Source organism: Streptococcus sp. CL9.43 (assembly GCF_049737935.1).
GTDB lineage: Bacteria > Bacillota > Bacilli > Lactobacillales > Streptococcaceae > Streptococcus > Streptococcus infantis_I.
Map to the genome: position 1 here is coordinate 1 of NZ_JBKOTS010000001.1, position 57427 is coordinate 57427.

The following is a 57427-nucleotide window of genomic DNA, read 5'->3' on the forward strand; positions in this document are numbered from 1 at the left end:
AATGGTAGCTGTGTCAGTTCCATTTAGGAAGACCTGGCCACGCGTTGGCTTGTCAAGCATAGCAAGAATATTGAGTAGAGTCGATTTACCAGATCCAGACTCACCCATGATAGCAACGTAGTCGCCTTTTTCAACGGTAAAGTGAATATCTTTCAGGGCCTCTACTTGGTTGCCTTGAAAGCGAGTTTTATAAATCTTTTGAACGTGTTTTACATCTAATAGTGTCATGATAATCTCCTTTTTAATATCCCATTAATTGAAACTGAGCCTGCATAATAGAGCAACCGAGCTGAACTCGCTCGATCTCTTTTGGACTTGGTTTACTTGTTTGTTTCTTTTGTAAAATATTTTTCATAGTATTGCTACTTTATCTTTCTGATATAAGTGTACTCTAAAAAAAGAGTTGGTTCCATAACGCAACCTTACAAAAGAGGTCTGTAATCTTACATTTTTGTAAGATTGGATTATTTTTTTGATATGAACTACTATTAGTTTACCACAAATTTTTAAGCAAAAGAAAAACCCTTGATACTACAAGGGTTTAATACTTCAAATGAATGGTAATATGGTTAGCAAAACCAACCTTCGTCATCATTGATAGGTTCAGCCTCTTTTATCTTACGTGGTCCTGTTCCGTACATTTCTGCTTCGATATCTTCCTTTGTTGGCAAGATAGAGGCTAGAATGATGTAGATGATGATTCCAAGTCCGAAGTTTGCGATTGTAAAGATTGCAAAAAGGAAACGAACTAGGGTTACATCAAGATTCCACTTATCAGATAGACCTGCAAGTACACCTGATACCATACGATTTCTTCTCATTTTATAAAATTTTGTATTCATAATTTATTCCTCTTTCGGATTTCTTAATCTTAGTATAGCACTAAGCTAGATTTGTTACATCAGTCCTTAGGCCGATTTAACAAGAGGAGCTTTCCACGACAAAGACCACAACGATAACGATTGGTATCGATTTTTCGCTTTCTTTGATAGATTTGCTGACAAGACTGACAAGCATAGACTAAATTTGGCTTTTGATTGTCACTTGATAAGGGAGGAACAAAGCGGAGACCGTCGACCTCTTTTAGAAGTTTCTTAAAGGCTAAATCCTTATGCTGATAGCCCTTGCCTTCAAAGTAAAGATGGTAATGGCAGAGCTCATGACGAACAATTTTACGAAAAACCTCTAAACCAAGTTCTTGATATACTTTGGGATTGAAATCCAAATGACCATCCTTAGGGAAAAAACGTCCACCTGTCGACCGTAAACGAGTATTCCATTTAGCTTGGTGTTTGAAAGGTTTTCCAAAATCCTCTAAAGAGACTTGTCTAACGTAATCAGTTAGATTCATCTGGTGCAAGGAGCGACAGATTTACTTTTTCGCGTTGGACATCGATTTTCTTTACCCAAACTGTTACCAAATCACCAACTGAAACGACTTGGCTCGGATGCTTGATGAATCTCTTGCTCATGTGAGAGATATGAATCAGGCCATCCTCGTGAATACCAATGTCAACAAAGGCACCGAAGTCAACGACGTTACGAACAACGCCCTCAAGCTTCTGGCCAACTTTTAAGTCCTTCATATCCAAAACATCTTGGCGTAAAACTGGAGCATCGAAAGAATCACGGAAATCACGACCTGGTTTGAGAAGGTCTGCAATAATATCTTTAAGAGTTTCCTGGCCAAGTTCTAGCTCTTGAGTCATATCCTGAATTGATACAGACTTGAGCTTAGCTTGCGCTTCTTCGTTTAAGTCCTTGATATCTAAGCGTTTAAAGAGTTCCTTGACCGCAGTATAGTTTTCAGGGTGAACTCCTGTATTGTCAAGGATATTAGAACTTTCAGGGATACGGAGGAAGCCAGCAGCTTGCTCAAAGGCCTTAGCACCTAGGCGAGGAACTTTCTTGATTTGGGCGCGTGAAGTGATTTTACCTTCTTCTTCACGATACTTAACAATGTTTTCTGAAATCGTTTTGTTAAGTCCTGCAACGTGTGAAAGTAAGGCTGGACTAGCTGTATTGATATTGACACCGACTTGGTTAACCACTGTATCCACCACGAAATCAAGACTTTCAGATAGTTTTTTCTGACTTACATCGTGCTGGTACTGGCCGACACCTATGGATTTGGGATCGATTTTAACCAATTCAGCAAGTGGGTCTTGCAAGCGACGAGCGATTGAGATAGCAGAACGTTTTTCAACGGTTAGTTCTGGAAATTCTTGGCGAGCAAGTTCACTGGCAGAATAGACAGAAGCACCGCTCTCATTAACGATAACATAGCTGACATCTGGAAAATCCTTGAGCACTTCGGCGACAAAAGCTTCACTTTCACGACTAGCAGTTCCATTTCCGATAGCGATGATTTCAACACCGTATTGGCCAATCAGATCTGCCAAATCACGCTTAGCTTCCTCAATCTGACGGGCAGAGGCTGGTTTGACTGGATAAATGACTTGTGTTGTCAGCATCTTACCAGTCGCATCAACGACCGCAAGCTTGGCACCTGTACGAAAGGCAGGGTCAAATCCAAGAACCACGCGCCCTTTTAGTGGTGCTACGAGAAGGAGATTCCGAAGGTTTTCTGAGAAGAGTTGGATAGCTCCTTCTTCTGCCTTTTCTGTCAATTCAGTACGAATACGTCGCTCAATAGCCGGCAATACTTTTTTCTTAACAGATTGTTGAATCACTTCATCTATATAAGCATTCTTAACCTTGAAACGAGCAGCAAAGAAGGCTTGAATACGTTCAACCGCATGCTCAAAGCCAATCTTCAAAATGCCTTGCTTCTCACCACGATTAAGGGCAAGTGTACGGTAGCCCTGCATGTTAGCAACCGTCTCTGAGAAATCGTAATAAATCTGAAAGACTTGCTTCTCATCCAAACTTTCGTCCTTGACTTGTGCAGTAATCTTAGAATGTCTAAGGACCTCTTGATAAGTCATCGAACGCAAATTGACATCCTCAGAGAGAGCTTCAACCAAAATATCAACTGCCCCAGATAAGGCCTCTTGGGGCGTAGCAAATCCTTCACAGACAAATGCTTCTGCTTCTTTTTCTAGGTCAGAAACATTCTGTAGGATTAGACGAGCAAGTGGGAAGAGTCCCGCCTCACGCGCAATTGTCGCCTTAGTACTGCGTTTTTCCTTATAGGGGAGATAGAGTTCTTCAACGTCTGCGAGTTTTTCAGCAGCTAAGATGGCTTCTTCTAACTCTTTGGTCAACTTACCTTGCTCTTTGATTTTTGCTAAAACTGCTTCCTTACGGTCATTGAGGTTGGTAAGACTTTTATCAAGGTCGATAATAGCTTTGATAGCCACCTCATCCAAACTACCAGTCATGTCCTTACGATAACGAGCGATAAAGGGAATGGTTGCTCCTTCTGCTGTCAAAGACAAAACAGTATCAATCTGCTTTAAAGTTACACCCAAATCTTGGGAAATTTTTTCATATTTTTTATCCATGGAACTATTATACCATAAGGAAGAAAGCTTGTTTTCATTAATTTGATGCTTTCATTCAACTTTATAAAGATAAAAGCCATGTTTATTTTAAAATCCAAACATTTCTCAGAAATAATAGTATAATAGTCTTAACTAAAAGAATCGAGGTATGCCTTATGGCTGTTAAATTTACAAAAACTGATGACTTAGATAAGATGTTTGAAGAATTCGCTAAACTACCTGATTTAAAGCAAGTAACATTTCCAGATGACAAAGAAAAGAAAGATAAGGCAGAAAAGAAAAAATAGATGACACTCTTTCAAAGTTTACCTTCTAGTGTGCTACAAGCTGGAGCCATCTTTCTTTCAATTATCATTGAAGCTTTACCCTTTGTCTTAATTGGTAGCATTATCTCTGGTGCCATTGAAGTCTATGTCACACCTGAGAAGGTTTATAAATTTCTCCCTAAAAATCGCTTGGGGAGAATCTTTTTTGGTAGCTTCATCGGTTTCCTCTTCCCTTCTTGCGAGTGTGGAATCGTTCCGATCATCAACCGCTTTTTAGAAAAGAAGGTTCCTAGCTATACAGCGGTACCTTTTCTAGTAACGGCTCCTATCATTAATCCCATCGTACTTTTTGCGACCTATTCAGCCTTTGGTAATTCAATTCAAATGGTTTTCCTAAGAGCTTTGGGCGCGATTCTTGTTGCTACTATATTAGGTATCTTTCTTGGATTTTTCTGGGAGGGACCTATCCAAAAAGAAAATAGATTGGCTTGCCATGAGCATAATTTCTCTCATTTGACTAAAAGTCAAAAAATCCTTCAGGTCTTTATCCAAGCTATTGATGAATTCTTTGAAATGGGGCGTTACTTAGTCTTTGGCTGTCTGTTTGCCAGTATAGTCCAAGTCTATGTTCCAACTCGTATCCTGACATCTATCAGCGCAACACCACTACTTGCGATTGTTCTTCTAATGGTCTTGTCCTTCCTTCTATCCCTCTGTAGTGAAGCGGATGCCTTTATTGGATCTTCACTTCTCTCTAGTTTTGGCTTTGCTCCAGTGCTTGCCTTTCTGGTTATAGGTCCCATGCTTGATGTCAAGAACCTACTCATGATGAAGAATTATCTTAAAAACCGCTTTATTTGGCAATTCATGGCAATTGTAACTCTTGTTGTTCTTGTCTATTCTTATCTAGTCGGGGTGATGCTATGATTCGATTTTTTATCTTATTTGGCTATTTTATCTTAACCCTTTATCTGCGTCTATCAGGTAAGCTCAATCAGTATATAAACCTCCACTACTCTTATCTGGCTTATATCACTATGTTTTTATCTTTGTTACTAGCCATCGTTCAAGCCTATATTTGCCTCAAGCGTTTGAAAGAACATAGTCACTTACATAGTTTTTCAGCCAAGCTTGCTAGTTTTGTCCTCTTAAGTTTACCCTTGTTAGTTGGATTTACATTTCCAACTGTCACTCTGGATTCACAAACAGTATCGGCAAAAGGATATTATTTCCCTTTGTCGGAAGGAACTGACAAGGCAATCCAAGCAAGTGAAGGAACGAGCAGTCAGTATCTTAAGCCGGATACCAGTCGCTTTTATTCACAAACAGCTCATGAAAATATTATTCGGAAGAATGCTGATAAATACTTAGCTCAATCTAGTATAGTTATCAATAATGAAAATTACCTGGAGGTCATGGAAGCTATCTACGATTTTCCAAATGAATTTGAAGGCAAGGAAGTAGAGTTTACTGGTTTTGTCTACAACGATCCAAATCATATCAATAGTCAATTTGTTTTTCGTTTTGGTATTATGCACTGTATCGCTGATTCAGGAGTTTTTGGACTTTTGACCACTGGAAACACTAATCAGTACGAAAATAACACTTGGGTGAGAGTCAAAGGCAAGATTAGGAATCACTATCACAAGGAACTCAACCAAGTCCTCCCAACCCTTGAAGTCAAGTCCTTCATCAAAGTAGACAAACCCGAAAATACTTATGTTTACAAAGAATTTTAAAAAGTAGCCTGAGGGGGCTACTTTTTTTATTTAATAAGGTTGAATGTTTGACATATTCAAAATATTAGATTTCTGTATTTCAGAATTCTAATACTGTCTGTTTATCTATTTTTTTCTTATAGGATTTAAACATCCAAGCTTAATTGTTGCCATTAACTCTAAATGAATGTTCAGAAATCCATTTGGTGTAGCTAGATAATCTTTCATCTGTTAAGGATTCTACTGCAATAGTTACACACATATCGACCGCTTCCTCAACTGTTACAGAAAAAAGATAGCCATTCAACTGTAGAAATTTCACCAATACGAAGAAAGCAGTTCGTTTATTAGCGTTGGCAAAAACATGCTTCTTGATCAATTGGACAAACAGTATCGTTGCTTTATCAAAAATTGTTGGATAAAGAGGTTTACCGAAGACAAATTGTTCTGGTAAATTGACAATCATATTTAAGGCAGAAGGACTAACTGTTTGAATTTTTTCATTAGGTGAATACCGTTGAATTGCTAAAGTATTGATTTTTTCAATTTGCTTTTCTGTCAGATAGACTGTCATTTTTCCACCAAAGCTTTGAAAACATCATCGTATTCGTCAAAAATTTTGTCCAAATTTAAGTCAAAGGCATCATCAGATACATAAGAAATCTGATGTCCAGACTCTTCGGGAGTAAAGATAATTTCACCACTTGGTAACAATTTTGCTTCGTATTTAACACCACTTGGAATATTGAATTCACTTGGAATGGTAATGGTGATTGAATTTCCTTGTTTTCTTGTTTTTACTACCATCTGATTTCCTCCTTTGAAGTATTATAACAAATAATTACCGTAATTACAATGATAGAATATCATTTAAAATAATTCAGCTTGAGAAATTTCTGCTAAGAACTCATCCAAATAAACCGAATATGTATTTAGATCAGGCGCTTTGTGGTCCTTCATTGCTTGACCATATCTACAAGTCCATTTTCCCATATCTAACCTCAGTCACGACTTAATTCTTCAAGGAAAAATTGATTGAGAGCTTTCCAGTCTTTCTTTTCCTCTGTAACACTTTGGACGTAGTCATCCAGCTCTTGGATATTTTTAATGATAAAGTCCTGAATTGGCTCTATCGCCTCAATTTCCATGCCTTCGGGTCCCTTTACCTTTATATCAAGCAATCTAGACACATACTCTTTCATTTCATCAGGGAGTAGTTCTTTGACCAAATCATCAAACAAAATCGGTGGAACAGAGTGATGTTTTTCAATCCAACGACAAGCTAAAATTGGACGCAAAGCATAGAAATACTTTTTAGGTTTGACCTTATCTCCTGAAAGATACTTATTCATTTGAGTTCTAGCTGTATTCAAGTAATGGTGGAGCATCTTTCTCTCGGAAAAATACTGACTAACAAGCGGACGGATACGGTCAATAAAATCTGAATCTTGCTGGTAAACGATTGGCGACTGTAACCACTCAAAGAGGGTTGGATTTGACTTATAAAGCAACTTTAAAGCCTTGTCCAAATCCCAACCACTCACATCCCATGTATCGTCAATTGGTAGTTCTATGACATCGCGATGATCGTTCAAGCTTAGATAAAAATCTTGCTTGTGCTTGTATACAAAACGTACATCAAAATCACTATCTGGAGACTCAAAGCCCCAAGCGCGACTACCAGACTCAATTGCCCACAAAACAGTAACATCATGATCACGCTCAATTTCTGCTAGTTTTTCAGGTACCAGAACATTCATTTCTTCTTGTGTTTGCATGGTGATTCTCTTTCTTATTAACTTCTTATACCCCATTTTATCAGATTTCTAATACTTTATCAAAAATTAATATAGTATATAAAGAAAAAGCCTCTTGGAGGCTTTTTCTCATCTGACAATATCTTTATACATGTCCGGTCTTCTATCTCTAAAGAGACCCCAGGTCAGGCGCTCATTTGCTCCCTTGTCAAGGTCATAAGTGGTTAAGAGGATTGCTTCATCTTGTCGTTCGGCTTGACTTAAAATAGCTCCTGTTTCATCGGTCATAAAGGAGGAACCGTAGAAGTTAAGGCTGGAACTTTGTCCTCCATTTTCCTCGCAAGGAGTGACTTCTTCTAAACCATAACGATTGGCTGCGATAACTGGTACAATATTTGCTGCTGCATGTCCTTGCATGGTACGTTGCCAATGACCACAACTATCTGTATCCAAAATAGGCTCTGATCCAATAGCTGTTGGATAAAAAAGTAATTCTGCGCCATTTAGAGCAAGACAACGGGCAGTTTCAGGGAACCATTGATCCCAACAGATCCCAATTCCAATCTTGGCATAGCGAGTGTCCCAGACCTTGAAACCAGTATTTCCAGGTGTAAAGAAGAATTTCTCCTGATAATAATGGTCATCTGGGATATGAGTTTTACGATAAACGCCCAGTACTTCTCCATCCGCATCAATGACAGCAATGGAATTGTATAAGACATTACCATCTTTTTCATAGAAACTGATTGGTAAAACGACCTTTAGTTCCTTGGCAATCTCTTTAAAATGCTGAATAGCCGTATTTTCTGATACCGACTGGGCATACTGGTAGTAGTCATACTGACGCTCCTGACAGAAATAGGGACGTTCAAATAATTCAGGCAAGAGAATAATTTGGGCTCCTTGCTCAGCAGCTTGTCGAACTAAACGTTCAGCTGTTTGGATATTGGTTTCCACATCCTTAGCGCATTGCATCTGAATAGCTGCAACCGTTACATTTCTCATCTTTTTCTCCTATTCTGGAATTTGTTGGGTAATACAGTGGATATTTCCACCACCTAAAAGAATATCTCTTGCAGGAATTCCGACAACTTCACGGTCTGGAAAACACTGGCTCAGAATATCCAAGGCCACTTGATCGTTTACATCCTGAAATTGTGGCACCAAGACAGACTTATTAGCAATGTAAAAATTCACATAGGAAGCTGCTAGTCTTTCACCTGCATAACGCTCCTCTTCGCCTTCTTCATAAGTATAGCCCGGCAAATCCTCCTCTGTAACTACTTGATGAATAGCTGGGATTGGAAGTTTATGAATAGTGAAACTCCGGCCTTTTGCATCAGTTTCCTTCTCTAAGAGAGCTAAATCAGCTGCAGACATGGCATACTGAGGATCAACTTGGTCGTCCGTCCAAGCTAAAACAACTTCTGCAGGGCCTACAAAGGCTGCAACATTGTCGACGTGTTCATTTGTTTCGTCTTGATAAATACCGTAAGGCAACCAAATGACTTTTTCGGCACCAAGGCTCTCTAGTAAGGTCTTTTCAATCTCCTCTTTAGTCAGCTGAGGATTACGACCAGGACTGAGCAAACAACTTTCAGTCACAAGTATCGTTCCTTGACCGTCACTGTGAATAGCACCACCTTCCAGTACAAAAGGTTTGGCATCATAAACAGGCATCTCTAAAACTTCTGCAAAGCGACTGGCTACTTGGTCATCTGCTTCATAGTCTTGGTAGAGTCCGTCAACAACACCACCCCAGGCATTGAAAGACCAATCAACTGCCAACTTTTCCCTTTGATCATTGAGGAGAATGGTCGGTCCAGTATCACGAGCCCAGGCATCATTTGTCGGAATATCTAAATAAATAACCTTGTCTCCTAGATAGGATTGCGCTTCAGATAGATAGTCCTCCTCAACCAAAAGGTAGACTGTTTCCCCCTGAGCAATAGTTTTGATAATCTGGCTAAAAGCAGCTTTAGCGGCCTTGCCTTGAAAAGGCCAAGAACCTGGTCGAGTAGGCCATATCATGAGAGTCCCATGATGGGGTTCATACTCTGCAGGCATACGATAACCTAATTTCTTTGGACTGTCCATCATGATAATCTCTCCTTAAAGTCTTGGTAGCCAAATGCTTTGACTAGACTGCACTCACCCTCTTTATCCATGAGATACAAACTTGGAAGCCCAATGCCATTAAAGGTATTATTTTTGACAAATGAGTAAATAGCCATGTCTTCAAAATAGAGGCGATCACCGATTTCAATCGGTTTTTCAAAGCTGTAATCTCCAATAATATCCCCTGTCAGGCAAGTATTTGAAGAGAGTCTATAAGTATAAGGTTTTTCTTGCGCTTCAAATCCATCTCTCAATGGGGGGCGATAAGGCATCTCAAGAACATCTGGCATATGGCAGCTTGCTGAGGCATCTAGCACCAAGGTCTCAATCCCGTTTTCAACAATATCTAAGACTTCTGTTGCTAGATAACCCGCATTAAGGGCAATGGCTTCTCCAGGTTCAATGTAGACGTCAAGGTTATAAGTTTCTTGAATGCGTTTAATCTCAGAAATCAGCAAATCCACATCGTAGTCTTCTCTTGTGATGTGGTGTCCACCGCCCATATTGAGCCATTTAACTTGATGCAAATAGGCTCCAAACTGCTCTTCTACTGCTTTCAAAGTCGTTTGTAAATCATCTGCCCCTTGCTCACAGAGGGTATGAAAATGAAGTCCGTCAACCAATTCCAATAAATCACTTGGTATCTTATCTGAAGTCACTCCAAAACGAGAGCCAGGAGCACAAGGATCATAAAGCGCGTGGTCACCCTGCGTTGAACATTGAGGATTGAGGCGTAGACCCACACTGATACCAGCCTCACGACAACGTTGACCATACTTTCGAAGTTGTCTCTCTGAGTTAAAATCAATATGATCCGATATTTGCAGTAGCTCTTCCATATCTGATTCCTTGAAAGCAGGTGCAAATACATGAACTTCCCCCGGAAACTCTTCTCTAGCTAACTTCGCTTCATAGAGTCCACTAGCTGTCGTACCTGATAGATACTTGCTAATCAAAGGATAGGTTTTATAGAGAGAATAAGCCTTTTGAGCTAGTAGAACCTTACAGCCGGTTTTTTCTTGAACCTCTTGTAGAATGCGGCAATTCTCTTCTAATTTTCCTAAGTCAATGATATAAGAAGGTGTTGGTACTTGTTCTAATTTCATTAGTCCACCATTTGTGGATTTTCAACCACAACCCATGGCAAACCGTATTTATTTAAAGCTTCCATGAATGGGTCTGGATCCAACTCTTCAAGGTTATAAACTCCTGGTTGTTTCCATGTACCATCCATCACTAATTTTGTCCCAATCATGGCAGGAACACCTGTTGTGTAAGAAATGGCTTGTGATCCAACCTCTGCATAGCACTCCTGATGGTCGCAAACATTGTAAATGTAGATGGTCTTTTCAACGCCATCTTTGACGCCTGTAAAGATACATCCGATATTGGTTTTTCCAACTGTACGTGGGCCAAGGCTGGCAGGATCTGGAAGTAAGGCTTTCAAGAATTGGATTGGAACAATTTCTTGGCCGTTAAAGTTAATAGCATCTGTACGAAGGAGACCAACGTTTTCCAAGCATTTCATGTGCGTTAGATAAGATTGGCCAAAAGTCATAAAGAAGCGAATGCGTTTAACTCCTGGAATGTTTTTGGCAAGTGATTCAATTTCTTCGTGGTGAAGAAGGTACATGTCTTTTTGCCCAACTTGAGGGAAATCATACTCGCGTTTGATAGACATAGCTTCGACTTCTACCCATTTTCCATCTTCCCAGTAAGAACCTGGCGCAGAAACCTCACGTAGGTTTATTTCTGGGTTGAAGTTTGTCGCAAATGGATAACCGTGGTCACCACCATTACAGTCTAAAATGTCGATATAGTGGATTTCATCAAAGTAGTGTTTAAGAGCGTATGCTGAAAAGACGCTAGTCACCCCTGGGTCAAAACCAGATCCAAGCAAAGCTGTTAAACCAGCTTCTTTGAATTTTTCTTGGTAAGCCCATTGCCATGAATAGTCAAAGTAAGCTGTAAAACCAAGTTCCTTGCAACGTTTCTCATAAATAGCACGCCATTCAGGGTCTTCTGTATCCTCAGCCTCATAGTTGGCAGTATCAATATAGTGGACACCTGTTGCCAAACAAGCATCCATGATGGTCAAGTCTTGATAAGGCAAAGCTACGTTCAAAACGGCTTCTGGTTTGTAGCTTTCGATCAAGGCAATCACTTCTTCTACCTTGTCAGCATCAAGAGCAGCTGTCTCAATCTTAGTATTTGTTTTGCCTTCTAATTTAGCCTTCAAGTCATCACATTTTGACTTTGTACGGCTAGCAATCATAATTTCTTTAAAAGTTTCGCTATCTTGGCAAATCTTTGAAATAGCAACTTGGGCAACTCCCCCACATCCAATAACTAATAAACGACTCATTTTTTTCCTTCCTCTTCTTCTAAAATGTCTTCTACATACTTAGGCAACATAAAGGCTCCCACATGTAAGTTTGCAGTGTAATATTCCGTAAATAACTGGCGTTTTTTCCAGCCTTCCTTGTCAAAATCTTTGACAGGGTGATATTTTTTCGATGCAAATCCAAACAACCAATAGCCAGCAGGACTAGTTGGGATATGTGCCTGATAAACCCGGCTGATTGGAAAGGCTTGATTGACCTTGCGGTGCATACTTCGACATGCTGACTCATCTTCGTCAAAGAAGGGACTACCATGCTGGTAAATCATGATACCGTCTTCTTTCAAGGCTCTATAGCTATTGCCGTAAAATTCCTTGGTAAAGAGCCCTTCCGTATGGCCAAATGGATCTGTCGCATCATTGATGATGATGTCGTAATCATCTTCACAATTTCTCAAAAATCTCAGTCCATTTTGGTAGTAAATGGTGACGCGAGGGTCATCAAGTCCTGCAGCAAAATCTGGGAAGTATTCTCGACAAACCTCAACCAGCATCTCATCTGGTTCTACAATATCGATTTGTTCCAATTCAGGATAGAGTGTTAATACTTGGGCAACACCACCGTCACCACCCCCAATAACCAAGACTTTCTTTGGATTGGGATGGACAGCCATAGGAACATGAACAGTCATTTCGTTGTAGACGAAATCATCCGCATCCGAGAACAAGACATGCCCATTTAAAATTAACACTTTCCCAAAAGCTGGGGTGTCCAGAACCTCGATATCCTGCCATTCACTTTGACCAGAATAAAGCTGTTTGGCTGTTCTCATTGTTAACTTGACATCTGGAGTATGAACTTCAGAAAACCATAAATCCATCTAGTTCTCCTTTCTTTCAATGACATTGATATAATTGACCTCTGGATCTTCCGTTCCTTGGAGGGAACAACCACGTTCTTTGGCGAATTTTATATAATCAACAATTTCTCGTGTAATCCGTTCACCTGGAGCTAGGATTGGGATCCCAGGAGGGTAACACATGACAAATTCGCCACAGACTTGACCGATGGACTCGTCCAAGGTTAAACTTCTTCTATCTGAGTAAAAGGCTTCCTGAGGAGATAGCACCAACTCAGGCTGGATATATTCTCCAGCAATCAAGTCCTTCCCATCTCGTGAGTATAGTCTCTTGATATCAGCCAAAGCACCTACCAAGCGCTCAATGTCTTGGATACGGTCCCCAATGGAAATATAAGCTAAGATATTTCCAATGTCACCAAATTCAATTTGAATATCGTATTCATCCCGTAAGAGATCATAAACTTCAATACCTGTTAAACCAATCCCCTGAGTGTAGACAGACAACTTGGTCACATCAAAATCACAAACAGACACTCCATCTACTAACTCTTTTGAGTAGGCATAGTAGCCACCGATGGCATTGATTTCACGACGAGCATACTCAGATAGCTCAATGACCTTCTCAAATGACTCTTTACCACGAAGGGCTAAGTTTCTACGAGAAACATCGAGACTAGCCATTAGCAAGTAGGATGCTGATGTTGACTGTGTCAGATTAATGATCTGACGGACATATTCAGGATTCATCTGATTACCAACGAGAAGGAGCGAGCTTTGAGTCAAGCTACCACCGGACTTATGCATAGATACAGCTGACATATCTGCTCCTGCATCCATAGCAGATAGAGGAAGTTTATCTGTAAAGTGCAGATGAGCACCGTGAGCCTCGTCTACTAAGACTTTCATTCCTGCGGCGTGAGCCATCCCTGTTAATCCCTTAAGATCTGAACAAATCCCATAATAGGTTGGATTGTTAATTAGGATAGCCTTGGCATCCGGATGGTCCTTAATCGCTTGCGCCACACGCTCATTTTCAAGCCCCAAAGCAATACCGATTTTTGGGTCCACACTCATCTCGATATAGATAGGAATAGCTCCGCATAAAACGAGAGCATTAATAGCTGATTTATGGACATTTCGAGGAAGGATGATTTTATCACCGGATTTACAGGTGGAAAGAATCATGGTTTGCACGGATGAAGTTGTCCCACCAATCATCAAAAAGGCATGAGTAGCACCAAAAGCTTCTGCCGCTAGCTCTTCCGCTTCTCTGATAATCGAAATGGGATGTCCTAGATTGTCCAAGGGCTTCATAGAATTGACATCAATCCCAACACATTTCTCACCCAGAAGTTCAACCAACTCTGGATTCCCACGGCCACGCTTATGACCAGGTACATCGAAAGGTACAATTCTTTTTTTTCGTAACTTGACCAGTCCCTCATAAATAGGAGCTTGGTTTTGATTTAACATTTTAGAGACATACTCCTTTATCATAGTTATTTTCACCTTGTGTAAGGCTCTAAAGGATACTTATGAAAAAAGAGCAGGTTGGCACCTGCTCTACAATCTACTGACGTGTTTATGTTTGTTTCTTTTGAGTATGTCTGTTCCTGATGTTTCCTAACTCTCTAGTAGCAAATATTACGTACTTTATTGATCGTTTCACAAGATGACGTGTGCTTTCACCACACTAACAAATCTATACGAATTAGAACTAATGTCCTAACATCAACTTATAAAAGTAGGCTTTTAACCCTATCAATAATGCGGCTTTTCAACCACGCTTCGGCATTCAACCCTGCCTGTCCGTAGGCATTTTTTACTCGGGTTTATATTTGCTAGAAAACATCATCTCATTTTCTAAGCTTCATTACTATACCATGATTTCACAATCTTGTAAAGTATTTTTAGAACTTTTTAAAATAATTTAATATTTTGTTCGTGAAATCTAATTAACTTCAAAATAGAAATCGTTTTAAATTTAATTCAATAATCAAGAAAAGGAACTAAGTCAACTAGTTCCTTTAATGAATCCGTAAGCATAATCAACAATTCAAAATTCTATCTACTCATCACGCGCAACTTTCGCAGCTAGTTCAAAATCAGTCATCAAATAATTTTCATCTAGACGGATAAGGCTGTAATACTCATTCCAAAATAGAGAGTCACTGTTACTTGACCACTGTAATCCGTACCACAATTGATTGACATCACTTGTATTTGATGGGGGAATTGACCATATATGCTTTTTAAAAGTTTCTTGAACAAGCGGGATATCAAGTCGAGTAGTCAAGTCGAGTTCATCTAACTTGAAAGTGATAGAATGTTTCTTAGCTGCTTCAATGCTGTCCTTATTAAATCGAATCTGAATAACCTTAGAATCTTCTAAAGCCACATCCTGGTCCTCAGCACCGTAAAAAGAAATACTGCCCAGCACTATACCATTTTTTGCTATTAGATAAGGAGCGTAGGGAACAGCATTGCTATCAAGTTTGAAGCCTTTTTCGATAGTGACTGATTTATCTCCTGAATACTTTTGGAAATTGCCATCTGTCAGGAGGTCTTCGTAGTCGCTACCACCATTACCTTGTCTTACATAGATATCAAATCCAGCTTCCATCAGATCACTTGCTTTTGTTTCTGCTAAAATGATTTTACTTTCATCAATTTGCAAAATCGGTGCTTGAGGTGGAAAACCAATCGTGAGATTGAACATGACTCCTACTAGAAAGACCATCAAGGTTATAAGGAGGGCAAGTAATGACTTTCCAGTCCTTTTTCTTGCATTGAAAAGAGCCATTAGAGCAGGTAGGAGGATCATTTTGGCTAAAATAGAATTCCCCACACCACCTCTATTTAAGGTCTGAAAAGCAAAGATCCCTGCTATTGCAATCAGGGACAGGTAGACCAAAATCTCGCCTAGACCCAGTTTTTCTGTTCGAGTTTGTTGATTTACAGGAGTTTCGTACAATGACTGTCCATTCTCTTTCCTCTTTTTTAGAAAGAGATAAAAACCCAGACCGAGTAGCAGATTAAAAATTGTAAAAGCAATTAAAGTACCTATAATCACCGTTCTACCCATGGCTCTCTACTCCTTTATGTTCTCTCTCAAATCTTATCTTTCTCTTTATTGTCAAATTCCCAATCAATAAAACAATAAGTAAGAAGGGGTCGCCTTCTATCAGTACAATCGGTAAAGCTTAAATGGCAATGATTCTCATCTTTTTATCTTTAAGGAAACTGCTGATATTTCTAGCTCTATTTCCCTAGAAAATGCTATAATGGAGCTAACAAAATAGTTCTCTAGCAATTGAAAAACGGGGGAAGTAGTCATGCTCACTACTATTGTTTTAGGATTTTATGCTTTTTTCTTTCTATCCTTGTGCTTTACTATCTATCTCTATATCAGACTCGTAGTTGCGCTCAGACAAGGGAAAGATGTCCCAAAATGGATCTATAAACTTGGCCATGCTATTCAAGGAAGAATTCACGTTGACTATGAAGAAATCACTGATGCTAATGCCCTTAAAGAGATTCATTGGTTCTTGCTAATCTATTTAATCGTAAATCTACTCGTATTGGCTGTCTTCTACTATCATAGTAATAGCTTTCCTCAAGCCATTTATGAATGTTTGAAAAAACAATTTTTTATCGTACTTGTTAGTATGGTTTTAAAAAGTATTGGTAAATTTGTTGTACTGGCTATAAGAAAAAACTTTCATAACAGTCATGTCTATGCATCAACCAACGCTTTTATCGGGACAGCTTTTTTAACGAGTTATGTTTTTATGTTTTGCATGATGATGAGTGGCCTTCCGGCTCAACCTGTTTCAGTAACCATTCAAGATACCACTGTCATTATCGGTGAGACCAAGGCTTCCGAGCTTTTGGACCAAGGCTTTAGCTTCGAAGATAAAAATCCAGAGAGTTCCATCACCAATCCCAAAAACGACCACTTCTACTACGGTCAGCTTCTCGAAGTCAAGCGGGATAATCAGTCCTACGGCTTTATGAGCCTTACTCCCACAGGTAAAGATACTGATCAACTCAAAAACTGCGTCATCACCTATTACAGAACACCTAAGGATAGCAAACAACTAGAAAAAATTTCCATCAATCATGTCAAGCTAGCAAATCTCAAGCTCCAAGATTTTCAAACACGAAAATTAATCGATATCTTTGAAGTCAATCCAGCTGATTATAATGTCTCTGATAAAGATAACAACTTTATCCTAACCATTCAAACAGCAGATTACGACCTCTGGAAAAGGTACCGTATTGAATCCAAATTCAATTCAGATGGTTCGATTGATAGCTATGGAGTCAGAGCCCAGCATAGCATGTGGGAATGATGGAGTGTTAGCTTTAGTCATTAGTAAGCATATAATCAAATAGATGAGCGTTTAGGCGCTCCTACTTGATTTTATGCTTATTCATTTTTTCTTGGAAAATATCTGTAAGAATTTGTCGCAATTCTTGAGCTTCCTTTTCAGGAAGTTGACCTTCTTGTTCAGCAACAGCGTACAATTCCGGATATTCAAGAGAAATTCTCTTAACAGTACGTGTAATCGCATGTTTTCTAACAAAAAATGGAATACGCTTAATGTATTCTTGAGGGATTAGAGCGATAATCTTATCGGTTGTTTCCTTATCGCTAAGTTTAGAGAAAGTTAATCCCTTTTTAATCATTTCTTGTTCTTGTTTCGTAAAATCTTGTAATTCCATATGTCTAGTCCTTATCTTCACTGACTTCCCAAATCTCCGCTTGGTAAGGTTCTCCATCTTCATCGTATCGATTGATATAACCAATAAACCTTTCATTTTTTCTTGGTCTCTGCTGGTTTCCTTTAATAACCCAAACAGCCCATACCCCTATTAGGAATAAGACTATCAGTCCAAACAATACATCCATAATGTCTACTCCTTTAAAATTGAACCCACTTATCATTGTCCATAATAAAGGGCTTTGCTAGACCTTCTCCTGTATAGTTTTCGTATTTTGTATCTAGATATTTGTAACAATCTTCCTTGGACGCAAATTTGATGGCTTGATAAGGCTCCTCAAAGGTTAACTTTTCAACAAATAGATAGCCATCCTTGCTTGGTACAAGAATGCCGACATGACCAATAAAGAGGGATTGACCATCCAAGTCATCATGGACGACTACGGAAAGCATTCTTCCATTTTCATTAAACTTGAATTGAGAAAGGAACTGTTCCATCTTTTCAGCATGAACTTTGACATCTGTCGTTGCTTCGGTCTTGACTCTTGAGAATAAAATATCAAAAGCATCCTTGTCTTCTGCACCAAAGACCTTTCCTTTGTCAATGGCATCATTATCGACAAACAAGAGAGAATCATCTTTCTCTAATTTAGGAATTTCGATAGAATTTTTCAATAAACAATAACTGTTAATACGACAGTTGGTACCAACAAAATCACCCTTTTTAGGTACCCAAAGATTGCTTATCTTTTCAACATCATAGTCTGTTTTGGTAAATGTAGAAAAATCTCCAGTCAAGCCTACTGAACCGACAGTTGCGTTGTAATCATTTACAAGATTGAAAAATGCATCGACACTTTCTTGATCCAAATGTGCAGCCAAGGCTTTCCGAACTTCTTCTGCACTCGGTTGATTGTTCAAATTGCTATAAGTTGCTTTCCAGGAAACCTGATTCGATTGTGATTGAGTCACTGAAGTTTCAGCAGTACTATCAGAAGTCTTTTGAGTTTGACTACAAGCTACTAAGGTCAAAAGAAGTGTTGAGCAAAGACTAACAGTTGCTAATTTTTTAATTTTCATAGGCTTTCCTTTATTAAAAAAAATCGTTAAGAGACATGTCAAAGTTTAAAAATCTTATTCTTTCGGTTGAGAATATACTTCGATATGCTGACCTAGCACTTTGATTTCTACTGGTAGGTCATCAGATTTGTCACCATCAACATCTGTTTCCAGTTCAGAATCAGAAGAAATTTTTATATGACGAGCTTTTATATACTCGATATTATCATTTACGACGACATCCCCTTTTAATAAATCAGGGATAACTGACAATTTAGTAAGGATTGAGGCATCTTTTAAAATCAAAATATTGGCATAACCATCCTTGTCTTCTTCAAAGATTTTTTTGTCAGCGAAATAATTGGTAAGGAGAACCAAGACATGGCTGGCTGGGCCAATATAATTTCCATTTTCTGTCTCAACAGTAATATTAAATGCTTGATCTGTTACGACAGACTTCATGGTATTAATCGCATAGGCGAGCATGCCAAACTTCGTTTTATCTTCTATCCCAACGTTATGGATGGCTTCTGGTAGTGAGCCAATACTAAAGATATAACCAAAATAATTTCCATTTGATTTTCCGATATCAATCTTATTCGTAGAATTAAAATCGAGTTCGTCAATGGCACCATCAATATCTTGATTGATTTCTAATAGTTTGGTAATGAGATTCCCAGTTCCTCCTGGAATAATCGCGAGTTTAGGAATGTAGTCTTTTTCAGCGATACCAGAGATTACTTCATTGACAGTCCCATCTCCACCAAAAACAAGAACAGCATCATATCGCTCACGAGAAGCTTCTTCAGCAAAGTTTGTGGCGTCTTGCTCTTTCTCCGTAATTTTAATCTCCACATCTTCAAAATAGTCTCTAGCTTTATTCTCCAGTTTCACCTTATAATCCAAGGCTTTTTCGCCACCAGATGTTGGATTGATGATTACCATAATTTTTTTCATTTATTGTTCTCCTGTCATTAGATTTTCTCACTTTAACTAACCATCTCAAGTTTGGTCCATATAAATCTTGACCTCTTTGTATTCCTGCTCTTTAGCATAGGCAAACACCTCTGAAGCTCTAATGTAATCAAAGATATTTTCCTCTAAATCTTCATCCCAGATTGATTCATGAAATATTTCATTCTCTTGACATGCTTTATAGAAAATATCAAGGTGAACTTGATAAAACTCTTCATCTTCATTTGGGACTTGCCTTACTAAGGATAGTTGAAACATTGGCTTATCAGATATAGCTGTAAATGTCCCTGTTTCAAATAAAATCATCTCATCATCAATAGGCTCACGACACAAGTCTTCAAATATTGCTACCATTTCCTCTAAGGGCATCTTATCGGTGATTCTTTCTCTTAAAAATTCAAGTGATTGCTTCATATTGCTCCTCTTTCTAGATGGTTTTCGTTCCTAGAATAATCCTATTAAAAAATTGAATCCCTACACCTTTTATTATACTACATAAACAGAAAAAAAGACCGAACCAGACGGTTTTCACCTTGGTTTCAGTCTAGTTTTTTTATAACGAAAAAGTCTCTATGAAGACTCTATTTCAAATATAAACCCTTAACTTAAAATTGATTCATTAGGTCTAAGCTTAATTAAAAGTAGGCATTTTCAATTTGCAACTCACATCCTCTAGAAATTCTCATGAGCGACTTCTTCAAGATAGTCATCAAGATGATGGTAAATTCGCATATCTTCTTCTGAACCGTCTTGCAAAACTGCGAATACCTTCACTTTATCATCATTGACATATACAAAATTATGTTCACCAAAATAAGCCTGATAACCCTTGTCAACTAAGGTCCAAAGTTCATCTTTTTTTAAACCAAAAATATCTTTTTTTACAAGATAGGTTTTCCCGATTTCCATTTTCATGATAGATATTTCTCCTTAAGAAGCTAGATAGTGCTAGATGTTTCTCTTTACTGCTCAATCCGTCTACTCAAGCAGTGGCATACACTCACAAAGAACTTTGTTTGACTATTGAATATCTTCCATCGCTTCTTTCACATATTCTTCAACATCTTCAATCTCTACAAACAGCGGGTCTAAGTGACATAAGAAGTGCCAATCTTCGGCGCCTTTCTTTCTGTAGAGAATTGCTTCGCCATCTTCACTTCCAAAATAGCTTCTATCGACTTCATACCCTTTACTTTCTAAGAAAGCTTTTGCCTTGCGGAAGTTTATCTCTCTGGCTTCGATATAGGCTTTAACTTCATCGTTATTCACGACATAAGCATCAATTTTTGTAGCTCCTTCGACCACTTTGTCGTTTTTAACGGATAGATTAGAAACCTCTTTCCAAATAATGTCCACTTTTTCTTCAGGTTCAAACGAAAACCTAGATAAAGGGACAATGTTGCCGTTGAAGATAATTTCCATATAATCTGGCAAGTGTTTAGGATTTACATACTCCACTTCAAACCCATCTTCTGTTTCTAAAGTATACCCTGGGATTTGAGCGATAAAGGCTCTTCCCTCTTCTAAAGAATCAAACGCGACTAAATCCTTTTGATAATCACCTTGATACAATTCCAATATAACCATCTATAATTCTCCGTCATTCATTATCGGTCCACATGACGCTTATCTATTATTTTATTACAATCGTTTCTTCCCATCGTCTAAGCACCTCTTTCAAAGGCTCATCGAGATAGCTAAAGGCCTTGTCTTTGATCCACTCAGGAATTCCATAAGCTGCTTCGGCGATACTTCCTGTGATCGCAGCAAGAGTATCACTGTCCCCACCAAGAGAAATCGCATTTCGAATCGCATCTTCAAAATCTGTACTTTCTAGAAAGGCAACGATAGCTTGAGGAACGGTATCCTGACACGTTTCATTGAAACGGTACGTAGGACGAATTTCATCTAACGTTTTAGAAAGGTCATATCCATACTCTTTCTTGATATGTTCCTTGATACGTCTTTTAATCTCCGCAGGGTTATCGCTACCATCACCACCAAGGAAATAACGGCACATAAAAATCGCATCCGCTGTAGCCATCGCTCCTTTGATTCCTTCTGGATGGTTATGCGTCACCTCTACAGAAAGTTGTGCCAGACGTTTCCCATCGGACGGCAACTCGTCTGTTGTGGCATCCATCACCCAAGCGCACGGAGAAACACGCATGGCAGAACCATTGCCAAAGCTATTATATGGCTCACGGTTGTCACTCCTAATCCAAGCATCAAATCTAGCACCGTAATCAGCATCCGGATACATCCTACCATACTTCTTCATGGCATCGATAAAGTCATCCTTTTGACCGCCATTCATAATTGCTTCTGCAACAGCACAGGTCATAACCGTATCATCTGTGAAAAAACAATCATCACGAAATAATGGAAAGTCTTTCGTTTTAATGTTGTCCCATTCGTAAACAGAACCAACAATGTCTCCAACTATTGCTCCTAGCATCAGATCCCTCCTTATGATATATCAGATTCATTACACATTTCCAATGGATCGCTCTTTAAAAATGGCTCCACCAAATCAACCCACTCTTGAGGCAGGTAAGCTGATAAATAGCCGTGGTTATAGCTCTTTGCTTCATACAGGATCGTATTGGAATGTAGCTGCTGAAACAATCTAGCTGACTCTTTCACACAGTTCAATTCTTTTTCACCATAAATATAAAGAACCTGCGCCTTACTAGCAGAAATCGTATCCTTTAGCTTGTAATGCCCCATATAGGTTTTATAAATGGTCACCAATGTTTTGATAGGCGTCCTTGGCAGATCCTCTAAATAATAATCTTTTATTTCCTCTGGATAAGCGAGTTTAGGATATATTTTGTTCATCATGCTTAACTGAAGTTTACAAGAGAATTTACTAAACATCAGTTTGCCAAATAGAGATACTAGAAAAATGCTGATTTTAGCTAATCTTGGTTGAGGAATACAGAGGCTTCCATCTATGATCGCTTTCTCAGCTATATCTCTGTCTATTGACAAAAGCTCCATAGCAATTTGACCACCAAGTGAAACGCCACCTATTGCAAACAATTTCCCACCACAGTTTGCTTTGATATAGTCTAGAATCTCCAAAGCAGAATCTTCAGTAGAAACATAATCAAGTTGATATTCTTCGCCGTGGCCATTCAAGGTGGGTAGAATGACACGATACTCCTCCGACAAGATCCGTGCTTGACGAAGATAATTCCACCAAGAACTGCCACCGCCATGTATCAGCAAGATAGAAGGCAAATTCTTATCACCAAATTCATGGAATTTCATATTTAAACTCCTTACTAAAGGACTTTCACTAGATAAATACTTGTTCAATCAGTTTGAACAAGTAGTGATGACTAATCAAATAAAAAGTCTCTAACATTGATTATCTAGAATGACCACACGTTACTTTCAATAATGGATATCCTGATCAAAATTTTAAAATGTTGTTTCCTTACTAATTCTATTACTCGCCAATATTGTATAAATTAAATAAGCAATAAAAATAACATAGCAGCCAGTCTTACAACTTACTACTTTTCATATGATAATTTACAAATGTTTTTCCAGCCACTCGATCTTTTTAAAATCCTTATTGTTATTTTGTTCATTTCGATAGGAGTCTTGAGAAGAAGCTTTGTAAATACTTAGATACTGCTCCATACTTGGAAGACGAAAAGTGATGCCTTCAGTGTGGATAAGCTCTATATCCGATTCCGAAACTCCTGCAAAATCTGGTAAGGAATCGATACTTCCAAATTCAACACTCACTCGATCCTTTTTGAATTCATGCTCATGAATATCTATTAAGACGTAACCTAAGTCTTTCATCACTTTCATTATCTTGTCCCAGTCATAAATTCTGAGATGATCAGGTGCTTCCCAACCTCTAGGGTCACCAGGCACATGAATGTCAATGTCAGATGGCCCCCAATTTTCTTTCGTTCTAAACTCCAATCCCAAAGACCCCATCAATGTCGGTGTAATTCCGACTCGATTTAAATGGAAACAAATGGTTTTAAATTCTTCAAATAAGAGACTCATGTATACTCTAAACCTTTCATATAAATGTTCGTTATTTCTACTTTATTACCTTGAACAAAATCATCTTCATTTTCTAGAGTGTATCCATTTATTTTGGATACAAATTCTTTTCCTTACTAATTCTATTACTCGCCAATATTGTATAAATTAAATAAGCAATAAAAATGATAATAAAAATAAGATTAATCTTCAGCACAAAATAGAGATTTAACAAATTTGCGAACGCATGAAATAATATGCAGTAACCGACAGATTGGGTTTGACGGTAAAGAAGTCCTAAAACAAAACTTAAAAATAACGTATATATAAAAAATAAAATAAAAGGAAATCCTTGATGACTTTCTCCTACTATAAACCATAAAGGCAGATGCCAAATCCCCCAAATTGATCCTACGATCAAATTAGATTTCCAATAAGTATATTTTTTATCAAGTAAGGGTTGTAGTATGCCTCTCCATCCTAATTCTTCGTGACCACCACCAAAAAAGATTAATTGAATAAAGAATAATGGCATCAGATAAATTGATAATTCATTTAATTCTAAGGAAGATACATAAAATAGTATCAAAATTGCTAACAAATGAATAATGAAATAAATACTACTATTTCCTTTCTTACCAAATAGAAAATGTTGAAATTTTATATTATTCCTTTTTAAATAAAAGCCACTTGCAATAGCTGGTCCAAGTGCACCTACTATATGTAATGATCTCGCTATAATCGTTTCTAATCCCAAAATATGAGATTGCGTAATTATGGCGAGAAGCCCCCATGTTATATAAGTAATTCCAAATGTAATATAAAGATAATTTTTTAAATTCCTTTTATCAATTTCTGTCATTTCATCTCCATATCTTGATTATTTTAAATGTAATATTTGTTACTGCTTCTTAGTTGCTCTCGATTATAACTACCTATATTCTATCACAAAAACACAAAAAAAGCCTTACAATCAAGGCTTTTCATTATTCATTTCGTCAATACTTTAGTTTCATAGATTCAGATTCGCATGATAAAAACTAGTCAATTTTCTCTATGATATTTCCAAGTTTATTCAATATAAGACATGAGTGATCATTTAGTGGAATTATGGGAACATCAACAAGTCCTTCAGCTATATCCTTATTTGCTTTATCATTCCATGAATCATAATGGACACTAATTAAAAACTGACTAAAGATTCCTAATCCATTTTTTATCTTTATCTGATGATCTGAATTATCATTAGGTGAGACATAGACTTTTTCTCCTAATAATAGGGCTCCTGCAGAAAAACCTATAACTTTCGCCCCTTTATTAATCATGTGATCGATATAATTTTTGAATTCCTGATTGACGTAAGTAGCTATATATTTTTCCGTATTTCCACCACCAATGATAATTAGATCAGCATCTAAATAGCTATCAAAATCAATCTGCTAAGAGTCCAAAAGTAAGTAATCAGTGTTTAGATTAGGAAATTGACTTTGGAAAACTTCCGTGTACTTTTTCATATAGGGTTGCCAATTATCTCGAAAAACTGTAAAAATAACAATTCTTCCAATCTTCCTTGATGACACAATTTTATTAACAATCGTATGGTTCTTTATCGGCGGATTTCCACCCATTAAAAAAATTTGTTCGTCCAATCTTTCACACTTTCTAAAAAATACATAAGTGTTGACCGCGTTCTGAAATTATAATTCTTTCTTAAAATGGATAATTCTATTTGCCTCCTGAAATCCAATATTGAGATGAAATTTTATAGAATCGGTATTCGTTAAAGTACAGTCACTTGCAAATTCCTTACATCCTTTATTTTTCGCCCATTCCTCACATTTTGTACAGAGATTTTTAGCAATATCCTTTAAACGATATTCCTCGTCGACAATAATCCCTTCTAAGAATCCAACAGGACTATATTTACAACCTTCAACATAATCAAATCTGAGTGAACATAGTGCTAGACCTATAATTGTGTCACCTTCAACTTCAGTAAAGATTGCAGTATTTTTGCCATTCGTATATCTCTTTACTTCATCAATAGCTTCTTTATCGGTCAATTGGGGCCATAATTGTTTCATTAATTTAGCCGTTTTTATAGAATCTTTTGTTATTCCATCCATATTGATGTTCCTCCGCGAATTACAAGCAAATGTTACGAATCATGCTGTTACTTTGTTACTCATTGATTGATACCAATACCATCCCCTTCTACTTTTCGACTGTCTCAGATCGGAAGAGTAGAGCCACGCACTCAGCGGTTCGGACTTACCGTATCATCGCGTCGGTGCCCCTCCTCATTCTACGAGTCCTATCCCATGGGCGGAGCATCTACTTCTACTTCGCTACTATGTAGCTCGTACAAGTAGTGATACCGCCTCAACATGATGCGTTTGCGGAAAAAGGTCCACCGGCTGGACTTTCTTCAACTCATAGCCCAACTCTTGATAGAGTTTGATATCACGCGCCATGGTTGCGACATTACAGGAGATATAGGCGATGCGGTCAGCTCCTGTTTGGGCGCTTGCTTTGATAAAGCTTTCGGTCAAACCCTTGCGTGGAGGGTCGACCAAGATTGCAGTTGGTTGGATGCCTTCTTTGAGCCAATTTTTCATAGCATTTTCTGCAGTAGCACAGACATAGTGGGCATTGGTAATACCGTTTAACTCTGCATTCTTAATACTATTCTCCACGGCTTCTGAAATGACCTCAACCCCATAAACTTCTTTAACATGCTTAGCGACTGATAAACCAATAGTCCCGATTCCTGAGTAGGCATCGATCACCACATCCTCTTCTCTTAACTCCGCAAAATCAATAGCTGTCTGATAAAGCTTCTCTGCCATTTCGGTATTGACCTGATAAAAGGCTGGTCCAGAAATTTGGAAGCTATTCCCCAACATTTGGTCCGTAATGTAATCTTGACCATAGAGAACTCGCCATTCTTTTCCAAAAATGGCATTGGTATTCTGGTCATTGATATTTTGCATAACAGACACAATCTCTGGGAACTGCTTGATGGCTTGTTCAATCAACTGTTCAACTCGGAAAATTTTAGGACGAGTGGTCACCAAAATAACCATGATTTGACCTGAATGATGGCCACGACGAACAACAAGGTTACGAATCAAGCCGGACTGTTCCTTCTCATCATAGGGTTTTAAGTCATAGCGACGAAGCAAATCACGTAAAGCCACAATAACTTGGTCAATGACTGAATCTTGGATATAAAAATCTTCAAGAGGCATCAGATCATGAGAATTCTTACGGAAGAAACCAGTTTCCAGAACACCGTTGACTCGACGAACTGGTACCTGAGCCTTGTTACGATACTTGACAGGATTATCCATGCCAAGAGTATCTGAAACCTCTACATCCGTAATTCCAGCAATCTTATATAGGCTATCTTTTACTTGCTTGGTTTTAAACTTGAGTTGCTCTGGATAAGCTAGATGCCCCAAGTCGGCTATGCCTGAACGCAGGTAAGCCAAATCCAAGTCTTGATTTCGATGTGGAGATTGTGTAAGATATTCCTCGACTTTACCAAAGCCTATCTTCTTGTTGACTTTAAGGACACGCATAAGGATTTTTTCAGTCGGTAGAGCATTCTCTACAAAGAAGACCAAGCCATCTATCTTGGCAACACCTGCTCCTTCATGGGTCAAATCGACAATCTCAACTTCTACAATATCATTTTTCTTTAACATATGTTTCACTTTCTATGAGCCGACAAAAAAAGACGGCAACAATCCTGTTACCATCTATTATACCATGAATTGACCTAAGCACCAAAACTCTTGAAGAAATCAAGGATAGCTTGCCAAATTGAGCTAAGGATGTTTCCACCGTCTTGAATAGCTTTATTGGCGTCAAAGTTAAGGTCGATATTGCTGAAACTGTCACCAGCTTGCGCAACGATACTTTGTTTCAAGTCTTTTAGAGTCTTTGTAAAGTCTTCGTTGTTAAGAATATCACTTTTAGAAAGATTAAAGGCAAAGTTGATGATGACGTTGACCTGGTTTCCTGTAACAACTTGATCCAGTTTGTAGTTCTTCAAAGTATCTTCGACAATTTTACGAACATCATCTTCTGTAAGTTCACCTTTAGACTCTTTAGCCTTAGCAACTGCTGCCTTGATATCGGCAAGAGCTACATTCAGCTTATTGGCATCGAAGCCTGATTTGTCCTTGTTTTCATCGTTAATGTCTGACAAGGCCTTGAGCTCTTCCTGAGCCAAGTCTTTATTTTCTTGAGGTAATTTTACACCATTTGACTCAAGGGAATAGTAAATACCTGCTAGAGCACTTTCCCCAGTAACCGGAATTGGTGCCGCAACGGTGATACGTGCGTGCTCGACACCCAATGTAACAGCAGCATTACGGTACATGTCTTGGGTCACTTTGGTGATGTTTTCAGGTGTTTCAATCTTCACTTCAAGTGGAGATTTTTCACCTAGTTTTTGAATTTTTGCTGACGAATAAAGTTGAAGACTAGAGTCGTTGGCGACATTCATAATTTTTGAGTAGACATCTGGTGTCATGGTCTTCAAGTCTTTAGTATCTTTTGATGCATCATAGCCTAGTTTTTTAAGTGTTTGATTTTTTTGATCTTCTGTTAGTGAAGAACCCAAGACATACTCAGGTTGAACATAGGTTTCATCAATGACTTTTTGAACATCAGTAGCTGCCTGGGCGCTTTGCAATGTTGCAACTGCTAAAAGTACTGCAGCGCTAGTCAGAAAGAATTTCTTTCGCATGAGACGTTCCTCCTTTTCTTCTCTAGCATATTAAAGTATCCTTAAAGAAAACTTATAAAAGCACCTAGAATTTCTAGATGCTTAAAATAGATTAAAAATTTTCATGATATAGAGATTTACTTGAACCTGTCTAGAGTAATAATAGTTTCCCCCATCGACATAAAGTTCTCCACCCTGAAAAATGGAAATAGGATTGATGTAGCGATAGGTTTTTCCTGTTGTATTCCCTAATGTCGGCGCAACTGTATCTCTAGAATATTGTTTAGCTAGAGCAATCGTATTCTTTTTCCCATTTTGGGCGATAAAATCAATATAAGCAGGTCCAAAGTTATAAGCTTGAATGGCTGTCCAGACATCCACTCCTTTTTCTTGAGCCAGATACAGATTTTCTGTCAAAGTTTGAACACCTTGCCGAATACTACTTGCATTATCGTTTATGGTATCAGTAGAGCCACTAGCAGATTCACTTGACTGCATCACGTCTCCTTCTTTACCCTTAGTTTCTGTATAAATCATGGCGAGCACAAGCTCTTCGTTTGCTGGGGTATCTCTCTCATTCAAGATTTCGCGAACCATGGGTTGGTAGGTCATGACTTGTTTGACATCCTGACGAATCAGATAAGCTTTATATCCAGCGAAAAGGAAGACTGCTAGTACCAGCATTCTTCGTATAAGTTTAAACATTATTTATTTTGTATATCCTCGATGTTTTTGATTAAGATAGAATAGGTTCCATTATCGTTTTGAATGAACTCAACTGATTCTGCATCTTGATAGACATTGTTTGGTACGATGAGTTCAATTCCGTTTGACAAGGAAAGTTTCTGATTCTCAAATCTCTTTAACTGACGACTGGCATCAATCTCATCAAACTGTACTGGCTCTGGTACTGCTTCTTTGACCTGGTCAATGAAGCTAAGTCGAGCAGTAAGATTATTGTCAAAAAGATCATTGGCTAATTTTTCTGGAGAGAGCTCATTATTCTCTTCAAGATTATTGAAAATTGCTGATTTTACCTTGGATTGAAATTGAAAATCATCTGTGTTAAAGGTTTCGGCAATCTTTTGAGCCGTTTTTTCTAATTCCTTAATAGATTTCTTAGGTGAAATCTTTGGTTGTTCTTGGATAAGATTCTCAGAAAAATAGTTTAAAAAGGCTCCATTATACTTGATGCGTTTTTCAATCAAGTGATACTTGCGACTTTGAAGATTAACAACTAGTGCTTCATCTGCTCCAGTTCCAAACCCAGGTAAGTTATTTTGAGTCAGTTTGATTGGATTGTCAACCTCGCCACCCAAGTGTGTCAAGGTTTCACGCAATGCAATTCGTAGAAAGGCAAAGTGGTCTACTCCCTCTTTTGAAAACTGGACAAAAACCAAGTCATTAGTCTTTTGGTTTTCAGATACAGAGAATTCCTCTTTCCAGAGATTAGCAATTGTAACAGATGTTTCCATTAAATCTTCTGTGATGTGATTGAAAAAAGGATTATCCTCTTCAAAAATACCAGTTTTGGCATCATCTGAATACACACGCTCCACTTTTTTACGCAAGTATTCCTCGATTTTAGGAGTGATATTGAGAAACTTATCCGCCAAGAACAACTCTGTGTCATCAGGGCTGAACTGATGGATAATGGCTTTCTTAATATAAATATCCATAAAATATTAGTCCTCATACAATGGGAAGGCATCTGTCAAGGATTTGACTGCACTTCTCACTTCTTCTAAGACAGCTTCGTTTTCTGCATTCTTAAGGGCTTTAATAATAAGTTCAGCAACTTGACGGCTTTCTTTTTCACCAAAACAACGAGCAGTAATTGCTGCTGCTCCGATACGAATACCACTTGTCTTGAATGGTGACAATGTTTCGTAAGGGATTGAGTTTTTATTAAGGGTAATGTTGACCTCATCCAATAAATTTTGGGCTACTTTTCCGCTTTCTACAACCTTTGTGACATCCACTAAGAAGAGGTGGTTTTCAGTACCACCTGAGATAATACGGAAATCAGGATCTTGCAGGAATACTTCAGCCATAGCCGTGCTATTTTTGATAACATTAGCAGCATATTCTTTAAATGCTGGATCCAATACTTCTTTAAAAGCTACAGCCTTAGCAGCAACAACATGCTCTAAAGGACCACCCTGAATACCAGGGAAAATCGCAGAATTGATTTTCTTGGCAAGGTCTTCATCGTTAGTCAAAATCAACCCACCACGTGGTCCACGAAGAGTTTTGTGAGTTGTTGTCGTTGTGATATGTGCGTATGGAACTGGATTTGGGTGAAGACCAGCTGCAACCAAGCCAGCAATGTGGGCCATGTCGACCATGAGTTTTGCGCCCACAGAATCCGCAATTTTACGGAATTTTGAGAAATCAATAATGTGAGAATAGGCTGAGGCACCAGCAACGATAAGTTTTGGTTGCACTTCTTGAGCTTGTTTTAAGATGGCGTCAAAGTCCAAAAGCTCTGTCTCCGGATCAACGCTATATGAAACGAAGTTATAGGTTTGGCCTGAGAAGCTGACAGGAGCTCCGTGAGTCAAGTGTCCACCCGCAGCTAAATCCATCCCCATAACAGTATCACCTGGTTCGATCAAGGCCATGTATGCTGCACAGTTAGCTTGACTTCCTGAGTGAGGTTGGACATTGGCAAACTTAGCACCAAAGATTTCTTTCGCACGTTCAATAGCTAGACTTTCGATAACATCCACTACATCTGTACCACCGTAATAACGACGTCCAGGATATCCTTCAGCATATTTATTAGTCAAGATAGAACCCTGCGCTGCCATTACAGCCTTAGATACAACGTTCTCTGAAGCAATCAACTCAATATTGTTTTGTTGGCGTTCCTCTTCTTTGGCAATGGCATTCCAAAGATCTGCATCATATGCTTTAAAATCATCTTTGTCAAAAATCATAGGTCTTCTCCTTTTAGTAATTTAATAAACCGTTTCTGCATCTTATCACAAGTATAACCAACTTTTTCATAAAATGCATGCGCACCAATACGATGGTCTGCAGAGTTTAAACGAATAAACTCATAACCCCGTCTTTTCGTTTCTTTCTCCAACCCTTCAAGTAAATCTCTACCAAAACCTCTACCCTGGCTTTGTGGCAACACTGCCAAGGCTAAGATATTGAATCCTGCTTTAGAATAAAGAGACTCATAAACCTCAGCGTGAATATAACCAACTAGTTCATGACTAGTATCATCCTCATAACCAAGTAGGAAATGATGTGAGTCTTGGGATAATTTGGTTAGTTGACTAGCCGTTTCCTCAGGGCTAAAATCATAACCTAAAGCATCTTTGTTAATCTCATGAATCGATGCAACATCTGTTGCTTTCAAAGCACGTATCATATCATACCTCCTCAAAAGGAATTTCAGGTATCTTGGCAAGGATATCTTCTCGATTTATCGAACCTTGGCGTAGAATTCTAGCCTTACAAGCAGTCAAATCTAAAATAGTCGAATCCTGACCCGTTAAAAAAGCATCATCTTCTATTCCCAGAACCTCTTGTCCGAAGTCTTTTAAAATTTCTTTAAAGCTAACACCGCTTGTATGTCCTGAAATATTTGCAGACGGGCCGATTAAGGGACCAAACTCACGAATCAATTCTAGAGTGACGGGATGACTCGGCATGCGAAATCCAACAGTCATCAAGTCTGAATTGACCCAGTAAGGGACCTTGTCATTAGCTTCTAGGATAATGGTCAATGGACCAGGAAGAAAACTATCAACAAGTTTTTGTAAATAAGGTGGCTGATTCTTAGAAAAGTTCAAGATATCGTCTAGATGAGCGACATTGAGATTAAGTGCCTTGTCTCTTGGACGACGTTTAAGCTGGTAGACATGGTCAACAGCCTTTTTATCCAATGCTTTTGCAAAGAGACCATAAACTGTCTCGGTCGGCAAAACTACTGCTCCACCCTTTTCCAACTCTTGCTTAATTTTCTCCATCATCAATGACTACCATCCTATCTTGGCCAAATTGGTCTTTGAGCGTTCGAACTCGTTTCTCGGGAAAATTTTTTCTGAAGAGATCCGGTACACTTTGACCTTGTTTGTAGCCAATTTCAAGATAAATCTTACCACCATCATTTAGATAGCCCTTGGAGTCTTCCGCGATTCTACGGTAGATAGCTAGGCCATCCTCGTCAGCAAAAAGTGCCAAGTGTGGTTCTGAATGCAAAACATTCAAGCCAACTTCTTCTTGATCTTCACGAGAAATGTATGGTGGATTGGATACAATTATATCATATTTTGAAGAAATTTCGGAGAAACAGTCAGATTTGATAAACGAGAGATTTAGATTTTGAGCGTTAGCATTCTCCAACGATAAGTCTAAAGCATCCTGTGAAATATCCGCAGCTGCAACAGACCAAACTGGCCTATTTTTAGCTAAAGCAAGGGCTATTGCACCGCTTCCTGTTCCGATATCTAGTACTTTAAGATTTTTCTCAGGATTTTCAGTCAAGATGAGGTCTACTAGCTCTTCTGTCTCTGGACGAGGAATCAAAACTCGCTCATCTACTTTTAACTGCATCCCAAAGAATTCAGCATGACCGATGATGTACTGAGCAGGTACATGTTCTGCTAATTTCTTGTAAATTTCCTCCACAAATTGCTTCTCTTCCTCTGTTACTTCTTGCTGGAGGGCAAAGACAAAGTCTGTAAAAGATAGATTTTTTAGGCTACGATAGACAAAGGAGAGGCTTTCTGCTTCCTCTCCTTGTACTATCAACTTTTCCTCAAAATCTTTAAAAATTTGAGCTAATTTCATTATTTGTTTAATTCTTCCAATTTTTGTGTTTGGTCATAAAGAACCAAGGCATCTACAACTTCATCCAATTTACCAGCTAGAATTGTATCAAGTTTTTGTAGAGTCAGGCCGATACGATGGTCTGTTACACGGTTTTGTGGGAAGTTATAAGTACGGATACGCTCTGAACGATCACCAGTACCGATTGCAGACTTACGCTCAGCATCTTGCTCATCTTGGGCAATCTGAGCAAAGTGGTCAGCCACACGCGCACGGATGATCTTCATGGCCTTCTCACGGTTTTTCTGCTGGGTACGTTCTTCCTGCATCTCAACCTTGATATTGGTTGGCAAGTGAACGATACGAACGGCAGTCGCAACCTTGTTGACGTTCTGTCCACCAGCACCTGATGCGTGGTAAATATCAACACGAAGGTCTTTTGGATCAATATCGTACTCTATTTCTTCTACCTCAGGCATGACAAGGACAGTTGCTGTCGAGGTATGAACACGACCTTGGCTTTCTGTCACAGGGACACGTTGCACACGGTGGGCACCTGACTCGTACTTAAGCTTAGAGTATACAGACTGACCTGATACCATGGCAACCACTTCTTTAAAGCCACCGACACCGTTCATAGATGCTTCCATGACTTCAAAGCGCCAACCTTGGGCTTCAGCATACTTTTGGTACATGGTTAGCAAATCTCCAGCAAAAAGTGCTGCCTCATCTCCACCAGCAGCTCCACGGATTTCAAGGATGATGTTCTTATCATCGTTTGGATCTTTTGGAAGAAGCAAGATTTTCAATTTTTCTTCGTACTCTTCTTTTTCTGCCTTAGCATCCTTGAGTTCTTGCTTGGCCATTTCTTCCAAGTCAGCATCTCCGCCAGACTCTTTAATCATTTCCTCAGCATCAACGATGTTTTGGAGGACTTGTTTGTATTCACGGTAGGCAGTTACGGTATCACGAGTAGAAGCTTCCTCTTTTGAAAGCTCCATGAAACGCTTGGTATCAGAGACCACATCAGGGTCGCTCAGCAATTCTCCCAACTCTTCATAACGGTCTTCTACAGCTTGTAGTTGATCATAGATATTCATTCTTATTGATTCTCCTTATTGATTTCAGGGGCAAAATAATGTTTACGGCAAACCGAGATATAGGTTTCATTCCCACCTATCTGGATTTGTTCACCATCATAAACAGGCAGTCCGTCCTGCGTACGCAACACCATGGTCGCCTTTTTCTTACAATACTGACAGATGGTTTTAATCTCATCAATTTTATCTGCTAATAACAATAGATGTTTAGATCCTTCGAACAGCTCATTGCGAAAGTCGTTCTTTAAACCAAAGGCCATAACAGGTATGTCTAACTCATCGACGACACGAGCTAAATCGTAAACATGGTGACGCTTCAGAAATTGGGCTTCATCGACCAAAACACAGTAGGGTTTTTCAGGTAAGTCTCGAATAAAACCAAAAATATCCGTAGTATCATCGATAGCAACTGCTGGTCGCTTCATGCCAATCCGACTCGACACATAGCCTATACCGTCTCTTGTATCCAGAGCCGAAGTCATGATAACAACTCCCTTTCCTTGCTCCTCATAGTTATAGGCTACCTTGAGAATCTCGATGGTCTTTCCTGAATTCATGGTCCCATAACGATAATACAACTGTGCCATGTTTCTATTTCACGTCCATTTCTAATTTTCTGCTACATTCTAGTATATCATATTTTCCAAAAGCTTTAAACGGCAAAATGTGGTAAAATAGAAGAAATCAAAAACTAGTGGAGGAAGCTATTATGCCATTTGTACGCATCGATTTATTTGAAGGTCGCACGCTCGAGCAAAAGAAAGTCCTAGCAAAGGAAGTAACCGAAGCTGTGGTTCGTAACACTGGTGCACCACAATCTGCTGTTCATGTCATCATCAACGATATGCCTGAAGGAACTTACTTCCCGCAAGGGGAAATGCGCACTAAGTAAAGCTTAAGCGATATGCTTAGGCTTTTCTTTATAAGTGGCATTCGTTGAATAAAAAACTTTATTTTGTTACAATTTTAAGAGATATTTGTATATAAATTGTTAAAAGGAAATGAAATGATTACACGTGAATTTGATACCATTGCTGCAATCTCTACACCTCTTGGAGAAGGAGCCATTGGTATTGTCCGCTTGAGCGGAACAGACAGTTTTGCCATTGCGCAAAAGATTTTTAAAGGCAAAGACTTGAGTAAAGTTGCCAGCCACACACTGAACTACGGCCACATTGTTGACCCTTTGACAGGTAAGGTTATGGACGAGGTCATGGTTGGGGCTATGAAGTCTCCGAAGACCTTTACTCGTGAGGATATTATAGAGATTAATACCCACGGTGGGATTGCTGTGACCAATGAAATCCTGCAATTGGCTATCCGTGAAGGGGCTCGCATGGCAGAACCTGGTGAGTTTACCAAACGTGCCTTCCTCAACGGTCGTGTAGACTTGACTCAGGCTGAAGCTGTAATGGATATCATCCGTGCTAAGACTGACAAGGCTATGAATATAGCAGTCAAACAACTTGATGGATCCCTGTCTGACCTCATTAACAATACTCGTCAGGAAATTCTTAATACCTTGGCTCAGGTTGAGGTTAATATCGATTACCCTGAGTATGACGATGTAGAAGAAGCCACTACTGCTGTTGTCCGCGAAAAAACTATGGAGTTTGAACAACTCTTGACCAATCTCCTAAAAACTGCACGTCGTGGGAAAATCCTCCGCGAAGGAATTTCAACGGCCATTATTGGTCGTCCAAACGTTGGGAAATCAAGTCTCCTCAACAACCTCCTGCGTGAAGATAAAGCCATTGTAACGGATATTGCAGGGACTACTCGAGATGTCATTGAAGAATACGTCAATATCAACGGTGTTCCACTGAAGTTGATTGATACCGCTGGTATTCGTGAAACAGATGATATCGTGGAACAAATCGGGGTTGAACGCTCTAAAAAAGCCCTCAAGGAAGCTGACTTAGTTCTACTAGTCCTAAATGCTAGTGAACCTCTGACTGCCCAAGATCGACAACTTCTTGAAATTAGTCAAGATACTAATCGAATCATTCTTCTCAACAAAACTGACCTGCCAGAAGCGATTGAAACTGCTGAACTTCCAGATAATGTCATTCGTATTTCAGTCCTTAAAAATCAAAACATTGATAAGATTGAAGAACGCATCAATAACCTCTTCTTTGAAAATGCAGGACTTGTTGAACAAGATGCTACCTATTTATCCAACGCCCGTCATATTTCTCTGATTGAGAAGGCAGTTGAAAGCCTGCAAGCTGTTAACGAAGGTCTTGAACTGGGGATGCCAGTTGATCTTCTTCAAGTAGATTTGACCCGTACCTGGGAAATTCTTGGCGAAATAACTGGTGATGCTGCGCCAGATGAACTTATTACTCAATTATTTAGCCAATTCTGTTTAGGTAAATAACATAAAAACTAGGTCATAAAAATGGTAGTCACCTAAAAAGAGGTTGGGACAAAAAGATCCCAACCTCAATTTTTATTATCAATCATAATTTGACGCGGTAGCTGATTGAGCTTTTTGTTCGTCTTTTAGACTCCAAAAAGCTCCTAATCATCCTCGCGGGGCTGAGACTACGAAATCAAGACTTTGTCTATCGATTTCTGTCCCACCGCCTTTTCTTTCACGTTCTAAATTATATCCTGCCTTAGCAGAAATCTGAAACAAACCTTATACTCAATGAAAATCAAAGAGCAAACTAGGAAACTAGCCGCAGGCTGTACTTGAGTACGCCAAGGCGACGTTGACGCAGTTTGAATTTGATTTTCGAAGAGTATTACCAGTTCTTTTCCATTTTCACTTAGTCTTTAGGTAATTTGCCAGCTTTTTCAAGCATTTTTTTGATTAAATAAGGCATCTTGACATTTTCACGACCTTTTTTCTCAATTAATTTTTTAACAAATTCTGGCATTTGTAAGTCTTGTGATTCATCTAAAATATTCTTAGTTTCTTCCGAAGGGACTAATTCATCAAAGGTTTCTTCTTCTGGGAGGAATTCTCTAAATTCTTTATGTTCATTAGCTCGGATAATATTGATCAAGGCATCAATCAAACGAGAATCTGTATTTGGCATTGGTGGACGATGGTAGTTCACCTCCAATTCCTGACACAAGTCATGACATTCCACATCGTTGTCAAACAAGACTTCAATATGCTCACTGATAAAACTAATAGGCACAAAAATATAATGCTCTGGGTGTTCTTCCTGTTCTCTAAGATACTCCAATACATCTGGTTTAATCCAAGGAATACCAATATCACTTTCGCTCTGCCAAGTGTTGGTATATTGCTCTTGTTTCAAGCCTAATTTCTCAGCAATTAACTTGCTATTTTCGAAAATCTGGTCGATATAGGGATCACCAAAATCCAAGGCAAAAATGGGTACACTGTGGGCAGAAAAGATGACTTTAAAGCTATCCTGTTTCACCTTTTCTTTTAAAATTTTAGCAATTTCATCTGTCCAATAGTTTAATAGTTCTTCTTCTTGATACCAGTCTTTAATAACTAAAAACTGAATTTGTTTACTTTCCAGAAACTTTTCGTAGCCCATGACAGAGTAAAAGGAATAGTGTGGCTCCAAAATCAAGCAAATACACTTTTCAATTCCATCTGCCTCCATTTGCCGAATTACATCTGGAATAAAAGGAGTTGAAAATTTATTGGCAAAATAGACACTATATTCATTTCCTAACCTAGCTTCTACCAAAGAAACTTCTTTACGGGTAATTTTTTGAAGTGGAGTGCCTCCAATTCGAACATAATTATCATAAAGGGTTTGAATCTCGTGGTCTTGAGGTCGAACTCCTCGACGAATGTTGGTAAAAAAGTTGGCTACTCCTTCAAAGGTAATCTCTTCTGGTGAACCAAATGTCATCATTAAAATTGCTTTTTTCATCTCTGCATCCTTGTGATATTTTTATCTTTCTTATTGTATCACTAAAGAAGCCATAAGTAAACGCTAACATAAGGATTTTATCTCCCTTCCGACTTTTGTTTTTCTCTTCTTTCTATGATACAATGGTTTTAAAGAAGGAAAAAAAGGAGTTATGATGAAATACCCTACATTACTAGAGCGTTTTTTAACTTATGTTAAGGTTAACACACGTTCAGACGAAAATTCTACTACTACACCAAGCACTCAGAGTCAAGTAGACTTTGCGACTAATATCCTCATCCCAGAAATGAAACGTGTCGGTTTGCAAAATGTCTATTATTTGCCAAACGGTTTTGCTATCGGTACACTTCCAGCTAACGATCCAAGTTTAACTCGCAAGATTGGTTTTATCTCCCACATGGATACGGCTGATTTTAATGCTGAAGGTGTTAACCCTCAAGTTATTGAAAACTATGATGGGGGAGTTATAGAGCTTGGGAATTCTGGTTTCAAACTTGATCCTGCAGATTTCAAGAGCTTAGAGAAGTATCATGGACAAACCTTGATTACTACAGATGGGACTACTCTTCTCGGTGCCGATGACAAATCTGGTATCGCCGAAATCATGACTGCTATCGAATACTTGACTGCTCATCCTGAGATTAAACACTGTGAAATCCGTGTCGGATTTGGTCCGGATGAAGAAATCGGCGTTGGTGCCAATAAATTTGATGCAGAGGACTTCAATGTTGACTTCGCTTATACAGTCGACGGCGGACCTCTTGGAGAATTGCAGTATGAAACCTTCTCTGCTGCAGGAGCTGAACTTCACTTCCAAGGCCGTAATGTTCACCCAGGAACAGCTAAAGGACAAATGGTCAATGCTCTCCAGTTAGCCATCGACTTCCACAATCAACTTCCAGCTGGTGACCGACCTGAGTTGACTGAGGGTTACCAAGGTTTCTACCATCTCATGGATGTAACCGGAACTGTCGAGGAAGCGCGTGCTAGCTACATCATTCGCGATTTTGAAAAAGAAACCTTTGAAGCGCGTAAGGCTGCCATGCAAGCTATTGCTGATAAGATGAACCAAGAACTTGGTAGTGATCGTGTAACCTTGACTTTGACAGACCAATACTACAACATGAAAGAAGTTATCGAAAAGGATATGACTCCAATCACTATTGCTAAAGCAGTGATGGAAAATCTTGATATTACTCCTATTATCGAGCCTATCCGTGGTGGAACTGACGGTTCTAAGATTTCTTTCATGGGAATTCCAACTCCAAATATCTTCGCTGGTGGTGAAAATATGCACGGACGTTTTGAATATGTCAGCCTTCAAACTATGGAGCGTGCAGTTGATACAATCATTGGCATTGTATCTTACAAAGACTAAAAAAGAAGTAGCTTTGCTACTTCTTTTTAATTTACTTCTTTGTCAATTGTTTCAGGACTTGTAGTAGTTGAATGCGAACTTGATTCTTCACTTGTTACTTCGGTGCTAGCTTGACCTGGTGTTTCTTGTTTTGTTTCAACAGGTGTTTCTTGACTTGGCGTTACTTTTGATCTAAGCTCTTGATTTAACAAGACTATTTCTTGGGCAACTGCTAGAAGAGCCTGCTTATCCTTACTTGCTGCTGCTAGTTTATCAAACAGAGCATCTACTTTTTCAAAGTCAGCATCTGAACCATTATTCATCTCCAAATAGCTATGGAGAGCAATGACTCCGTTATAGAGTTTTTGGTAAAGAACTAAAACCTCTGGGTCTTGTTTCGAATTATCACGTTCATTTTGGATTGTTAGTGAAATACGTTTCAAGAGATCATGGACCTGTGTATTTAATTCATCAAGGTCTGCGTCTTCTTTCTCCAAAGCAGCCTTCAGATTTTTCACTTCGTCAGAGAGTGAAGCTTTAACCCCTTCCTCATTGACTTGATTCACTAATTCTTCAGCTTTTGTTAGTAACTCTTCTACTTGCCCTTTTAAGACATGATTACTTTGTTCCTCAGGTTTAATATCATCATACAAACCTTTCAAGAACTCATAGACTGCAGTTTTAGCACTATGGCCATCCACTTTTTCTGTATCTAAGATTGTTTCAGAAGCCTTGCTTGCAACCGGCTCATTATTCAGTGCTTCTTCTACTTCCAGTTTTGTTTGGTAGATTTCCGGGAAGAGTTTGTTCAAGTCAGTCGCCTTAAGGAAGGATTGTGATTGATAAAGTGTCCAAGTTAAGTTCGCAACTTTATTTCTAAGAGTGTCATTTAAGTGATTATCAGATAAATGTTGATAGAAATACTTAATGTACTCGACTGTTGTAACTCCAGTACGATCATTGAAGTCCTGCAAGGCTTCTAGTTTAGCTTCAACTGCATCTAAACCTGCTTCATCTTGGGCTAGTTTATTTTCTTGAAGCTGAGTTAATAAATCCTTCTTAGGAAGTCCATAAGCATCTGTGTCTAAGGTATTAATCTTATCTACTAAAGCTTGATATTTCTTGTCTAAAGGACTGATTTCTGTTGGTTTGACACTTGAGTCAATGTGAATATACTGCTTATCAAACAAATCCAAAGCTGCCAAATAACCTGCAGTAGAGTTGGTTGATAGCTTCTTCATATTCTCAGAAAATTGCCCCAAAGCAAGTTCAATCTGTCTTTGAAGAATTGGTTTATCTTTATAGACTTCGCGACTTTCTGCCAAGAGTTGATCAATCTTATACTGGACTGCTTTTTCATCAAAAGCACCAGGTTGGTAAGTTGACTGTAATGCAGGAATTTTGTTTTTCAAAGCGACTTCATAACCTTTGGTTTGAACCTTGATGTAGTGGTTGTGATCACCATGAGGGATAACAAAGCTACCATTTTCAACCTGCAAGCTATAAGGAGAGACTCCATCACGTAGAGCAGTTGTATAGAGTTCGTTTAGGAAATCAAGCTCTGCATCACCTGTTTGAAGCGGAATACGAACGTGTTCCTTACGAACGGCGTAAGGGTGAATGTGAGTTGGATCATAAGCTTGGTCTGGATTACCAAATACAAAGAATCCATTTGAAATTCTGATAGCCTCAAGAGGAACGCCATATGTTTTAGAAATATAAGCTATTTTTTCTTCATCGCTGGCATCTCGAGAGAAACTTTCAACCGTCTTGGCAAGAGGTTTTACAGACTCAGTTTTATGACTGTTTAAATGTTCTTGAGCAGCTTTAATCTGATCTTTTGTTAAATCTTTTTTAAAGAAATAGTGGTTGTGATCTCCATGAGAAACGACAAATCCTTTTTCATCTTCACTTATCACTCGATCTGCTGCAAATCCATGATCGTGCTCTTCCTCATGATGGTGTTCTTCTGGTTTACTACTGTGGTTATCTGGGCTAGTTTCTGATTGTTTATTTCCGTACAAGTGATCCTGCGCGGCCTTGATTTGATCAGGGGATAAATCTTTTTTAAAGAAGTAATGATTGTGATCTCCATGAGAAACGACAAATCCTTTATCATCTTCACTTATCACTCGATCTGCTGCAAAGCCATGATCGTGTTCTTCCTCATGATGGTTTCCATGGTTATCATGATGGTGTTCTTCTGGTTTATGACTGCTATGATTATCTGGGATAGTTTCTGAATGTTTATTGCCGTACAAGTGATCTTGTGCGGCCTTAATTTGATCAGGTGATAAATCTTTTTTAAAGAAGTAATGATTGTGATCGCCATGGCTCATAACAAAACCTTCTGAATCTTCACTTATAATTCTATTTGAATCAAAACCATGATCGTGTTCCTCTTCTTCATGGTGAACATGTGGTAACGGATTATTTGGTGTGGAATTAGAAGGACTTTCTAAGCTTGGAGTGTTAGATTGTGCTTGATGATTGTTAAGAGATGATTTAGGGATATAGTGATAGTGGTCCCCATGTCGTACGATATAAGCATCGCCAGTATCTCTGACAATATCATTAGGGTTAAAGACATAACCATCATCTGCTGCAGAAACACCATTATTCGGTGTCAGTGACAAGGGTTGACTGAGAGCTGAACTATTGCCAGATAAATAAGCCTTTGCGGCAGCTAATTCACCCGCTGACAGATCACTCTTAGGAATATAATGGAAGTGTCCTCCGTGGGGAACGATATAAGCATCTCCTGTATCTTCAATGATATCAGAAGCGTTAAAAACATAACCGTCATCAGTTGTATAACGTCCTTGAGCTCTAGCTGCCACAACTTCCTTAGAATCATTTTTTTGGTCAGATGTATGCTCTTGTTTTTGTTTTTCAATTTGTTCTTTGGTACGAATATTTTCAGCTTGGCTAGCATTTTTTAGGTAGACATAATATTTTCCATCAACTTTGATGATGTAACCACCTTTAATTTCGTTAATGATGTGTTCATCACGCAATTGATAACTTGGATCTTTCATGACTAGTTCTTCACTAAAAATCGCATCGAAAGGAACTTTACCATTATAGTAATGGAAATGATCTCCGTGAGAAGTTACATATCCCTGATCAGTAATTTTCACAACAATTTGTTCGGCCTCAATGCCTTCCTTTTTGCTAACTTGATCAGGAGTCAAATTTTCGTTCTTTTTAGACTCATTCTTTTTCCCATCAACATACGATACACGATTATCTTCCTTCTTCTCTGCTTCTTGGTGCTGATTTAAAACATAAGCACAAACACTAAGCGCAATAACTACTGCTGATCCAGCTAAGTATTTCTTTGTTTTATTCATAATTTCCTCATTTCAATTCTTCTGCTAGTATTGCAATATCCTCTTCTAAATTATCTAAATAAGACTTATCATTTTGTGGGTCTGCCTCTAAAGGATTGAGAGTTTTAAGACTAACACCTGTTGACTTGATAAGGGTTTCAGCTATTTTAGACGAAGCATTTCTCTCTGTAAAAATAGTTTTAACTTTATAGGTCTTAACAAATTCTTGGATTTCAGTCAGTTGTCTTGGGCTTGGTTCTTGATCAGGAGATATTCCTGCAATCCCAAGCTGATTTAGTCCAAATCGTTTTGCCAAATATGAAAAGGCTGTGTGTTGGGTCACAAATGTCTTTTGATTAGCCTTTTCAAAGATGGGTTGGTATTTCTTAGTCAAATCGTGAGCCTTGGCACTAAAATTCTGTGCATTTTTCTGATAGGTATCTTTGTTAGCACTGTCCAGTTCGGATAACTTATCAGCGATAATCTGTGCTTCCTCAGCTACCTTTTCAGGGTCTAACCAAGTATGGGGATCATAAAGACTTTTCTCATCCACACCTTTTCCTACTTCTATATCTTCTAAGCCAGATACTCTATCCAAGGTCATACCCTCAGATGCTTCTAGAACCTTAACCTTGGACTTTTGTAGACTTGGATCTAAACTACCCGCCCAAGACTCTAAGGTATGAGAATGATAAACAAATACATCCGCATCGTAGATAGCTGCAATATCATTTGCTGACGGTTCATAAGAATGAATGCCTGAACTAGACTGAATCATTCTTACATCATTAAGATCACCAGAAACTGCTTTTACCATAGCATATACAGGATAAAAACTGGTAACTATTTTCATTCCATGAGATTCTTTGACATCATTTTGCTTATCTTGACTACAAGCTCCTAAAAATAAGGCAAGTACCGAAGATAGCATACCTATTAGTATTTTCTTTTTCACTAGAACTCCTTAACTAGTATTTAACCATTTAATTAACTAGTAAATATTCTACTCCTTATAATTTAAGATGTCAAGCTAGAAATTTAATTTTTCCCAAAATTTTACCAATAAAAAAAATAAATCTAAGAGTCTTAATCGACTACTTTTGAAAAACAAAAAGCTCGAACTATTATTCGAACTTTTTAATACTTTTATTTTCTTGCAGCTTTTTCATCTTCTTCGAGTTGTTTGACCAGTTGTTCAATGCCGTCAAATTTCACCATATCTCGGATACGATCTAACCAATAGACGGTCACTGTTTCGCCATAAATATCTTCATCAAAATCAAAGATATTCACTTCAAAACGCTCTTCTTCTCCATCAAAGGTTACGTTCTTACCGACACTGGCCATTCCTCGATAGAGTTTTCTCTTGATTTCGATATCAACGGTATAGACACCATCTGCCGGCATATAAGTACGATCCAAGAGCACGAGATTGGCAGTTGGATAACCAATTGTTCGACCACGAGCATTACCATGTACGACTATTCCTCTTGTAGGAAGTGGATTCCCAAGCAGCTGACCTGCTTCTTTCACATTCCCTTCAAGGATAGCTTGACGAATACGAGTAGAGCTAATCTTTCCTTTTTCATCATCTACAGGAGGTACTACAACTACTTCTCCATCAAAGATTTCTTTTAAATCTTCAGCTGATTTTCTATCAGAACCTAAACTATAGTCAAATCCAACTACAATAGTATCCGCTTTAACTTCTTTGACAAAAGTATCTACAAACTCTTGAGCTGTCATATTAGCGATACGACTTGAGAAGTCCATTAAATAAAGATTTTCGACACCAGCTCGTTTAAACTTACGTTCACGTTCTTCTGCATTCAGGATATGAAGTAAATTTTCTGGTGAATAGGGTTTTAAGGTTAATTTTGGTGATTCATGAAAGGTAATTAAAGCAACGCTTAATCTCTTCTTAGCAGCAATTTCACCAGCAATACTAAATAATTTTTGATGTCCAAGGTGGATACCATCAAAATATCCTAAAACAAGGACTGTTGGTCCTGGTGTTGCAATGTCTTTTTCAGTTTTTATAGGTATTGTTACAATCATAGTCATATTATACCAGAAAGAAGAAAGCATTCAAAATATTACGAATTTAAAAAACTATAAGTTACTTTTTACTTCTTTTCTCAATTGCTCCAGAGTTTCGATATTATATTTGTCCATGACTTTTGGTAGGTTATCAATGATATCAGGACAGGCATAAGGATTGGTAAAGTTTGCTGTACCGACTCCTATTGCTGACGCACCCGCCAAATACATTTCTATAGCGGCTTTAGCTGAATCAACTCCTCCCATACCAATGATTGGAAGATTAGTTGTTTGAGCTACTTGACGGATTAGTTTAAGAGCTACCGGAAAAACTGCAGGCCCAGACATTCCACCAGTACCATTGGCAATAATTGGTTTTCTAGTTTTGAGATCAAAGCGCATACCAACAAGGGTATTGATCATAGTGAGACCACTAGCACCTGCATCCTCTACTGCTTTTGCGATGGTCACGATATCAGTTACACTTGGTGTCAATTTAACGTAAACTGGCACATCTGATGCCCCTACGGCTGCTTTTACCACATCATAAGCTAAATCTGGGTCTTGCCCAATCAAAAGTCCGTGATTCCCATGATCGACGTTTGGACAAGAAATATTGAGCTCAATGGCTTTCACGTTAGGTGCCTTGGAAATACCACTAGAAACGGCTGCGTATTCTTGCTTTGAGAATCCAGCAACATTGGCAATGATTGGAAGATTGGGATACTCTCTTTGCAACCAAGGTAACTTTTCAGAGAGAACGGCATCTAGTCCTGGATTTTGTAGACCAATGGCATTCAGCATACCAGCAGGTGTTTCAGCCACTCGAGGAGTTGGATTACCAAAACGTGGTTCAAGGGTTGTAGCTTTAATCATGATAGAGCCCAAGAGATTCAAATCATAGTATTTGGCATACTCTTGTCCGAAACCAAAACAGCCTGAAGCAGGAATGATAGGATTCTTTAATTCTAAGCCTGGTAGAGAAACTTGTAATCGATTTGTAGTCATGACACTCTCCTTATAAAACAACAGTTCCTGTTTTAAATACAGGCCCATCTTCACACACACGTTGACTAACTGTTTCACTATCTGGCACTTTCAGGACACAAGCGTAGCAAGCCCCCATGCCACAGGCCATACGAGATTCTAGAGATAGATAAGCTCTTGGATGGTCATAGAAGGTTTGATTGATATATTTCATCATACCAGGTGCACCGCAAGAGTAGATGGCATCAAATTCTGTGTCAAATTCATTAATCACTACCGATACGTTTCCTTTAATACCATAAGATCCATCATCAGTCGTTACAAAGACCTGACTAAATCTGGATAATTCATCTTCCAAAATAACAGCATCTTTAGTAGCGAATCCTAAAACAGTTGTTATTTCAACACCACGATCATGCAGTTGTTTAGCTACTTCAAGTAAGGGCGGCACTCCGATTCCACCACCAACTATAAGAACACGATTCTTCTTGTCTAAATCAGATAAATCAAAGCCATTTCCTTGAGGTCCCATAACATCTATGCTATCACCTGTTTTTAATCTTGAAAAGATTGCTGTTCCTGCTCCTTCAACTCGATAGATAAGTCTGCATTGCTTAGACGCCTTATCTATTGATGAAATCGAAATTGGACGACGTAAGAGATGGGCATCATCAGGTACACGCAAATGAAGAAATTGGCCCGCTTTCATAGCTTCCACCATTTCTCCTTCAAGTACAAGCTCAAAGATTGCTGGCGCGATTTCCTCCTGAGATACTACTCTCATAACATCTAAGCGAATGGCACCCATTCGTTTTTTACAATTTGGATTCATAACTTTTCCTCCTTAAATTTTAAGGGGATCAGATAAAGAAAAAACCTTGCAATTGCAAGGTTTCAGTTAAGATATTCACACAAAAGTACCAAATAAGCACTTGCTTACCTGCTTCTATCGTAGTTTCTTTTCTCTGACACCTTGTGAGTCTCTCTGGACTTCCCTTAAAGGTTAAATTTTCACTAGTATACTGCATCAAGCCTAAAAAGTCAAGTAAAAATAGGTCAGGTATCAGTTCATAAAAACTGCTTATTTTTGTGAAGAGAGAATCTTCTCCAATTTTTGATAATCTTTGACACTATCAATTTCGTAGATAGAATTTTCTTCCAACTCTTCTACGTAAACATCTAATTCTTTGATATTATCTTTAACCATGTTGTCCCAATAGAGATCAACAAATTCGCCGCTTGCATAGGCTTCATCAATAAAACCAACAATCTTTTCAGCTGTTGGAGCATCCCAGAATGATACACCACTCAAGATGCGTCCATTTTTGCTATCAACAATAATATCTTGAACTTTGTAATCATCTCCGTAAACTAGGAACCACTCATTATCACAGTCCTCGCGATAAACACTGAAATAAGTAGAACGTTCGATATCATTACGGAACATATTCTTGAAAAGATAGTTATCCGCATCGATAACGTAGCTGTTAGCCAACTCTTCTTTTACCAAGTAAAGAGAGTAAAAGTTATTGTAATCAGCAAACTTATCATTAAAGACTAAACGAACACCATATTTTTCTTTAAGGTAGTCGAATTGTTCTTTCAAATAACCTACGACAATAATAATGTCATCAATTCCACGTTCTTTTAAAAATTCAATTTGATATTCAACCAAAGGTTTTTGATTGACTTTAACCAAGGCTTTGGGAGTATTTTCTGTCATGGGTCTCAAACGAGTTCCCAAGCCCGCTGCTAAGATGATCGCTTTCACGCGCTTTCTCCTTTATTCTTTAATAATAATGTAAACACCAGCCATTACGATAAGTGAAGTAATGATGGTTAGCAAATTAAGGGGTGAACCCAAGAAAATTGCTGCAAATAAAACAGTCCATACTACATAACTCACATTTAATCCAGTAGCTTTTGCTGGCTGCAATCGATTGATAGCCATATAGTAGGCGAGATAAGAGATCATATTAAATGCTGCAAAGACTATCAATAAACCAAACAATTGCCCATTTGCCACTTCTGCAAATGAGTGATGCGAGAAAAGCACAATAACAAGATAAGACAAGAAGGATGTAACTTGACGAATCAAGAGAGCTTCAATTTCGCTGAGGTCACTTTCCATAGCAAAGGAGCTCAGAACACTTTCACTTCCCCAAGCAAAAGCACAAATCAAAGCACATAGAATACCTATATAGAAAGAATTAACCTGCTCTGCTTTATAGGTCTGAGCAATAATCCCAGCAATGATTAGAAAGATACCAAAAATTGTATTTTTGGAAATCTTGTGCTTCAAAAAGAAGAAGGCAAGCAAGACTGAGACTGCCGGATAAATAGCTGAGACTGACGAAGCTAATGAACTTCCAATATACTTAACCGCATAGAGATTGGCCTGCATACCAATCGGACCGGCTAGTAAAGCTCCGATGATAACACTGACATTTCGAATGTTCAAGAAGATTGAAAAACGAACTCTGCCTTCCTTAACTAGAAGATATCCTAGCAAGATAAAAATACTTAGGAAATCGTGTGCTGCTGCTACTACGAAGGGCGATAAATCCGTGAATATTGAAAAGATATAAGCACTAATAGTTAATCCTAATCCCCAGAACACACCTGATAGTAGCCCAAAAGAAACTCCATTTTTAGTTTTCATTTAAATCTCCTTCAGACTCTAATTCTTTTACTGCTCTATTGTAACGAGAGATTCCGTAATCTCCGAAATCTGCACCATTTTCTTCTTTGTAAATAGTCCAAAGACTCCAAATGATATCTTGCAAGATTTTGTAAATACGAATTTTCTCCCTTGAAACTGGAGTCTTGTCACTCTCGTAATGACTTAAAAAGTCTTCTTCTTCTGCACTTGTAAATTCAGATTCTAGGAAGAGGGCTGCCAAATCCCACATAGGATCATTCATAGAAGAATATTCCCAATCAATTAGATAAAGATGTCCGTCTGGACCTTCAATAAAGTTTTCTGGAACCAAATCAATATGACATGATTTCTTGTCAATTCCAATTTGTTCAAGCTCTTCTTTCAGAGAAAATACAGCCTTTCTGACAGCTTCATAATTAGGATAAGAAATCTCCCCTTGAATCAATGATTCATATTTTTTAATTTCCTCAAAAGGAGCAAACTCTCCTTTCAATTCTTTACCAGAAGCATGAATCGTTTGTAAAATTGGAGCTATCTTTTCAAATTTAGTTTTAATGGTATTAAAATTAAGTGTCTCAGCATTTTCGATGTACTGATTAACCTTGATACCTGCTTCGATATCAAAAAGATAATTTTCTACATCTAATTTTAAATCTTTCAACAACTCAAGATTGTACTTTTCATTCTGGCGGTCGATTAATTTATCAGTACCTTTACCAAAAAACTTAACGATGTACTGGTTTGAGGTTGTTTTAACCAAATAGTTTTGATTGGTCATCCCCCCCAATTGTTCAACGCTCTGAATTTCTTCGTCAGCTGACAATAAGGAAGCAATCTTTGCTTTAACGATTTCCTTCACAATAATCCTCCATTATACTTCCCACTTAAAGACTGTCTTAAATGCGGTATTTAAGTCAGTTGCAAAAACTCGGTGAATATCTTTAATTTCTCTGACTGGTTCTTCTAGATAAATGATATTCTTCAAACGATTGGCAAATTTTTTAATTTCCATCATTTGGATAGCATTTTCAAAGTCAATTCTTCCTGAACGTGAAGAGCCGACTAGTAACAAGCCTTTTTCCAATGAATCCCGAGTGTTGATGTTGACCTTATACTCACTAACACCCATCATCAAAATGGTCCCTTGTGGTTTGATGTAACGGATCAAGTCATTAATAGCAGGTCCGCATCCATCACCACCACAGCATTCAAAACCATGGTCAAAACTAAGATCCTCTGGGATACTATCAGTGATGTAAAGCTCTTTAGCAAAAGAGAAGAGTTCCAACTTTTCCCAGTGACGACCAATTACGATAATTTCAGCTTCAGGCAAGGTATAGTTGATAATATTTGCCATGACAAAGGCTAGACTACCATCACCAATGACAGCTATTCTCTGTCTTCTGCTATGAGAAACTGTCAAAAAACGATTCATGGCATGCATACCAACACTGACAAATTCAGTGATAGCAGCTACCGTATCTTCGATGTCAGCATAAGCTACTACACGATCTTTTGGAAGAGAAACAAACTCACGCATGAATCCATCATAACCACTTGACAAGAAGTAGGTACCTGTCATGTAGTTTTCATAGAACTCCTCGTCACTTTGCATAGGTGGTTGATTTGGAATCATAACAACCTTCTGACCAACCTTATAGGTACCTGTTGGATCAGAAATAACAGTTCCACAAGACTCATGAATCATAGCCATTGGAAGCTTTTTAGATAATATTTTGGGATCACGCTTTCCTTGGTAATAGCGTTGATCCGCATGACAAACCGCCATATAATTTGGTCGAATGAGGATATGATTCTCTTGGTCAATCTCTTCTTCCTGATATTTAATATTGATAAATTTTGGTTTTGTCAGTTGATAAATTTGATTAATCATGTCTCTAGTCTTTCTCAATCATGCTTTTAGCAATCTTCAAGTCTGTAACTGTTGTAATTTTAAGGTTTGAGTATTCACCTTTAGCCAAGGCCACATCTTTACCCTTAATGACAAAGATTTTACATGCATCTGTTAAAATTTCTTTTTCTTCTGCTGATAATGAACCATACAAATCAATAAAGTCTTTACAACGGAATGTTTGTGGAGTCTGTCCTTGGTAAAGATGAGCACGATTTGGAATATCTGTAATAAACTGACCATTTGTGCTTTCAACAATTGTATCCACCGCTTCAACCACAGTGTCAACCGCATCATGTTTTTGAGCAAGAGCGATATTGTCTTGAATCATACGAAGAGTGATAAAGGGACGAACCGAATCATGTGTTACTACGATATCATCTTCTGTTAGTGGACGGTAAGCATCGATGGCTTCAATAATCTTTTCAATACTAGAATTACGATCAGCCCCACCTTTTGTAATGATGATACGTTCCTTGTGGAGTGGAAGGAATTTTTCAACTAAATCTTCTGCATGTGTCACCCAGTCGCCATGAACCCCAACAACGATTTTTTCAATACTTGGTTCTAAGACGAATTTTTCAATTGTATGAATTAGAATTGGGCGATCTCCCAACTCAAGAAATTGTTTGGGTAAGTTACTAATTCCCATGCGCGTGCCGGTTCCACCTGCTAAAATTCCAGCATAAATCATATTGATTCTCCTTTGGTTTGTACTAAAAACTCATTCTTTCCTATTATATCATAATCTAGCACTATCTTAAAATAAATACTAGGTCCCTCTAGCTAGAAACTAGTATCAAAATCACGTTTTTGGCAAAATTGAGTTCTAATCTGTCATTTCTAGCTCTCGATTAATATAGAGTTCTTCAGAATAATATAGAAAGCTTAAAGAAACCTTAAACCATTGGTTGATATATATAGCTATCCTGAAATTTTAATTAGACTTTTCCAATTAAAATTGTTAAAATAAAATGGAAAATAAAAGAAAAGGAAGCTACAAACCACCATGATGAATATGCAAAACATGATGCGCCAAGCTCAAAAACTTCAAAAACAAATGGAACAAAGTCAAGCTGAGCTTGCTGCTACTGAATTTGTTGGAACTTCTGCTCAAAATCTGGTAACTGCAACATTAACTGGTGATAAAAAAGTCGTTAAAATTGATTTTGATCCAGCAGTCGTAGATCCAGAAGATATTGAGACACTATCTGATATGACTGTCCAAGCACTCAATGCTGCTCTCGAGCAAATTGACGAAACTACCAAAAAGAAACTTGGTGCATTCGCAGGTAAATTACCTTTTTAATATCGTACAAAAAGAGGCTGGTTAACAGCCTCTTTTTTGATTAGAATGTAAAGAATTCAGTTGCCTTTTTTAAAAGCAAGTCTGTATACTCAGGATCTTCCTGAGCTGTTTCTAGTTCATCTTTAATCATTTCCAAGTTATCCGTTATCATGCCGTTGACACCTAAGCGGAAAGACTTATCAAATGACTCAGAACTATTGATTGTCCATACATAGAGTTTTTGTTCAGTATTCCAAAGTTTGGTTACAAAGTATTCGTCCAATGTAGAGTACTCCATAGTATACCCCGTTGCATTTGTTCTCGGGAAGACAGAATTATAAGGAAGGATAAAATAGATTGGAATATCCTTATCATACTGGGTTACTTTCTCAACAACGTGATAATCCAAGGATTGCATTTGATGACCATAAACCTTAATTTTTGCAGCATACTTTTCGAGAAAATGATCCATCATTTGCGGACTATCTTTGTGGCTAGTCTTAATTTCAATAAGAAGTTTCTGATGCAATTCATTTGCGCGATTCAGATAATCATCAAAACTCGAAATCTTCGTCGTATGACCATTCTCGTGTATGTCGATCTGTTGTAACTCTTCCAGAGTCAAATCCTGTGGCGTCTTATTCAAACCTGCTAATCCTCTAAGATTTGCATCGTGCATCATGACAAATTGACCATCCTTGGTTTCCTGGATATCCATCTCGATTAAATCTGGTTTTAATTGAGATGTTTTTTCTAAAGATTGAATGGTATTTTGCACACCATTGCCATTTGATACGCCACGATGTGAAATTACAAGTGGCGGATTGACTACAGGAGCTTCTAGATAATTATATCCTTCAATTGCAAAGAAAGTACTTGCACAGACCATCACACCCCATCTCATGATATGGTCCTTCTCCCGTCTTGGCATAATGTCAAGTTCTTCTCCTGTTAGAAAAGAAGAGAATTTAATAAGGAAATAGGTTAATGCCATATAATGAAAATTCTTGATGAGAACAAAGTTAATAATAGCAAGAACTAGGGATTCTTTCTGTGTTATGCTATCCACTATAAACTGAATTGATAATATAGGGATGAGAGGTAGGTAAAAGAATAGGTTTGTCTTTACAATAATTAAGAATAAATGCCAGGCATAAAACCAAAAGTTATTCTTTGTTTTTTCAAGACTATAAAGAACGGAGTCCTTAACTGACATCTTTTCGTAAAAGACTTTTGGTAATGCGAACATCAACCGAACTGAAACATAGAAGAATAAAAGTGATAAGCTGATAATAGCTACCCACCACATCCAATATTTATCTTCCATGTAAGTTTGGATAAACTCCGGAATCACTATTTTATTGAAATAATAAATCTTAAATATCTTTCTGATAAAAGGAAATAGCATTGCCACAAAAAGAAAGATAAATAATGCTTTAGAAATAGTCAACTTCTTCATAAAAGCTAGGCTTTCACGGAATACTTTTCGACTATATTCTATGAGAGTTCTTTTTTCATGATAAAGGAGATGACGTGCTCCAATAAAGAGAATACTGAGTTGAAAATAGGCTACCAGTAGATTAATGGCTATCAAAACCACAAAACCAAGACTGACTATAGGAGCATTTTTTATGATTGAAAAAATATTGTTATAAGAAATAAACAAATATCCAGTCTGACTTAGTAAAAATCCAGCTATGACTGAGTTTAATGGCAACCAAATATAGTCAACCAGCATAAAGATTAGAAAGAATAGAAATAGGATTTTATCTAGATTAAGGTAAATCTTTTTAAAACCCAATTTTTTCGGTTTTTCAGGTTTCATAAAAACCTCCTAATCAAAAAGTTGTGATAAATCTAAACCACCAAAAGGATTAGAATTGAGGTTGCTCTGAGTATTGAGTAAAAGCCGACTCTCATCCGAATCCAGAAAAGCTTCATAAATTTGCGCAGTCATGCGAGCATCTTCTAAACTATTATGAGATTGCCCTTTAAATCCTAGAAAGCTAGCCACAGTTTGCAATTTTAGATTAGCAATTCCATGTAGATCAGAACTACGACGTTCAAAAGCCTCATCATAAAGATCGACTTTATATTGATCACGATAGTCAAACCCATGTTCTAGTAAAATCGGTAAATCACTCTTTGCTGCATTATAACCAACAAGTGGCAAAGCTCCAACAAAATCTTGAAACTTTTGGAGAACTTCTTCTACCTTTGGAGCATCTTTGAGAGTCTCTGAAGTAATACCAGTCAAACCATTAATAAAACTTTTCAAAGGAACATCAGTGTAGACATAAGAGTCAAACGCTCCTACTTCTTCACCGTCTTTAAAATGTACCGCCGATACTTGAATCAAATGAGTCTTATCCTGGTGTTTGTTAAATTCTAAATCAAATGAGATATAATCTCTTAGTGTTTCCATCTTATCGTACCTAATTAGTTTGTAAAAAGAAACCACCTGGTCTATTTATAGAAACCAAGCAGTTTTTTCTTATTTTCCAAATAAGCGAGCAAAGAAGCCTTTCTTCGATGCTTGTACTTCTTGCTTAGCTTGATCCAACTCCAACTGAAGTGTTTCTTGATCCTTCATAGCTTGAAGGGTTAACTGTTGTTGTTGATCCAATTGCTTATCTTTTTCAGCGATTTGGCGGTCTTTGACTCGCATCTGTTCATCTTTTTCAGCCAGTTGTTTATCTTTAGCTTTTAATTGCTCATAAAGACGGATGATTTCGGCATTCTTCTCATCAACAAGAATCTCCATGAGTTCTCGCTGCTTAACTTCATCACTAACTGGTTCATCTTCAAAGATAGTCTTTTTGTAGATTTCTTCAAGTTTGATCAATCCACTACGGGTAACAACGGTGACACCTTTGTCGTTTTTTGTAATATCTTCTTCAGGTAATTCTTTGACACGATTATTGATTGCTTGTCGGGATAGCCCCAAGACCTCAGCAATCTCACTGACAGTCATTTCAATACTCATAATATCCTCTATTTTTCTCTAACTTTTCTTAAATTAAATCTTATCATAAGTAAACCGAACTGTCAAATAACACTGTATTTTCAATGGTTTTTTAGGACATAAAATTCTAAAATATTTTCACGGCCATTTTTTGAAATGTATGAGAAAAACTCATCTTCTAAATTGTAGATAAAAATCAACGGTTTGGTAAATTTTTAAGAGAAAACCTTTCTAGGTTTATAAAGATTTTCACGCTTTTCTAAAATAGCTAATAGCTTCTCGCCTTCAAAAGCAGCTAATTGTTTTTCTGTTTGCTCCAATTCGATAAAACGTCCAAAACGGACTTCTTCTGCCTGTTCAGGTGTAAGAAAAACTTTGACAAGGTCACCTATCCCAATCTCTAGAGGATGGAGAAAGTCCAACTCACCAGACTCTACTTTTGCAGTAATTTCTTCTAGAGTCAATGCGTCCTCCAATTGCAAACCAGCAGCACTGGTCCGTGTTAACTGAGACATATGCGCAGCATAACCAAGTTTCTCTCCCAAGTCGACTGACAAAGTACGGATATAAGTACCCTTACTGCATTTTACACGAAAAGTAAATCGTGCAAGATGACCATCATAAGAAATCAGACTCGTTCTTTCAAAACTATAAATCGTCACCTGACGTTCAGGACGTTCCACTTCCTGACCAGCACGCGCATACTCATAGAGTTTGCGACCATTGACCTTAACGGCCGAGTACATTGGTGGGATTTGAGTGATAGGACCAGTTAAACTCGCAATGACTTCATCGACAAGATGTTCATCCAATGGAGCTAACACAGGAGTTTCTGCAACTATTTCACCACTAGCATCCTCAGTAGTCGTAGAGTATCCAAGTGTGATTTCACCTTCGTAGACCTTTCCCTCATCCTGCATGAACTCAACCATGCGAGTCGCCTTCCCTACAGCAATGGGTAAAACACCCACAACATCCGGATCCAAGGTCCCACCGTGTCCGATTTTCTTAGTCCCTAAAATCTTACGCAGTTTAAAAACCGCATCATGTGAGGTCATCCCTGCTTCTTTCTTTAAGTTGATAATACCGTTCATTCATTAACTTTCTAAAAATACTAAAACTCTCTTTTGGAAATCCTTATTCTGTTCATATAGTGCATGCCCACACTCTGGCAAAATAGTGAGCTGGTTACTTTTGATATGCTGATGCATTCTAAGCGAAGCTTCTACGCCAAGAACATCATCTTTTTCTGCTCCAACGATTAACGTAGGGCAGTTAATTTTTTCCAAAAAATCTAGACTATCATGTTTCAAACAAGATACAGCCTGAATATCAATACGTTGTTTATCTTTAATGCGACCAAAGATTCCCATTATTCGATAAAGGTATTTAAATCTTCCAAAGGATTTAGTCGTGTAAGAGTGACGAGCAATATCAATCATCAGATCTTTATAAGTACCTGTTTGAATCAGGTTCAGCCAGCAACTAATTCTCTCCCTACCTAGATTACTTAGTTTAGCAGTTGTGACAGCTAAAACTAGCTTTTGAACCTTTTCAGGGAAATCCGCCACCAACCATTGGGCAATCATTCCACCTTGCGAAATCCCCATAACATAGGCACTGGTAATATTTAATATCTCCATTGCTTCTGCTACATCTGCTGCCATATCCCGTGTCGTATACCCCTGCCTCAACTCATTGATTCGAGAAAAAACATAAATTTTGTAACGTTCCGCAAGTATACGGTATATGATTGAAAGAGGTATAGCAATACCTTTCACGGTCTGAAGCCCATCCCCCAAGCCTGGTATAATTACTAGAGGATCCTTTCCTTTTCCAAATGTCACATATTCCATGCTCTTTTCGTTAAAATGTAAGGTTTTCCCTTTTGTTGAAGACATTACTTCGTTCCCTCTACTATTTTTTCATGATTTATTTATGTTGAATTTATAAATGCAAGGCAAAGCCGGCAGTCACTTTTTCAAATCCAACCGCCTGATAAAACTGATGTGCAGCATTTCGTTCAGCGGTTAATCCACTATTTAGAGCCAGTGCCTCAGCTCCTTCTTTTACCGCTTGTTTTTTCAATTCATCGATTAGCCTGCTAGCAATTCCTTGTCGTCTTGTTTCTTTTGCAACTGACAAAGCCAAAATACGATAGTAATATCCATCTGCTTCAAAAAAGAAGAGCTTTGCATAACCTAAGAAACCTAAAATATCTCCGTTTCTTTCAGCTATAAGACAGCCATAATGTGGCTGAGAAAGAATCAGTTCTAAACGTCGAGACAGCTTAGAAGCGGTCGTTGGATAGCCCAAGTCTTTGTATAAAGACAGTAGAGCTTCAGCATCTTTCATGGTTGCTTTTCGTATCTGCATAGTTTCCTCCTAGTCTTCCCTCAAGGCATCAAACTTAGCTTTCATAGTCGGATTTTTTCTTGTCAATTTTTTAACGGAAACATCATCAAGCTTATTGTTAGCGAGACGGAGTTGATTTTCTGATGTTGTCAAGAATTTCTTGACTTCTTCCATCCGCTTAATAGCCTTGTCGATTTCATCGATGGCCTTACCGAAGTTGACGGAAGCCGAATTGTAGTTCTTAGCAAAGGCTACCTTGAAGGCTTCTAAGTCTTCTTCAAAGTGAGTAATATCAATGTTTTGCTCACGTATAAGTGCTAGTTCCTGCTTGTATTTTAGGGAATTAAGAGCCGCATTACGCAAGAGCCCAATCAGTTGGATAAAGAACTGAGGACGCACGACGTACATTTTCTCATACTCATGACTGACATCCACAATCCCTGTGTTAAAGTAGTTATTATCGGCTTCTAACATCGATACTAATACAGCATACTCACAGTTCTTCTCACGGCGGTCCTTATCCAACTCTTTGTAGAAATCAGCATTCTTGTGCTTCTTCTCAGTTCCATCCGCTTCATTTTTCATCTCAAACATGATGGAAATGAATTCCAGCCCATTTTCATCAAAATCACGGAAGATGAAGTCTCCTTTAGAACCACGCGCAGAAATCTTGTTGTCCTTTTCAAAATAAGCATTTGGAAAGGCAAAACTACGAACCTTGTTAAACTC

At 38.2% G+C, this 57427-nt stretch carries 62 protein-coding genes and 1 pseudogene (1 of these 63 cut by a window edge); 8 read left to right on the plus strand and 55 right to left on the minus strand.

Annotation, left to right across the window (positions count from 1 at the left end; genetic code table 11):
• The 4 genes from ACLNCS_RS00005 to ACLNCS_RS00020 form a co-directional block, all read right to left on the minus strand.
• On the minus strand, positions 1-228 hold a 228-nt coding region (locus tag ACLNCS_RS00005), incomplete at its 3' end, for an ATP-binding cassette domain-containing protein (protein ID WP_424846540.1).
• Positions 229-569: 341 nt separating this feature from the next.
• Entirely contained in the window at positions 570-842 is a 273-nt protein-coding gene (locus tag ACLNCS_RS00010; protein ID WP_424846542.1) for a PspC domain-containing protein, read from the minus strand.
• A 59-nt stretch (positions 843-901) separates the two neighbouring features.
• The gene (locus ACLNCS_RS00015; RefSeq protein ID WP_424847154.1) at positions 902-1351 is read right to left on the minus strand and encodes a SprT family protein; all 450 of its coding nucleotides are present in this window, start codon (positions 1349-1351) and stop codon (positions 902-904) included.
• A complete protein-coding gene (locus ACLNCS_RS00020) occupies positions 1338-3467 on the minus strand; it encodes a Tex family protein (RefSeq protein WP_424846544.1) in 2130 nt (709 codons plus the stop codon). Before ACLNCS_RS00020 ends, ACLNCS_RS00015 begins: the two co-directional genes overlap by 14 nt.
• 155 nt (positions 3468-3622) lie before the next feature.
• Between ACLNCS_RS00020 and ACLNCS_RS00025 the strand changes: the two genes are divergently transcribed.
• Genes ACLNCS_RS00025 through ACLNCS_RS00035 form a run of 3 tightly spaced genes read left to right on the plus strand, consistent with a single transcriptional unit; the run spans position 3623 to position 5472 of the window.
• Complete coding sequence (locus ACLNCS_RS00025; RefSeq protein WP_000268695.1) at positions 3623-3754, plus strand: SPJ_0845 family protein; 132 nt, start codon at positions 3623-3625, stop codon at positions 3752-3754.
• Entirely contained in the window at positions 3755-4660 is a 906-nt protein-coding gene (locus tag ACLNCS_RS00030; RefSeq protein ID WP_424846546.1) for a permease, read from the plus strand.
• Positions 4657-5472, plus strand: coding sequence for a TIGR03943 family putative permease subunit (locus ACLNCS_RS00035; protein ID WP_424846548.1), 816 nt, complete (start codon positions 4657-4659; stop codon positions 5470-5472). Before ACLNCS_RS00030 ends, ACLNCS_RS00035 begins: the two co-directional genes overlap by 4 nt.
• Before the next feature lie 139 nt (positions 5473-5611).
• Here the strand turns inward: ACLNCS_RS00035 and ACLNCS_RS00040 are convergent, their stop codons facing one another.
• The 10 genes from ACLNCS_RS00040 to ACLNCS_RS00085 form a co-directional block, all read right to left on the minus strand.
• A complete protein-coding gene (locus tag ACLNCS_RS00040; protein ID WP_424846550.1) occupies positions 5612-6025 on the minus strand; it encodes a type II toxin-antitoxin system death-on-curing family toxin in 414 nt (137 codons plus the stop codon).
• The gene (locus ACLNCS_RS00045) at positions 6022-6258 is read right to left on the minus strand and encodes an AbrB family transcriptional regulator (protein ID WP_000260607.1); all 237 of its coding nucleotides are present in this window, start codon (positions 6256-6258) and stop codon (positions 6022-6024) included. Before ACLNCS_RS00045 ends, ACLNCS_RS00040 begins: the two co-directional genes overlap by 4 nt.
• 194 nt (positions 6259-6452) lie before the next feature.
• Positions 6453-7229 (minus strand): nucleotidyltransferase domain-containing protein, encoded by a 777-nt coding sequence (locus ACLNCS_RS00050; RefSeq protein WP_424846553.1) that lies wholly within the window; start codon positions 7227-7229, stop codon positions 6453-6455.
• A gap of 108 nt (positions 7230-7337) precedes the next feature.
• Positions 7338-8213, minus strand: a complete 876-nt coding sequence (aguB, locus tag ACLNCS_RS00055) for an N-carbamoylputrescine amidase (RefSeq protein ID WP_424846555.1) — start codon at positions 8211-8213, stop codon at positions 7338-7340.
• Between the two features lie 9 nt (positions 8214-8222).
• A complete protein-coding gene (gene aguA / locus ACLNCS_RS00060) occupies positions 8223-9308 on the minus strand; it encodes an agmatine deiminase (RefSeq protein WP_424846557.1) in 1086 nt (361 codons plus the stop codon).
• Complete coding sequence (nspC, locus tag ACLNCS_RS00065; protein WP_424846559.1) at positions 9305-10432, minus strand: carboxynorspermidine decarboxylase; 1128 nt, start codon at positions 10430-10432, stop codon at positions 9305-9307. Before nspC ends, aguA begins: the two co-directional genes overlap by 4 nt.
• Positions 10432-11691, minus strand: coding sequence for a saccharopine dehydrogenase family protein (locus ACLNCS_RS00070; protein ID WP_074325005.1), 1260 nt, complete (start codon positions 11689-11691; stop codon positions 10432-10434). The genes nspC and ACLNCS_RS00070 overlap by 1 nt, the downstream gene beginning before the upstream one ends.
• Positions 11688-12548, minus strand: coding sequence for a polyamine aminopropyltransferase (speE, locus tag ACLNCS_RS00075; RefSeq protein WP_084857435.1), 861 nt, complete (start codon positions 12546-12548; stop codon positions 11688-11690). The genes ACLNCS_RS00070 and speE overlap by 4 nt, the downstream gene beginning before the upstream one ends.
• Entirely contained in the window at positions 12549-14003 is a 1455-nt protein-coding gene (locus ACLNCS_RS00080; protein ID WP_424846562.1) for an aminotransferase class I/II-fold pyridoxal phosphate-dependent enzyme, read from the minus strand.
• A gap of 595 nt (positions 14004-14598) precedes the next feature.
• On the minus strand, positions 14599-15615 hold the full coding sequence (locus tag ACLNCS_RS00085) for a hypothetical protein (RefSeq protein WP_424846564.1): 1017 nt from the start codon (positions 15613-15615) through the stop codon (positions 14599-14601).
• 250 nt (positions 15616-15865) lie between these two features.
• Between ACLNCS_RS00085 and ACLNCS_RS00090 the strand changes: the two genes are divergently transcribed.
• Entirely contained in the window at positions 15866-16885 is a 1020-nt protein-coding gene (locus tag ACLNCS_RS00090) for a hypothetical protein (protein ID WP_424846566.1), read from the plus strand.
• A 61-nt stretch (positions 16886-16946) separates the two neighbouring features.
• Here ACLNCS_RS00090 and ACLNCS_RS00095 read toward each other — a convergent pair whose 3' ends face one another.
• From ACLNCS_RS00095 to ACLNCS_RS00205, 23 genes and pseudogenes are all read right to left on the minus strand, one after another.
• Entirely contained in the window at positions 16947-17258 is a 312-nt protein-coding gene (locus tag ACLNCS_RS00095; protein WP_424846568.1) for a hypothetical protein, read from the minus strand.
• Between the two features lie 4 nt (positions 17259-17262).
• Entirely contained in the window at positions 17263-17445 is a 183-nt protein-coding gene (locus ACLNCS_RS00100) for a hypothetical protein (RefSeq protein WP_424846570.1), read from the minus strand.
• Between the two features lie 13 nt (positions 17446-17458).
• Positions 17459-18337 carry a DUF4300 family protein gene (locus tag ACLNCS_RS00105; protein WP_424846572.1) on the minus strand — a complete coding sequence of 293 codons (879 nt, stop codon included), beginning with the start codon at positions 18335-18337 and terminating at the stop codon, positions 17459-17461.
• 54 nt (positions 18338-18391) lie between these two features.
• Positions 18392-19273 carry a diacylglycerol/lipid kinase family protein gene (locus ACLNCS_RS00110; RefSeq protein ID WP_424846574.1) on the minus strand — a complete coding sequence of 294 codons (882 nt, stop codon included), beginning with the start codon at positions 19271-19273 and terminating at the stop codon, positions 18392-18394.
• Positions 19274-19318: 45 nt separating this feature from the next.
• Positions 19319-19705, minus strand: a complete 387-nt coding sequence (locus ACLNCS_RS00115) for a hypothetical protein (RefSeq protein ID WP_414257463.1) — start codon at positions 19703-19705, stop codon at positions 19319-19321.
• A 258-nt stretch (positions 19706-19963) separates the two neighbouring features.
• Positions 19964-20206, minus strand: a complete 243-nt coding sequence (locus ACLNCS_RS00120) for a phosphohydrolase (RefSeq protein WP_424846576.1) — start codon at positions 20204-20206, stop codon at positions 19964-19966.
• A 105-nt stretch (positions 20207-20311) separates the two neighbouring features.
• Positions 20312-20878: a hypothetical protein gene (locus ACLNCS_RS00125; protein WP_424846578.1), complete on the minus strand. Its 567-nt coding sequence runs from the start codon at positions 20876-20878 to the stop codon at positions 20312-20314.
• A gap of 46 nt (positions 20879-20924) precedes the next feature.
• The gene (locus ACLNCS_RS00130) at positions 20925-21749 is read right to left on the minus strand and encodes an ADP-ribosylglycohydrolase family protein (protein ID WP_414257466.1); all 825 of its coding nucleotides are present in this window, start codon (positions 21747-21749) and stop codon (positions 20925-20927) included.
• Positions 21750-21760: 11 nt separating this feature from the next.
• Positions 21761-22567 (minus strand): alpha/beta hydrolase, encoded by an 807-nt coding sequence (locus tag ACLNCS_RS00135; protein WP_424846580.1) that lies wholly within the window; start codon positions 22565-22567, stop codon positions 21761-21763.
• A gap of 267 nt (positions 22568-22834) precedes the next feature.
• Positions 22835-23326 carry a phosphoribosylanthranilate isomerase gene (locus tag ACLNCS_RS00140; RefSeq protein ID WP_424846582.1) on the minus strand — a complete coding sequence of 164 codons (492 nt, stop codon included), beginning with the start codon at positions 23324-23326 and terminating at the stop codon, positions 22835-22837.
• An 88-nt stretch (positions 23327-23414) separates the two neighbouring features.
• On the minus strand, positions 23415-24167 hold the full coding sequence (locus ACLNCS_RS00145; protein WP_424846584.1) for a lysostaphin resistance A-like protein: 753 nt from the start codon (positions 24165-24167) through the stop codon (positions 23415-23417).
• Between the two features lie 178 nt (positions 24168-24345).
• Positions 24346-24954 (minus strand): annotated as a pseudogene (locus ACLNCS_RS00150) (Type 1 glutamine amidotransferase-like domain-containing protein).
• 48 nt (positions 24955-25002) lie between these two features.
• A complete protein-coding gene (gene aac(6'), locus ACLNCS_RS00155; protein WP_214261964.1) occupies positions 25003-25431 on the minus strand; it encodes an aminoglycoside 6'-N-acetyltransferase in 429 nt (142 codons plus the stop codon).
• Between the two features lie 225 nt (positions 25432-25656).
• Entirely contained in the window at positions 25657-27015 is a 1359-nt protein-coding gene (rlmD, locus tag ACLNCS_RS00160) for a 23S rRNA (uracil(1939)-C(5))-methyltransferase RlmD (protein ID WP_424846587.1), read from the minus strand.
• Positions 27016-27089: 74 nt separating this feature from the next.
• Positions 27090-28064: a DUF1002 domain-containing protein gene (locus ACLNCS_RS00165; RefSeq protein ID WP_004252795.1), complete on the minus strand. Its 975-nt coding sequence runs from the start codon at positions 28062-28064 to the stop codon at positions 27090-27092.
• A gap of 81 nt (positions 28065-28145) precedes the next feature.
• Complete coding sequence (locus tag ACLNCS_RS00170; RefSeq protein ID WP_424846589.1) at positions 28146-28748, minus strand: lysozyme family protein; 603 nt, start codon at positions 28746-28748, stop codon at positions 28146-28148.
• A complete protein-coding gene (locus tag ACLNCS_RS00175; RefSeq protein ID WP_424846591.1) occupies positions 28748-29722 on the minus strand; it encodes a nucleoid-associated protein in 975 nt (324 codons plus the stop codon). The genes ACLNCS_RS00170 and ACLNCS_RS00175 overlap by 1 nt, the downstream gene beginning before the upstream one ends.
• A gap of 6 nt (positions 29723-29728) precedes the next feature.
• Positions 29729-30985 (minus strand): serine hydroxymethyltransferase, encoded by a 1257-nt coding sequence (glyA, locus tag ACLNCS_RS00180; RefSeq protein WP_424846593.1) that lies wholly within the window; start codon positions 30983-30985, stop codon positions 29729-29731.
• On the minus strand, positions 30982-31428 hold the full coding sequence (locus ACLNCS_RS00185; RefSeq protein ID WP_424846595.1) for a GNAT family N-acetyltransferase: 447 nt from the start codon (positions 31426-31428) through the stop codon (positions 30982-30984). Before ACLNCS_RS00185 ends, glyA begins: the two co-directional genes overlap by 4 nt.
• Before the next feature lies 1 nt (position 31429).
• The gene (locus ACLNCS_RS00190; protein ID WP_424846597.1) at positions 31430-32032 is read right to left on the minus strand and encodes an L-threonylcarbamoyladenylate synthase; all 603 of its coding nucleotides are present in this window, start codon (positions 32030-32032) and stop codon (positions 31430-31432) included.
• On the minus strand, positions 32016-32852 hold the full coding sequence (prmC, locus tag ACLNCS_RS00195) for a peptide chain release factor N(5)-glutamine methyltransferase (RefSeq protein WP_424846599.1): 837 nt from the start codon (positions 32850-32852) through the stop codon (positions 32016-32018). The genes ACLNCS_RS00190 and prmC overlap by 17 nt, the downstream gene beginning before the upstream one ends.
• Positions 32852-33931, minus strand: a complete 1080-nt coding sequence (gene prfA, locus ACLNCS_RS00200; RefSeq protein ID WP_424846601.1) for a peptide chain release factor 1 — start codon at positions 33929-33931, stop codon at positions 32852-32854. Before prfA ends, prmC begins: the two co-directional genes overlap by 1 nt.
• A 2-nt stretch (positions 33932-33933) precedes the next feature.
• Positions 33934-34518, minus strand: a complete 585-nt coding sequence (locus ACLNCS_RS00205) for a thymidine kinase (protein WP_004252774.1) — start codon at positions 34516-34518, stop codon at positions 33934-33936.
• Positions 34519-34640: 122 nt separating this feature from the next.
• On the opposite strand from ACLNCS_RS00205, the gene ACLNCS_RS00210 reads away from it, so the two are divergent.
• Both ACLNCS_RS00210 and mnmE read left to right on the plus strand, forming a co-directional pair.
• Entirely contained in the window at positions 34641-34823 is a 183-nt protein-coding gene (locus tag ACLNCS_RS00210) for a 4-oxalocrotonate tautomerase (protein WP_054363450.1), read from the plus strand.
• A gap of 114 nt (positions 34824-34937) precedes the next feature.
• On the plus strand, positions 34938-36311 hold the full coding sequence (gene mnmE / locus ACLNCS_RS00215; RefSeq protein WP_424846604.1) for a tRNA uridine-5-carboxymethylaminomethyl(34) synthesis GTPase MnmE: 1374 nt from the start codon (positions 34938-34940) through the stop codon (positions 36309-36311).
• 394 nt (positions 36312-36705) lie between these two features.
• Here the strand turns inward: mnmE and hemH are convergent, their stop codons facing one another.
• On the minus strand, positions 36706-37800 hold the full coding sequence (hemH, locus tag ACLNCS_RS00220) for a ferrochelatase (RefSeq protein WP_414313969.1): 1095 nt from the start codon (positions 37798-37800) through the stop codon (positions 36706-36708).
• Between the two features lie 154 nt (positions 37801-37954).
• On the opposite strand from hemH, the gene pepT reads away from it, so the two are divergent.
• The gene (gene pepT, locus ACLNCS_RS00225; RefSeq protein WP_424846606.1) at positions 37955-39178 is read left to right on the plus strand and encodes a peptidase T; all 1224 of its coding nucleotides are present in this window, start codon (positions 37955-37957) and stop codon (positions 39176-39178) included.
• A gap of 26 nt (positions 39179-39204) precedes the next feature.
• Here pepT and ACLNCS_RS00230 read toward each other — a convergent pair whose 3' ends face one another.
• From ACLNCS_RS00230 to ACLNCS_RS00275, 10 genes are all read right to left on the minus strand, one after another.
• On the minus strand, positions 39205-42510 hold the full coding sequence (locus ACLNCS_RS00230) for a pneumococcal-type histidine triad protein (RefSeq protein WP_424846608.1): 3306 nt from the start codon (positions 42508-42510) through the stop codon (positions 39205-39207).
• Between the two features lie 7 nt (positions 42511-42517).
• Positions 42518-43420, minus strand: a complete 903-nt coding sequence (locus ACLNCS_RS00235; protein WP_424847156.1) for a metal ABC transporter solute-binding protein, Zn/Mn family — start codon at positions 43418-43420, stop codon at positions 42518-42520.
• A 215-nt stretch (positions 43421-43635) separates the two neighbouring features.
• On the minus strand, positions 43636-44547 hold the full coding sequence (locus ACLNCS_RS00240; RefSeq protein ID WP_070678241.1) for a bifunctional riboflavin kinase/FAD synthetase: 912 nt from the start codon (positions 44545-44547) through the stop codon (positions 43636-43638).
• 54 nt (positions 44548-44601) lie between these two features.
• Entirely contained in the window at positions 44602-45585 is a 984-nt protein-coding gene (locus tag ACLNCS_RS00245) for a dihydroorotate dehydrogenase (RefSeq protein WP_083312344.1), read from the minus strand.
• On the minus strand, positions 45548-46348 hold the full coding sequence (locus tag ACLNCS_RS00250) for a dihydroorotate dehydrogenase electron transfer subunit (RefSeq protein ID WP_070678205.1): 801 nt from the start codon (positions 46346-46348) through the stop codon (positions 45548-45550). The genes ACLNCS_RS00245 and ACLNCS_RS00250 overlap by 38 nt, the downstream gene beginning before the upstream one ends.
• 249 nt (positions 46349-46597) lie before the next feature.
• A complete protein-coding gene (locus tag ACLNCS_RS00255) occupies positions 46598-47287 on the minus strand; it encodes a sugar phosphate nucleotidyltransferase (protein WP_070678203.1) in 690 nt (229 codons plus the stop codon).
• 12 nt (positions 47288-47299) lie between these two features.
• Positions 47300-48178, minus strand: a complete 879-nt coding sequence (locus tag ACLNCS_RS00260; RefSeq protein WP_070678201.1) for a DMT family transporter — start codon at positions 48176-48178, stop codon at positions 47300-47302.
• Positions 48168-49037, minus strand: coding sequence for a phosphotransferase family protein (locus ACLNCS_RS00265; protein ID WP_070678200.1), 870 nt, complete (start codon positions 49035-49037; stop codon positions 48168-48170). The genes ACLNCS_RS00260 and ACLNCS_RS00265 overlap by 11 nt, the downstream gene beginning before the upstream one ends.
• 12 nt (positions 49038-49049) lie before the next feature.
• The gene (locus ACLNCS_RS00270) at positions 49050-50072 is read right to left on the minus strand and encodes a ribitol-5-phosphate dehydrogenase (protein ID WP_070678198.1); all 1023 of its coding nucleotides are present in this window, start codon (positions 50070-50072) and stop codon (positions 49050-49052) included.
• Between the two features lie 4 nt (positions 50073-50076).
• A complete protein-coding gene (locus ACLNCS_RS00275) occupies positions 50077-50784 on the minus strand; it encodes an IspD/TarI family cytidylyltransferase (RefSeq protein WP_006149770.1) in 708 nt (235 codons plus the stop codon).
• Between the two features lie 315 nt (positions 50785-51099).
• Here ACLNCS_RS00275 and ACLNCS_RS00280 point away from each other — a divergent pair, with 315 nt between their 5' ends.
• Complete coding sequence (locus tag ACLNCS_RS00280) at positions 51100-51399, plus strand: YbaB/EbfC family nucleoid-associated protein (RefSeq protein WP_006145479.1); 300 nt, start codon at positions 51100-51102, stop codon at positions 51397-51399.
• Positions 51400-51439: 40 nt separating this feature from the next.
• On the opposite strand, the gene ACLNCS_RS00285 is transcribed toward ACLNCS_RS00280, so the two are convergent.
• From ACLNCS_RS00285 to ACLNCS_RS00315, 7 genes are all read right to left on the minus strand, one after another.
• The gene (locus ACLNCS_RS00285) at positions 51440-53203 is read right to left on the minus strand and encodes a glycerophosphoryl diester phosphodiesterase membrane domain-containing protein (RefSeq protein ID WP_424846613.1); all 1764 of its coding nucleotides are present in this window, start codon (positions 53201-53203) and stop codon (positions 51440-51442) included.
• A 9-nt stretch (positions 53204-53212) separates the two neighbouring features.
• Positions 53213-53803, minus strand: coding sequence for a 3'-5' exonuclease (locus tag ACLNCS_RS00290; RefSeq protein ID WP_424846615.1), 591 nt, complete (start codon positions 53801-53803; stop codon positions 53213-53215).
• Positions 53804-53872: 69 nt separating this feature from the next.
• The gene (locus ACLNCS_RS00295) at positions 53873-54364 is read right to left on the minus strand and encodes a DUF536 domain-containing protein (protein ID WP_004252719.1); all 492 of its coding nucleotides are present in this window, start codon (positions 54362-54364) and stop codon (positions 53873-53875) included.
• A gap of 194 nt (positions 54365-54558) precedes the next feature.
• The gene (gene truB / locus ACLNCS_RS00300; protein ID WP_424846617.1) at positions 54559-55437 is read right to left on the minus strand and encodes a tRNA pseudouridine(55) synthase TruB; all 879 of its coding nucleotides are present in this window, start codon (positions 55435-55437) and stop codon (positions 54559-54561) included.
• Positions 55438-55440: 3 nt separating this feature from the next.
• Entirely contained in the window at positions 55441-56244 is an 804-nt protein-coding gene (locus tag ACLNCS_RS00305) for an alpha/beta fold hydrolase (RefSeq protein WP_414264580.1), read from the minus strand.
• Between the two features lie 46 nt (positions 56245-56290).
• Positions 56291-56719: an N-acetyltransferase family protein gene (locus ACLNCS_RS00310; RefSeq protein WP_424846620.1), complete on the minus strand. Its 429-nt coding sequence runs from the start codon at positions 56717-56719 to the stop codon at positions 56291-56293.
• Positions 56720-56728: 9 nt separating this feature from the next.
• Positions 56729-57427, minus strand: the 3' portion of a protein-coding gene (locus tag ACLNCS_RS00315; RefSeq protein ID WP_424846622.1) for a DUF2130 domain-containing protein. 576 nt of this gene lie beyond the right edge of the window; only the last 699 of its 1275 coding nucleotides appear in the window; its start codon lies off the right edge, out of view — the gene reads right to left on this strand; its stop codon occupies positions 56729-56731.

Excerpts from the sequence above, each read along its gene's own strand:
- ACLNCS_RS00010 (WP_424846542.1), bottom strand. The coding sequence starts at position 842 with ATGAATACAAAATTTTATAAAATGAGAAGAAATCGTATGGTATCAGGT.
- ACLNCS_RS00015 (WP_424847154.1), bottom strand. The coding sequence starts at position 1,351 with ATGAATCTAACTGATTACGTTAGACAAGTCTCTTTAGAGGATTTTGGA.
- ACLNCS_RS00020 (WP_424846544.1), bottom strand. The coding sequence starts at position 3,467 with ATGGATAAAAAATATGAAAAAATTTCCCAAGATTTGGGTGTAACTTTA.
- ACLNCS_RS00025 (WP_000268695.1), top strand. The coding sequence starts at position 3,623 with ATGGCTGTTAAATTTACAAAAACTGATGACTTAGATAAGATGTTTGAA.
- ACLNCS_RS00030 (WP_424846546.1), top strand. The coding sequence starts at position 3,755 with ATGACACTCTTTCAAAGTTTACCTTCTAGTGTGCTACAAGCTGGAGCC.
- ACLNCS_RS00035 (WP_424846548.1), top strand. The coding sequence starts at position 4,657 with ATGATTCGATTTTTTATCTTATTTGGCTATTTTATCTTAACCCTTTAT.
- ACLNCS_RS00040 (WP_424846550.1), bottom strand. The coding sequence starts at position 6,025 with ATGACAGTCTATCTGACAGAAAAGCAAATTGAAAAAATCAATACTTTA.
- ACLNCS_RS00045 (WP_000260607.1), bottom strand. The coding sequence starts at position 6,258 with ATGGTAGTAAAAACAAGAAAACAAGGAAATTCAATCACCATTACCATT.
- ACLNCS_RS00050 (WP_424846553.1), bottom strand. The coding sequence starts at position 7,229 with ATGCAAACACAAGAAGAAATGAATGTTCTGGTACCTGAAAAACTAGCA.
- aguB (WP_424846555.1), bottom strand. The coding sequence starts at position 8,213 with ATGAGAAATGTAACGGTTGCAGCTATTCAGATGCAATGCGCTAAGGAT.
- aguA (WP_424846557.1), bottom strand. The coding sequence starts at position 9,308 with ATGATGGACAGTCCAAAGAAATTAGGTTATCGTATGCCTGCAGAGTAT.
- nspC (WP_424846559.1), bottom strand. The coding sequence starts at position 10,432 with ATGAAATTAGAACAAGTACCAACACCTTCTTATATCATTGACTTAGGA.
- ACLNCS_RS00070 (WP_074325005.1), bottom strand. The coding sequence starts at position 11,691 with ATGAGTCGTTTATTAGTTATTGGATGTGGGGGAGTTGCCCAAGTTGCT.
- speE (WP_084857435.1), bottom strand. The coding sequence starts at position 12,548 with ATGGATTTATGGTTTTCTGAAGTTCATACTCCAGATGTCAAGTTAACA.
- ACLNCS_RS00080 (WP_424846562.1), bottom strand. The coding sequence starts at position 14,003 with ATGTTAAATCAAAACCAAGCTCCTATTTATGAGGGACTGGTCAAGTTA.
- ACLNCS_RS00085 (WP_424846564.1), bottom strand. The coding sequence starts at position 15,615 with ATGGGTAGAACGGTGATTATAGGTACTTTAATTGCTTTTACAATTTTT.
- ACLNCS_RS00090 (WP_424846566.1), top strand. The coding sequence starts at position 15,866 with ATGCTCACTACTATTGTTTTAGGATTTTATGCTTTTTTCTTTCTATCC.
- ACLNCS_RS00095 (WP_424846568.1), bottom strand. The coding sequence starts at position 17,258 with ATGGAATTACAAGATTTTACGAAACAAGAACAAGAAATGATTAAAAAG.
- ACLNCS_RS00100 (WP_424846570.1), bottom strand. The coding sequence starts at position 17,445 with ATGGATGTATTGTTTGGACTGATAGTCTTATTCCTAATAGGGGTATGG.
- ACLNCS_RS00105 (WP_424846572.1), bottom strand. The coding sequence starts at position 18,337 with ATGAAAATTAAAAAATTAGCAACTGTTAGTCTTTGCTCAACACTTCTT.
- ACLNCS_RS00110 (WP_424846574.1), bottom strand. The coding sequence starts at position 19,273 with ATGAAAAAAATTATGGTAATCATCAATCCAACATCTGGTGGCGAAAAA.
- ACLNCS_RS00115 (WP_414257463.1), bottom strand. The coding sequence starts at position 19,705 with ATGAAGCAATCACTTGAATTTTTAAGAGAAAGAATCACCGATAAGATG.
- ACLNCS_RS00120 (WP_424846576.1), bottom strand. The coding sequence starts at position 20,206 with ATGAAAATGGAAATCGGGAAAACCTATCTTGTAAAAAAAGATATTTTT.
- ACLNCS_RS00125 (WP_424846578.1), bottom strand. The coding sequence starts at position 20,878 with ATGGTTATATTGGAATTGTATCAAGGTGATTATCAAAAGGATTTAGTC.
- ACLNCS_RS00130 (WP_414257466.1), bottom strand. The coding sequence starts at position 21,749 with ATGCTAGGAGCAATAGTTGGAGACATTGTTGGTTCTGTTTACGAATGG.
- ACLNCS_RS00135 (WP_424846580.1), bottom strand. The coding sequence starts at position 22,567 with ATGAAATTCCATGAATTTGGTGATAAGAATTTGCCTTCTATCTTGCTG.
- ACLNCS_RS00140 (WP_424846582.1), bottom strand. The coding sequence starts at position 23,326 with ATGAGTCTCTTATTTGAAGAATTTAAAACCATTTGTTTCCATTTAAAT.
- ACLNCS_RS00145 (WP_424846584.1), bottom strand. The coding sequence starts at position 24,167 with ATGACAGAAATTGATAAAAGGAATTTAAAAAATTATCTTTATATTACA.
- rlmD (WP_424846587.1), bottom strand. The coding sequence starts at position 27,015 with ATGTTAAAGAAAAATGATATTGTAGAAGTTGAGATTGTCGATTTGACC.
- ACLNCS_RS00165 (WP_004252795.1), bottom strand. The coding sequence starts at position 28,064 with ATGCGAAAGAAATTCTTTCTGACTAGCGCTGCAGTACTTTTAGCAGTT.
- ACLNCS_RS00170 (WP_424846589.1), bottom strand. The coding sequence starts at position 28,748 with ATGTTTAAACTTATACGAAGAATGCTGGTACTAGCAGTCTTCCTTTTC.
- ACLNCS_RS00175 (WP_424846591.1), bottom strand. The coding sequence starts at position 29,722 with ATGGATATTTATATTAAGAAAGCCATTATCCATCAGTTCAGCCCTGAT.
- glyA (WP_424846593.1), bottom strand. The coding sequence starts at position 30,985 with ATGATTTTTGACAAAGATGATTTTAAAGCATATGATGCAGATCTTTGG.
- ACLNCS_RS00185 (WP_424846595.1), bottom strand. The coding sequence starts at position 31,428 with ATGATACGTGCTTTGAAAGCAACAGATGTTGCATCGATTCATGAGATT.
- ACLNCS_RS00190 (WP_424846597.1), bottom strand. The coding sequence starts at position 32,032 with ATGATGGAGAAAATTAAGCAAGAGTTGGAAAAGGGTGGAGCAGTAGTT.
- prmC (WP_424846599.1), bottom strand. The coding sequence starts at position 32,852 with ATGAAATTAGCTCAAATTTTTAAAGATTTTGAGGAAAAGTTGATAGTA.
- prfA (WP_424846601.1), bottom strand. The coding sequence starts at position 33,931 with ATGAATATCTATGATCAACTACAAGCTGTAGAAGACCGTTATGAAGAG.
- ACLNCS_RS00205 (WP_004252774.1), bottom strand. The coding sequence starts at position 34,518 with ATGGCACAGTTGTATTATCGTTATGGGACCATGAATTCAGGAAAGACC.
- ACLNCS_RS00210 (WP_054363450.1), top strand. The coding sequence starts at position 34,641 with ATGCCATTTGTACGCATCGATTTATTTGAAGGTCGCACGCTCGAGCAA.
- mnmE (WP_424846604.1), top strand. The coding sequence starts at position 34,938 with ATGATTACACGTGAATTTGATACCATTGCTGCAATCTCTACACCTCTT.
- hemH (WP_414313969.1), bottom strand. The coding sequence starts at position 37,800 with ATGAAAAAAGCAATTTTAATGATGACATTTGGTTCACCAGAAGAGATT.
- pepT (WP_424846606.1), top strand. The coding sequence starts at position 37,955 with ATGAAATACCCTACATTACTAGAGCGTTTTTTAACTTATGTTAAGGTT.
- ACLNCS_RS00230 (WP_424846608.1), bottom strand. The coding sequence starts at position 42,510 with ATGAATAAAACAAAGAAATACTTAGCTGGATCAGCAGTAGTTATTGCG.
- ACLNCS_RS00235 (WP_424847156.1), bottom strand. The coding sequence starts at position 43,420 with ATGCTATCTTCGGTACTTGCCTTATTTTTAGGAGCTTGTAGTCAAGAT.
- ACLNCS_RS00240 (WP_070678241.1), bottom strand. The coding sequence starts at position 44,547 with ATGATTGTAACAATACCTATAAAAACTGAAAAAGACATTGCAACACCA.
- ACLNCS_RS00245 (WP_083312344.1), bottom strand. The coding sequence starts at position 45,585 with ATGGGCCTGTATTTAAAACAGGAACTGTTGTTTTATAAGGAGAGTGTC.
- ACLNCS_RS00250 (WP_070678205.1), bottom strand. The coding sequence starts at position 46,348 with ATGAATCCAAATTGTAAAAAACGAATGGGTGCCATTCGCTTAGATGTT.
- ACLNCS_RS00260 (WP_070678201.1), bottom strand. The coding sequence starts at position 48,178 with ATGAAAACTAAAAATGGAGTTTCTTTTGGGCTACTATCAGGTGTGTTC.
- ACLNCS_RS00270 (WP_070678198.1), bottom strand. The coding sequence starts at position 50,072 with ATGATTAATCAAATTTATCAACTGACAAAACCAAAATTTATCAATATT.
- ACLNCS_RS00275 (WP_006149770.1), bottom strand. The coding sequence starts at position 50,784 with ATGATTTATGCTGGAATTTTAGCAGGTGGAACCGGCACGCGCATGGGA.
- ACLNCS_RS00280 (WP_006145479.1), top strand. The coding sequence starts at position 51,100 with ATGATGAATATGCAAAACATGATGCGCCAAGCTCAAAAACTTCAAAAA.
- ACLNCS_RS00285 (WP_424846613.1), bottom strand. The coding sequence starts at position 53,203 with ATGAAACCTGAAAAACCGAAAAAATTGGGTTTTAAAAAGATTTACCTT.
- ACLNCS_RS00290 (WP_424846615.1), bottom strand. The coding sequence starts at position 53,803 with ATGGAAACACTAAGAGATTATATCTCATTTGATTTAGAATTTAACAAA.
- ACLNCS_RS00295 (WP_004252719.1), bottom strand. The coding sequence starts at position 54,364 with ATGAGTATTGAAATGACTGTCAGTGAGATTGCTGAGGTCTTGGGGCTA.
- truB (WP_424846617.1), bottom strand. The coding sequence starts at position 55,437 with ATGAACGGTATTATCAACTTAAAGAAAGAAGCAGGGATGACCTCACAT.
- ACLNCS_RS00305 (WP_414264580.1), bottom strand. The coding sequence starts at position 56,244 with ATGTCTTCAACAAAAGGGAAAACCTTACATTTTAACGAAAAGAGCATG.
- ACLNCS_RS00310 (WP_424846620.1), bottom strand. The coding sequence starts at position 56,719 with ATGCAGATACGAAAAGCAACCATGAAAGATGCTGAAGCTCTACTGTCT.